We start from the raw sequence: 55,411 nt of genomic DNA on the forward strand, positions 1-55,411 counted from the left end.
AAGATTAAATTCCGAAACCCCAATTGCGAAAGCAGTTGGGGTTTTGTTTTGCCTGCGAGAAAGTTGATTCCGGAATCCGGACAAATTTGCACAGTTATTTCTCGGCCAGAACACTAGAATAGGCCGGTCATTTTCAGAGCCCGAGCCCTTTATGCCAGATTCGGTTGACGCCCCAGGGCTGTCAGATTTACCGCTGGACGACTTGGTGGCGTGTCATGAGTGCGATTTACTGATGCGCAAGCCGCAACTCGCTCATGGCGAGAAAGCCCTATGTCCACGCTGTGGTTATGAGCTCTATGCCCACCGGCACAATGTCGTGGAACGTAGCCTCGCCTTAGTGATCGCCGCGCTGCTGTTGTATGTTCCGGCGAATTTTTTACCCATCATGCAACTCCATCTACTCGGGCAGTCGTCGCACGACACTGTCTGGAGTGGCGTTGTTGGCCTATTCGATACCGGGATGCAAGGCGTAGCGGTAGTGGTGTTTCTGTGCAGCATGGGAATCCCGTTGCTCAAGTTGCTCTGTCAGTTGTTGGTACTGCTGAGCGTTCGTTTTGATATAGGGCGCAGCTACGGCTTGCTGCTCTATCGCATTTATCACCATCTACGCGACTGGGGAATGCTCGAGGTCTATTTGATGGGCGTGCTGGTGGCCATCGTCAAACTGGCAGACCTTGCGTCGATAACGGTTGGCGTGGGTCTGGTGTGCTTTATCAGTTTGCTGTTGGTACAGGTATTACTTGAGGTAGTGATGTCGCCTCATCAGATCTGGCAAGCGCTGTCAGGAGAGGATGCTCATGCGGGCAATTGATGCAGGCATTCTGATTTGTATCGAATGCCATGAGCTGAACAAGCAGGAACCGGACACCGACGAGCAGACATGTACTCGCTGTGGAGCACTGGTCCATGCGCGTCGCCCCAATAGTTTGATGCGCACCTGGGCGTTGCTGATTACCGCGGCGATTCTCTATATACCCGCTAATGTGTTGCCGATCATGACCGTCAGTACATTAGGACAGGGTGAAGGCGATACCATCATGTCCGGCGTGATCACCCTGGTTCAGCACGGGATGTTTCCGATTGCTGCCGTGGTGTTTGTCGCCAGTATTCTGGTACCGACCTTCAAATTGGTGGGCATCGCATTGCTGTTGTTTTCGGTACAGCGGCGTCAGCCTTTATCCGCACGGCAACGTATCGTGATGTATCGGTTTATCGAGTTCATTGGTCGATGGTCAATGCTGGATATTTTCGTGATAGCCATTCTGGTGGCGGTGGTGAACTTTGGTCGACTTGCCAGTATCGAGGCGAATCTCGGTGCGGTGGCCTTCGCCAGTGTGGTGATTTTAACAATGCTTGCTGCAGTAACTTTCGATCCCCGACTGATTTGGGATAACACGGAGTCGGACGACGACCATGACTGATTTGCCTAAAGCTAAAACTCGACCGGCCTCGAACTGGTCGGCCATTTGGGTTCTGCCCCTGATCGCCTTGATGATTGGCGGATGGCTGGGCTGGCGTGCCTACAATGAGACCGGCATCGAGGTTCAGGTTCGCTTCGAAAGTGGCGAAGGCATTCAGGTCAACAAGACCGAAGTTGTCTACAAAGGCATGCCGGTCGGCAAGGTAAAAAGCCTGGCGCTGGATGACGAGGGAAAAACCCGCGGGGTTATCGCTACCATCGAAATGAACAAGGACGTCGAACAGTACCTGAAGACCAGCACGCGCTTCTGGCTGGTTAAGCCGAGCGTCACCCTGGCCGGGATTACTGGCCTGGAAACGCTGGTTTCAGGTAACTACGTGGCGATCAGCCCGGGTGAGGGTGAGCCAAGCCGCAAGTTCACCGCCTTGACCAAAGAGCCACCGCTGTCTGACTCCAAGCCAGGCTTGCACTTGACCATCAAGGCTGATCGTCTGGGTTCCCTGAACCGTGGCAGTCCGGTGTTCTATAAGCAGATCCAGGTTGGCCAGGTGAAAAGCTACCTGCTGTCCGAAGACCAGAGCACCGTCGAGATCAAAGTCTTTATCGAGCCTACCTACGCCAACCTGGTGCGCAAACATACGCGTTTCTGGAATGCCAGCGGGATCAGCATTGACGCCAACCTGTCAGGGGTGAAAGTGCGCAGCGAGTCGCTGGCCAGTATCGTTGCGGGCGGTATCGCCTTCGCCACGCCGGACAACCGCAAAGACAGCCCGCCCACCGATCCAAGCTTGCCGTTTCGTCTCTATGAAGACTTCGACGCCGCTCAGGCCGGTATTCGTGTCAAAGTGAAACTCAGCGACTTCGAAGGCCTGCAGGCCGGCCGCACACCCGTGATGTACAAAGGCATCCAGGTCGGTAACCTGAAAGCGCTCAAGATCGACCCGGACTTGTCCAGTGCCACGGCCGAGCTGACCCTTGATCCACTGGCCGAGGATTATCTGGTGACCGGGACCCAGTTCTGGGTGGTCAAACCTTCAATCTCGCTGGCCGGGATCACCGGGTTGGAGGCGTTGGTCAAAGGTAACTACATTGCCGTGCGCCCAGGCGACAAGGGCGGCGCGCCGCAACGTGAATTTGAAGCCCGGCCGAAGCCGCCGCCGCTGGATCTGCGTTCTCCAGGTCTGCACCTGGTGCTGTTCACCGAAAACCTCGGTTCGCTGGAAGTCGGGAGTCCGATTCTCTACAAGCAGGTCAAGGTCGGGTCGGTGCAGAGCTATCAGTTCTCTCGAACCAAAAAGCAGTTGGTCATCGGTGTACACATCGAGAAGGAGTACGAAGGACTGGTCAACGCCTCGACGCGATTCTGGAACGCCAGCGGAATTACCTTGACTGGTGGCCTCACCGGCGGGATTCAGGTCAAAAGCGAATCCCTGCAAAGCCTGATGGCCGGTGGTATTGCGTTCGAAACACCGAAAGCTACGGCGCCGTTGCAGAAGCGGATTCCGCGTTTTCGCTTGTTCGCCAACCGTGAGGAGGCGAGCCAGAAAGGCGCCGTGGTCACGATCAAGGTCGATCGTGCCGACGGTTTGCGCACCGGCACGCCGATTCGCTTCAAAGGTCTGGATGTCGGCAAGGTAGAAAACGTCGACCTCAGTGATGATCTGCAATCGGTGTTGCTCACCGCACGCATCACTGAAGTGCCGGAGCGCATTGCTCGAGTCGGCAGCCAGTTCTGGGTGGTCAAGCCGGAATTGGGCCTGATCAAAACGTCCAACCTGGAAACCCTGGTCTCCGGGCAATACATCGAGGTTCAGCCCGCCGCGAAAAACCTTGGTCCACAGAAAAATTTCGTGGCACTGGCCAATCCTCCAGAGTCTGTCAAGGAAGAGGCCGGTCTGAGTCTGGTGTTGAGCGCCGCTCGCCGTGGTTCGCTGAAAACCGGCGTGCCGGTGACTTATCGTGAAATCACCGTCGGCAAAGTCACCGGCTATGAACTGGGTCAAACGGCGGATCGCGTGTTGGTCCACATCCTGATCGAGCCGAAGTACGCGCCGTTGGTACGCAGCGGAACACGTTTCTGGAACACCAGCGGCTTTGGCCTGGACTTCGGGCTGTTCAAAGGCGCAACGGTGCGGACCGAGTCGCTGGAGACGCTGATCCAGGGCGGCATTGCGTTCGCTACTCCGGAAGGAGATCGCATGGGCAGTCCGGCACGGCCCGAGCAGACCTTCCCGCTTTTCGACAAGTTCGAAGATGAATGGCTGACCTGGGCGCCGAAGATTTCCCTCGGTAAATAACTCGCAACGGCAACCATAAAAAAGGCCGCGATCCATTGGATCGCGGCCTTTTTCGTTACGACGCCGGTAAAAGGATCAGACCTCGTCCAGTTCCGGTTCAGTCGACTCAACGTTGACTGTCGCCTTCACCTCGTCATGCCGGCGAATGTACTTCCAGTCCGCCTCGTCGATGTAGATACCCTGCGGCCCGCTGCCACCTTCCAGGTCGATGGCGACGCTGGCGCAGACCTGCGGCTTCACACTGGCGAGGATCGGTACGAAGCCCAGCTGCAAGCTGGTTTCCAGCAAGGCGGCCTGGTTTTTCTCGTCGATGTCCGCGGCCTCGTCGAGGTAGTACGGCAAACGTACACGCCCGGCCTGGTCGCGATCCATCAAGTGCAGCAACAAGTACATGTTGGTCAGCGCCTTGATGGTCATGGTGGTGCCGTTGGACGCCGCGCCATCGATGTCGGTGTGAATCACCGGCTGGCCGTTGACCTTGGTGATTTCGAATGCCAGTTCGAACAGGTCCTTCAGGCCCAACTGGTTGTGGTTCGCAGCCACCAACCGTGCCAGGTATTCCTTGGCTTCTTCGTTCTTGTTGTCCTGATCGGCACTTTGACTCAGGTCGAACACCGACAGGGTTTCGCCTTCCTCATACTGACCTGCGCTGTGGATGATCTGGTCGATGTGCTTGAGGGCTTCCTTGTTCGGCGCCAGCACGATGCGGAAGCTTTGCAGGTTGGAGACCTGACGTTTGTTGATCTCGCGGTTGAACAGCGCCAGTTGGTGTTCAAGGCTGTCGTAGTCGCTGCGAATGTTGCGCAGGGTCCGGGCTATGTCGGTGACCGCTGCACGGCGGGCCTTGCCGAGGGTCAGGGCTTCGTCGGTGCGGTGCGCGTAAGCGTTGATCAACAATTGCAGGCGACGCTCGACATCGTCTTCGCTGTCGAACTTGGCCACGCCCTTGAGACGAACCTGCGCGTAAAGCGCTTCAATCTGCCCGTCGACACGCAGCAGGCCTTGCCAGCTGTCCTGATAGTCATTGAGCAGCGGCAGCAGGTTGTCCATGGAATCGTCGATCGGGTCCATGAACGGCGTACCGAACGGCAAGTCTGCCGGCAACAGCTGCCGGCGGCGCAGGGCATCGTCGAGAGTGCGTTGCTTGGCTTCCATGTCGCCGATCTGCCGGCCGACCAGTTGCAGCTTGGCCGACAGTTGCTGGACGCGTTCGGTGAAGGCGTCGCTGGAACGCTTCAACTCGTCCTGCGCAGCTTCCATTTGAGCCAGCTGCTCCAGCTTGTCGCCTTCCTCGGCGCTCAGGGTTTGCGAGCGGCGGAAGTCTTCCAGGGCTTTTTGCGCATCCAGCACTTGTTGGTACAGCGCTTCGGTCTGGGTCTTGCTGGCCGCGCGGTCCGCCACGACGGCCGCTTGGGTTTTCAGTTGCTTGAGTTCTTTGTCCAGACGGTCTTTCTGGTCACGCAGCGCGGCGCGGTCGGCCAGGGCTTGCAGGGCCGGTGGTTCGATGTGCGACAGGTCGATGGACAGGCCCGGCACTTCGAAGCGCTCGCCTTTGAAGCCGTCGAGGATCAGCTCCATGGATTTGACCCACTGGCCGTCTTCGTCCAGGGCAATGCCATGTTCGCCCAGCGGCAAGCTGAACAGCGCACTGTTGAACAGACGCATCAGGCGTTCGACGTCCTGTTGCGAGAACTCTTCGCGCAAGCGGGCGTAGCTATTGTTGTCGGCGTGATCGAGTTGCTGCTTGACCGACTTCAGGCGTTTTTCCAGATCCCGCAGACGCTCTTCGAGGTCTTCGGCACTGAATTGACGGGACTGTGCCAGCGCACCGGCCAATTCATCGTGTGCGTCCTTGGCGGCGAGCAGTTGCTGTTCAAGCACCTTGACGTCGTCGACCAGGGCGAAGCGATGCTTGAGCACCGACAACTCGCCCAGCCAGCGCTGGATGCCGGTGATTTCGCGCTCCAGGCGCATCAGTTCCTGAGTACCGCCGCGCTGATCGTTTTGCAGTGCGTCCTGCTCGTTGCGGTAGTGTTCGGCCTGAATCGTCAGCTCTTCCTTGCGCGCGCTGGCGTAGTCCGACCAGGTGCCGAGCAACGAGTCGAGCAACGGTGAGATGCGGTGCAACTTGCCGCGCAGGATGTTGCGCTGGGTCACGCCGGCAGCAAGCGCTTCGACCAACGGGCCGGCGGTGACCAGCGAGTTGTAATCCTGCTCCATGCGGCGCACGTCGCGGAAGGCTTCTTCGCAGGCGGCAATGTAATCGACACTGCCGGAACGCAGGCTGTGTTCAAAGGCATCGAGGAACAGTTGCTTGAGCTTGGCCGCAGTGATTTCGCGCATGTGCAGCAGGTTGATGAACAGTGCGCGGAAGGTTTTCAGGCTCTGCTCGCTGGTGGAGCGCAGTGGAATCAGCGTCAGGTCCAACGGGACCGACGTGTGGCCACCGACCAGCAAGCGGCGCAGTTCATCCGGTTTGAGTTCGTAGGCTTTCAGGCCTTCGCGCTCAAGGTTGGTGAACAGCTCTTTCTGGCGCAGGCAGGTGTCGTTTTTCTGGTAATGGGCCAGGTCCAGTTTGCCCGCGTAGGCGAAAAACTGGTGACCGAAACCACCGCCCGGGCCACGTCCGACCACACCAATCACGTGGGGGCCGTGGGGCAGGGCGACTTCGACCAGGATGTAACTGGTGTCGGTGGCGAAATAGAAACGCCGCGATTGTTCCAGGCTGTACTTGCCGAAGCTCATGTCCGACATGCGCGCCAGGATCGGGAACTGCAAGGCGTTGATCGAGGCGGATTTACCGAGGTTGTTCGCGCCGTAGACCGACAGCGGCTCTTCCAGCGGGAACAGACCGAGGCTGTAGCCGGCGGTGTTCAAAAGGGCAAAGCGGCGGATGCCGTAGCGTTCCTTGCTCATGCGTCGAGCTCCTGTTCTTCGGCAATGGCACGGGCCAGCGCATCTTCTTCGCTGTCTTCGGCAAAGTCACTGAGGTCCAGCGGATCATCGGTTTTCAGCAGTTTTTCGTCGCTGTCGTCATCGATCAGCACTGGCACCGGCAATGGCAGCACGCTGTGCAAGCTGGCGGCCAGGTCGCGGTCTTGCTGGACCGACAGGCAAACGTCGAGGAAACGGTGCATCGGCGGCAGGAAACGGTAGATGCCGTTCTCTTCGCTGGCGAACCCGAGCTGGGTCATGCGGCGCATGATCTTTTCTTCGAGTTCTTCGACGGTCTGCACTTCGGCCTGAATGAACAGGTCGCGGTATTTTTCCAGCAACGACGGCAGTTCATCGCGACCGAGGCTGCCGCCATCGAGGACGGCAATCGGATCGCGGCCCTGGTCGGCCAGATGCTCGACAAGGATGAAGGTGAACAGTGCCAAGCGCTGGGCGGTCTTGTTCACCGCCGCAGCGGCGAGGTCCGGCACAAAGTAGTAGAAACCACGGGTGTCGCAGACCAGTTCAAACCCCAGGGCCTTGAACAGCGTGCGGTACTGGTCCTGAAAGTTCGACAGCTGCGCGTAGAGTTCAGGATCGCGACGGCTGACGTGGTAGCCCTTGAACAGCTCGCGAAAGATCGGCGCCAGCTGAGACAGTTCGGATAGATCAAGATGCATTAGATGTGCTCGCAGAATTCTCGGGCGCGTCATCGCGGGCCGAGAGCAGGGCGAAGGAGCGCAGGCTGACCTGATGCTCGTGAGTGTGGTAATCGCGGCGTTCCAGGCGCTCGCGCTTGAAGCGTTTTTCCCGTGATAGACGGGAGAACCAGTACAGCAACTCGTCGGTCGCGCCGTCCGGTTCCTGTTCCAGCAGCCAGGTCATCAAGTCCGGCATCGGCAGCGCGTCTTCGCAGCGCTCGAGCATTTCCCGAACGGTGCGCGGTGCCCGTGGGGCTTCGCCTTTTTGGGTTTTGTGGGCCTTGGGGAAACGTGCCGGTTTTGGCTCGAAACGCGCCAGTGCATAAACGTAGGCTTCGACCTGGCTGGCGCTGCCGAGGAAGGTACTTTGCGGGCGGGTGAACATCGGCATCGCCGCTTGTGGCACTGCGTCGATGCCCTTGCGGCGGATCATCGACAGTGCCAGCGCCGCGCCACGGGTTACGGCGTTGTGCCGACGGGCCTCTTCACGCAGCGGCAGCAACAGCTCGCGAGCATGACGCAAGGTCAGTTGGGCGCTGGTCTGCATTTCGAGGATGCGCGCGTGGGTGCGCAGCAGCATGTCGTCGTCGACCAGGTGGCCGAGGCGCTGTTGTTCGCTGAGCATGCGCAGCAGCACGTTTTCAACCTTGCGCACGCCTTGCTCGAAGGCGCCGTCGGCGTTGACCAACTGAATCATCGGCTCGACGTATTCGTCCCACGTCGCCAGCACTTCGGCATAACGCTGACGCAGCGGAATCTGCCGGTCGCTGGTCTTGGCCCGTTCGGCAACGGCCACCAGGGCTTGTTCGTCGTTGGCGAGTTTTTTCAGGACATCGCGCACGCGCATGTCGAGCAAACGCAGCTGGCGTGCCAGATCATTGCCGTCGCGGATGTCGAAAGCGTCCTGAATGTAACCGGCCAGCCGCTCCAGATGGCGCAGGTAGGCTTCGATTTCCAGGCACAGGCCCAGACGGTGCTCACGGCGCAGGTAGGCGAGGAAGTCGTGAATCTGCGCGTTGAGCTCAAAACGGTTCGGGCTTTTGGCCACCGGAACCAGAATGTCGAGGCGGATCCACACGTCCAGCAGGCTGGTGATGTCCTGTGGCGTGCTGTCCAGTTGCTGGGCGGCCAGCTGTGAGCGCAGTTCGTTGAGGCTCAGGGTGCCTTGGTCGAAGTGCTCGCACAAAGGCTCCAGAAGTGCCCAGTGTTCGGCGAGGGCGCGCAAGACGCGCTTGGGTTCGATCATTGGAATGGCCGGCTGGTTGGCGATTAAAAGCAGCGATTGTACTGCATCACGTGCGATGGGAATCACTCTCGAGGCATCGACGGGACGGACAGTCGCTTTTCTATCGATCAACTGCGGGCGATCTTGAGCGAAGGGCGGTAGAATCCCTGCACTATCCGTTATCCACAAGTGGCCGACCTTTGCTTATCGAGTCCCGTCGCCGCGCCTATTTGACCGCTATGCAGGTGGTCAACTGGCTGCCGCGCACCGAATTGCCCTTTGCCGCACCGTCGCGGCCCGAGCTGCTGGAAGCGCCGGAGCCGTTGGTCGAGACGCCGATTGCGCCGCCTCAGGTCGCGAAAGCTGCCGTAGAGCCTGTGGCCAAGCCGGCCGAACGGGTCAAGGTCGAAGTGCCGCGCCTGACGCCTTCGGTTGCGCGCCCAGCGAGCAAGCCGGTCGAGGACGCCGAAGACGCACCGGTCGTGGCCAAGGCGCCGCAGGTGCCGCCGCCGCGTTTTGCCCTGCAATTGTTGCGGGCCGGCCGTTGCCTGCTGCTGGTGGAGTTACCCACAGGCGGTGCGTTCCAGACTCGCGATCCGGCCTACTTGCTGCTCAAGGACATGCTGCGCGCCGCCGGTCTGCCGGACAGCCCGCAAATTGTCGGCGAACCGGTCCGCTGGCCGCTGCTGGTACGCGGAACGATGGATCAGGGCCCGGAAGCTGCCCGCGATTTCGTTCAAGGGTTCCTTTCGGCTCGCCTGGAAGACGCGCCTTGCGTGTGCCTGTGGTTGATCGGCCTGCCGGCGGTGCGTTTTGCCGGTGAGGCAAATGCTGAAGCCTACAACCGCGAACTTCAGGTTGAAGGCCTGGGGTCGGTCTGGGCGCTGCCCGGCCTGGAATTATTAATGGAAGAGCCACAGCGTAAGGCTGATGCCTGGCAAGCCATGCGTCGGCTGATGGCGCGTTGGAAAGAATCGAATGAGTGACGCTGTATCGTTCCGCCCGATGACTGAAGCGGATTTGGACGCTGTACTGAAAATCGAATACGCGGCGTTCAGCCATCCCTGGACCCGTGGGATTTTTCTTGATGGTCTGGGCAAATACCAGATCTGGCTGATGTTCGAAGGTCAGCAACAGGTTGGCCACGGTGTGGTGCAGATCATCCTTGATGAGGCGCATCTGCTGAACATCACGGTCAAACCGGAAAATCAGGGGCGCGGGCTTGGTTTGAGGCTGCTTGAGCACTTGATGTCCCGTGCCTATGAAGCCAAAGCCCGGGAGTGTTTCCTGGAAGTGCGCGACAGCAATCAGGCGGCATTCCGTCTGTATGAGCGTTATGGTTTCAATGAAGTCGGTCGCCGTCGCGATTACTACCCGGCGGTGGGTGGGCGTGAAGATGCAGTCGTCATGGCCTGCACATTGGTGGATTGATACATAACCATTGTGGCGAGGGAGCTTGCTCCCGCCGGCCAGTCCGCGCTCGGGCGAAGCAGTTGTAAAATCGGCTAACGCGCTCTTTCTGATAAATCGCGGTTGCTGATTTCAGGGCCGATTCTCGACCCAACGGGAGCAAGCTCCCTCGCCACAGGATTACCGATTGCCATCAACCGGATCGCGCTCTGCCAGTTCCGCCTCATCCAGCCCGTTGCCGCCGCCGATTTCGTCCTCATCGACAATGCTCAAGTCCCAATCGGCGCTGAAGTCTTCTCCTGCTTCATGAGCGTCACGGGCACCATCTTCGCGGATCAGGTTTTCCGGGCTCATGTCGTCGTCAATGGGGTCGTCGTCTGCCGCGGTCCCGCCCGTGCCTTTTTCACGTACGCGTTCGCTGGGCATTTGTTGCTCACGCTCGTGCTCGCGGGTCAGGCCACCGATGGTCTCGCCGGGTTCTTCTTCATCGAAATCCAGTTCGCGCATTGAGCCCATGCGGTCTTCGTTGTCGTCGATAGGCTCGGGTTGAACCGCGCCGTAAGGACGTCGTGAATCAGTCATGGAAATTCCTCATAATGTGGGGCCTTATAGGGTGGACAGGCGTTATCCTTAAAGATTCCAAGGCATTTCTGTTCGGCTACTGCAACATCCGCGTGACCCCGACGGGCGGTTGTCTGTCAAAGCAACGCACCATTCTTGAGGCTTCAGAGCATGAACGAATTACAAGATCTGATTGATAACAACGCGCGTTGGGCCGATGCGATCAATCAGGAAGATCCTGAGTTTTTCGCCAAACTGGCCCGCCAGCAAACCCCTGAATACCTGTGGATCGGTTGCTCCGACGCACGCGTACCGGCCAACGAAATCGTCGGCATGCTGCCTGGCGACCTGTTCGTGCACCGTAACGTTGCCAACGTGGTACTGCACACCGACCTCAATTGCCTGTCGGTGATTCAGTACGCAGTGGACGTGCTCAAGGTCAAACACATCCTGGTCACCGGCCATTACGGTTGCGGCGGTGTGCGCGCCTCGATGCAGGACCGCCAGTTGGGCCTGATCGACGGCTGGCTGCGCTCGATTCGCGATCTTTATTACGAACACCGCGAAGAGCTTGGTCAATTGCCGACTGAAGAAGAGCGGGTCGACCGTCTCTGCGAACTCAACGTGATCCAGCAAGTGGCCAATGTCGGTCATACCAGCATTGTGCAAAATGCCTGGCACCGTGGGCAGAGCCTGTCGGTCCATGGTTGCATCTACGGGATCAAGGACGGTCGCTGGAAGAGCCTGAACGCGACCATCAGCGGTTTCGAGCAACTGCCGCCGCAATACCGTTTGCGTCCGGTCGGTGCCTTGTAAACGGCGCTGAGCCTCCGTTTATCAGGGGTTATGTCGATGCCAGTGTTGCAAGAACCTCTGGCCTTCGGCGTTTGGTGGATCATTGTGGCCGGTGATCCAGCCACGGCAGTCGGGCGAGCAGCACTGACAGGCGAACTGACGCGTCAGCTTCTCTTCAGTGCTGGCGTAGTCCATGCACAGCACAGTGCCGGGCACGATGTCCTTCAGCGCCCATAAACACAGTTCGCTCATGTCGAGAAAAACGTTAGGGTCGCAGGAATGCAGCAGTAGTCCGGAAAAAAACGGGTCGTAGACGTGGATACCTGGCGCCAGTTGCAGGGTATGCAAACGGCGGGTATGGATCAGCAGTCCCGATACCCGACAGATGCGACTGATGCGCAGGTAATCGCGCTGTGCCGTGATGGCTGCGCCGCGCCCATCGTCAGTCTGGATAACCGTGAAGTGAGCTCTGGAGGGGTAACCCTGGCTGACTCTGAGTTCTTTGTTCGGGTAAATGCAGTTGCTCGACAGCGTAGCTGCGTTGTCCCTGGCCTGGGGCTTCATAACGATCCTTGTTCATTGGGCGCTGCGACCACCGGAGGCTGGCGATCCTGCCAGCCCTGCAGCACATGGGTACGCTTAAAGAGTCTCGCAAATGAAACAGAGGGTCTACTGTCAGATCTGACAGGCGATAGAGGCTGCCTGCTGCGTCAGCGAATACTTACGCAGCAAGCGTGTCCGCAGGATTACAGGTGCGATGTAGCCAGTGCGGGTGCAGGCACTTTCAACTGGTCCAGTTGGGGTTTGATGTCAGGGGCCGAACACTTGTCTGCAGCTTGTTTGGGCGTCAGATTGCGGATCGAGGCGTAGAACAGCTCGCAGGTTTTCTCCTTCTGGGCCACTTGCCAGGTTTGCGTGCAGGTGTTGAGTTGTGTACTCGGGTCACCGGCGGGTTTGCTGCCCATCCCTGCTTGCCAGCAAGCCGCACTCAAGTCCTGGCCCATCACCTTCAAACCCGCTGCATCGGCTTTGGCCTGATCGTTGTCATAGTTCGCCGGGTCGGCCGCATACCAGATGTAGCTGGGATGGTTAGAGCCCAGTACCGGTACCTTCACGCCCGGGGTTGGGCTGATTTGTGCCAGCCCCAACACGGACACGCTCTGTCCATACTGCTCCTTGACCCAGTTACGCACCGGTGCACCGAACGCCACCATAGGTAAGGTCACGCCGTTGGCGGTCTGGCTGAATTGCTTGACCAGGGTGGTCTGGTAGTCCTTGAAATAGCCGTAGACGCCCATAAGGTCATTGCCGGCGGTGGCGGGAGCGGCAATCGGCGCGATATCGATAATGGTCTGGTAGGCCGGTGTTTGTTCGGCAGCGATACCGTTGGCGGTCAGCAGCGTCGCCCAGCGGTCGGTGGTCTTCGATTCCAGGTAGTCCTGGGCCTGGGTCAGCGAATAGTCCGGTGGAAAGTGCAGCAGCTCGACGCTTTTGCGGTTTTCCAGCGCCATGCCCAAGGGCAGGAACAGGTACCAGTTGTATGCCCACTTGCCGTCGGCGTTCAGTTTGTTGGCGCCGGCGTGGGCCAGATCCCCGGCATCGAGCAATGCAGTCAACGGTTTTGCGTAGTCCTTTGGCACGCCGCTGATGTTTGCATAGAGTTGATTGTTATCGGTTTTCACCTGGACTTTTGCCGTGGTGTAGCCGTCCCGCTGAACGCTTTGGGTCAGGTAGTGTTCGACCGTTTGCTCCAGCGTCCAGTCGCGATAGCAAATCACGTTGCAGTTGTTGGGGTAGGCGAACAGCTGCGTTACCCGTTCGGTACTGCCCAGTTTCAGGTCGGTATCGGCGTGGGCGGTAGCGCCCAAGGTAAGGGCGGCGAGGGTGAGGCTCAATCCTGCGAGTTTGAACATGCTCAGATCCTTTTCAGCGTGGGTCCCCGGAAGCGAGGGCGGTTACATACTGAAACCACTTGCGTTGATAGGTCTAGTACCCACGCGAAAAGATCGCAAGACTGAAAATCAATCAGCCGGGAAAATGCAACGCATTGCTCAAATCGCCCATCGGCTTCTGGCCTCGGGCAATCATTGCGGTATCGCGCTGCTTGATCCCGTCGAGCGTCTCAAGCTGGAACACCCGGGTGATCAGCCGCAGGATCGACGCGGTGTCGTACACCGTGTGATCCACCGTACCTTTACGGGCGAATGGCGACACCACCAACGCCGGCACTCGTGTGCCCGGGCCCCAGCGATCACCTTGCGGTGGCGCGACGTGGTCCCACCAGCCGCCGTTTTCGTCGACCGTGACTACGACCACCATGTTTTTCCACTGCGGGCTTTCGCGCAGCACCTTCAGGGCACGGACGATATGCCGGTCGCCGGACGCCACGTCTGCATAACCGGCGTGCATGTTCAGGTTGCCCTGGGGTTTGTAGAAACTCACCGCCGGCAACTTCCCGGCTTCGGCATCGGCAAAAAAACGGTTGGTGCTCGACTCGTCACCCAGACCGCCATCGCGCAGGTGTTTACTGCGTTCTGCCGGGTTCTCCGGACCCAACTGCTTGAAGTAGTTGAACGGCTGATGGTGATACTGGAAGTTGGGGATCTTCGGAATGCCCCCCGAGTCCTTGAACTGCTCCAGCGTCGCCTGCCAAGCGCCGGCGTACCAGGCCCAGTCGATGTTCTTCTTCGACAGCTTGTCGCCGATGTGTTCGTGGGTTTGCGGCACCAGCACACTGGGTAGATCGGCTTTGGCGTATTCCGGGCGTTCCGGATCGCGGATCCAGGTCGGCCAATAAGGCGGGGCCATGGTGTTGACCGCATAACCATCCGGGGTCAGGGCGCTGGGGCCGAACTGCGGTGGACCGCTCATGGCGCTGGCCGGGGATTTCTCCAGTGGCTTGAGGCGCGTGTCGAGCGGGTCATCGCTTTGCAGTGAAGCGATTTGCGCCTTGGCCACCGAGTTGACGGCATCCGGGTAAAACGGCACGGCGGCACTGATCAGGTACTGATGGTTGAGAAACGAGCCACCGAAAGCACCCTGGAAGAAGTTGTCGCACAGCACAAACTCCCGAGCCACATCCCATAGACGCAGGGAATAACGGCTTTGGGCGTAATGCCCCATGGTCAAGCCGCCCGAGTCGGCCCAGGCGACAAAACGGTCGTTCTTGCCGCCGTTGATCTGCATCTGGTTCTGATAGAACACATGCCACAAATCCCGCGTCACCAGGCCAAACGGCAAGTCTTCGCCATTCGGGCCCTTGAGGGCGTAGGGGGCATTGGGCAAGTGTTCCTGGAATTGGGTTTCGTTCGAATACGTCACACCATCAAGGGTTTGCGGGCCGATCTGCAACACGCCACCCCAGGCCGGCGGCAAGGTTTCCAGCAGACTGCCATCCCGGTCGCGTTGTTGATAGTCCTCAGGCTTGAGTGCTGGCAACGGTTTTTCAAGGCCAGGGAAGTCACTGAACAGGTTATTGAAACTGCGGTTCTCGGCGAAGATCACCACCACGTTTTTCACCTGATCGCGTAAGGCCTTGTCCAGCTCGGCAGGCGACAGCGGCCGCTCTTCCGGCTTGCCCGGCGTGTCGCCAGTGTTGCCGCACGCACTTAGCGTTGCGCCGACGCCGAGGACTGCAACGCCCCCCAGAAAGCGCCGACGGCTGGTGTCGGTGGGGCTGTCGGTGGAAGGTGGTGGGCCGTTTCCTTCTTTGTCGTCGTTCATCCTGATTCCTGGATCTTTAAGGCATTAATTGGTTACAAAGTATTTCGTGCGGACGGTAGCAACCGAATATGACGAAAATGCTACCGGGTGGTTTACTCGTAGATTGGGGCAAAAGTATTTGGAGGGGAGCTCCGCAACTGCTTGAGTGCTTCAGGCGTTCGCGGCCGCATGTCAGCGAATATTTCGCGACCAGTAATGTTAGCGTTAAGTCTTTGCCAGCGCTGCTAGACTGGCGCCATATTGCTGTGAATCGAGAGGGTACTGCATGAAACCGTCAGCCGCTCTGGACCTCAAACGTGCCGCCGTGCGTGAAGTAGTTGGGCGCTTTCATACCACCAACCCACGTGTTTTCGGCTCGGTGCTACGTGGCACTGACGAGGACGGCAGTGATCTGGATTTATTGGTGGATGCGCTACCGGGGGCAACGCTATTTGATCTTGGTGGCTTGCAGGTCGAACTGGAGGATTTACTCGGAGTTTCCGTTGATCTGCTGACGCCTGGAGATCTACCGGCAAAGTTTCGTGAGCAGGTGTTGGCTCAGGCGCTCCCCGTATGAACGAGAATCGCCTCGATGACTAACTCGACCATATGCGTCAGGCCGCTGGCGATGCACTGATCTTTGTCGAGGGCCTGATTAAAGAGGAGTTCTTCGACGACAAACGCACTCAGCAAGCCGTCATCATGAGCCTCATTATTATTGGTGAGGCCGCCACCAAAATCATGGATGGTTACCCCGAATTCACCGCAACACACCCCCAAGTGCCATGGCGCAGCATGCGAGGCATGCGCAACCGAATCGCCCACGGCTACTTTGATATCAACCTTGAGGTTGTGTGGGACACGGTTCAGGCAGCGTTACCGGAGCTGTTGAAGTGTTTGCCTGATGGATCTGCGTGACAACCGCACCTGCCCGTTTGTGGCAGGCGCGGCTATGTTCAGTTACGGCATCACCGGCGCCACATACGCAAGCGTCGTCCCCAGCGCCCACAACAGAAACAGCACCAGAGGCGTGTGCACCAGCAGTTGCACGAACGAGAACCCGATCAGGTCCCGCGCCTTCAAGCCGAGCACGCCGAGCAGCGGCAGCATGTAGAACGGGTTGATCAGGTTGGGCAGGGCTTCGGCGGCGTTGTAGATCTGTACGGCCCAGCCCAGGTGGTATTTGAGGTCGTTGGCGACTTGCATCACGTACGGCGCTTCGATAATCCATTTACCGCCGCCGGACGGAATGAAGAAACCGAGGATCGCCGAGTACACGCCCATCAGCAGGGCATAGGTGTCGTGGGAAGCAATGCTGACGAAGAAGGTCGAGATATGGTGCGCCAGGGTCTGGCCGTCGGTGCCTTTGACCACGGTCATCAGCGCGGCGATGGAACCGTACAGCGGGAACTGGATCATCACCCCCGTGGTGGTCGGCACCGCACGGGCCACCGCATCCAGGAAGCTGCGCGGGCGCCAGTGCAGCAGGGCGCCAAGCATCAGGAACAGGAAGTTGTAGGTGTTCAGGCCCGAGATCGCGCTGATCGCAGGTTTGGTCGAAAACTCGTGAAACAACCATCCGGCCGCCAGCAGTACCAGCAAAATGGTCAATATCGGACTGTACTCCAGCCATTCACCAGGGCGAGTGCGTGGCTGTGGTGCCGGTAGGCTGAAGCTCGGGTCGATGCCGCAGGCCTTGGCGTCACGGGCGGAGTTCGGGCCGGGGGCGGTGGCATAGGCGATGATCAACGAGACCACGATCAGCGCCAGCAAGAGCACACCGGACTGCCAGAGGAAAATCGTTTGGGTGAATGGAATCATCCCGGTGATCGACAGGATCGACGGCGGCAAACTGGCCGGGTTGGCCTGCAACTGCGCTGCCGACGAAGACAGCCCCAGCGCCCAGACTGCGCCGAGCCCCAGGTAAGCGGCGGCACCGGCGGCACGGTAATCCATACGCAGATCGGTACGGCGCGCCAGTGCACGCACCAGCAAACCGCCAAACACCAGCGACAGCCCCCAGTTGAGCAATGATGCGACCATGGAAATCAGGGCGACCCAGGCCACCGCCGAGCGACCGTTTTTCGGGATGCGCGCCAGGCGGTCGATCAGTTTCACCGCCGGTGGCGAGCTGGCGACCACATAGCCGCCGATCACCACGAAGGCCATTTGCATGGTGAACGGGATCAGGCTCCAGAAACCGTCACCGAAGGCCATCGCGGCATCGGTGGGCTTGGCGCCCATGATCATGGTGGCCACGGCAACGATAATGACCGCGAGCGCGGCAAACACCCAGGAGTCGGGAAACCAGCGTTCGGCAAAGTTCGAGCAGTGCAGGGCAAAGCGGGCGGAGCGGCTATCTTCGATTGCGGCGGCCACGGGAGTACCTCTATTTTTATGTTTATTGTGGTGCGAGCCGGGCCGCGCAGGCCCTTGCGCTCAGACATAAACAGTAAATCAATCAAGATGTTTTTGCGGTGCTGTTTTGCACACTTGGGACTATGGTCTAACGGGTTGTTCGAACGCGTTTTTGCGTAGACCATGGGCGCCGTGTTTTTTTTGCCCATTTCAGAGCATTTTTATGACTGCCATCCTTGATGCACGACCGGCACCGTTCTCCCGGTCTGACTACAAGACCCTGGGCCTGGCGGCGCTCGGCGGGGCACTGGAAATCTACGACTTCATCATCTTCGTATTTTTCGCCCTGACCCTCAGCCAACTGTTCTTTCCTCCGGAAATGCCCGAGTGGTTGCGTTTGCTGCAAAGTTTCGGGATTTTTGTCACCGGTTACCTGGCGCGGCCGCTGGGCGGGATTCTGATGGCGCACTTTGCTGACCGGCTGGGACGCAAGAAGGTCTTCAGTCTGAGCATCCTGATGATGGCGTTGCCGTGCCTGCTGATCGGGATCATGCCTACCTACGCCCAGATCGGCTATTTCGCACCGTTGCTGTTGTTGCTCCTGCGAGTGCTACAAGGCGCGGCGGTGGGCGGTGAAGTGCCAAGCGCCTGGGTGTTCGTGGCCGAGCACGCACCGGCCGCGCACCGGGGTTATGCCTTGGGCTTCCTGCAGGCCGGGCTGACCTTTGGTTACTTGATCGGTGCGTTGACGGCAACCTTGCTGGCGCGGGTCTACACCCCGACGGAGATCCTCGATTACGCCTGGCGTTACCCGTTTCTGTTAGGTGGCGTGTTCGGGGTGATTGGCGTCTGGTTGCGTCGTTGGCTGAATGAAACCCCGGTGTTCATGGCCATGCAGGCGAGTCGCGAACGGCATGTCGAGCTGCCGCTGCGCACAGTGTTGCGTGAGCATCGGTTGGCAATGCTGCCGGCGGTGATCCTCACCTGCGTGCTGACCTCGGCGGTGGTGACCTTCGTCGTTATCACCCCGACCATGATGCAGAAAACCTTTGGCATGACCGCCAGTCATACTTTCGCCCTGAGCAGTCTGGGCATCGTGTTTCTGAACGTCGGCTGCGTGATCGCCGGGTTGATCGTCGACCGTATCGGTGCCTGGCGCACAGTGATGCTCTATAGCCTGCTGCTACCGTTGGGGATTGGCGTGCTCTACGCCAGCCTGATTGGCGGAGCACACTGGATTGGCCTGGCCTATGCCATTGCCGGTCTGGGCTGCGGGGTGGTCGGTGCGGTGCCGTCGGTGATGGTCAACCTGTTCCCGGCGCGGATTCGTGTCTCGGGTATTTCCTTTACCTACAACATTGCCTACGCCATTTGGGCCAGTATCACGCCGTTGCTGCTGATTGGCCTGATGCCGTGGAGCCCATGGATCTGTGTGATGTTCTGCGCGGTGATGGGGGCGGTCGGGATTGGCGCAGCGCTGTACTTCGGCTCACGCCTGCCGCGGGTCGATCATGCGGCTGGCGTGGCCTGCAGTCCCTGAGGCACTTCAATCGTAGGGTTCATCTTCCTCAAACGGTGCTGGTTCAGGCTCAAGCGCGACGATCATGTCGACTTCGACCGAGGCGTTTTTCGGCAACTGGTACACGCCTACCGAGGTCCGTGTGTGAACACCGGCTTCGGCAAAAATCCGGTAAAGCACCTCCGACGCACCGTCGGCGACTTCACTTTGTTGCGTGAAGTCGGCGGCGCTTTGCACGTAGACGTTAATGCGCAAGATCTTCTTGATACGTTCGAGGTCGCCGAGTAACTGCATGAGGATCGCCAATGCGCGCATCGTGCAGATCTGCGCGGCATACCGGCCTTGATCCAACGACACTTCGGCACCGATCCGGCCCACCACCATCACCGTATTTTCAATGCGTGGAATCTGCCCGCTGACGTACACCTCATCACCGTTTTGCACCGCAGGCACGTAGTTGCCGCCAATGCGCATTTCACCGTCGAAGCGGTGCCCCAGCTGTTGGGCGATGCCATCGAATAGTGCTTTGCGTGACTGATCCATGCGTCGATTCTCCTGTAGGTGGCGGTGGTGCAGCGCAGACTATAGCGTGTTGAATCGCCCTTCAAAACGCCGTTTTTGAGGCATTACGGGCGCATAGTGGCCAGCTGCCAACTATTTTTGTAGGACAACCCGGCAAAGCTCTTCAGAAAAGCCGGGTAAGGCCGATGGTAAGTCTGAAGGACGCTCTCAACCCTGCCCATCGGTGCATCGCCATGTTCAATAAACGCTTGAAGCAGGAGCTGTCGGCTCTTCGCGAGGAACTCTCCAGCCTTCAACAAGTGAAGGAAAGCCTGGAAAGCGAGATGCTTGTGCTCACCCTGGACCCTGATGGACGGGTGCAATCGATTAACCAGAATTTCGCCCAGGAAATGCTCTACAAGGGCAATGACCTGATTGGTCGGCACATCGAAGAGATCGTTCCGGCCCACGTCAAGACCGATGAATTTCACCTGCGCTTCAAGAATGCCCTGACCCGTGGTGAGCACTTCGCGGGCGCTGTGCGCTTGCTCAGAGGCAATGGCGAGGAAGCGTGGTTGCGCTCTATTGCCCAGCCGATTCGTAGCTCGGATGGCCGGATAAGACACTTTTCGATTTACTCCAGTGACCTGACCCGAACCATCGAGGCGTCACGTGAACACGAGAACCTGATCGGGGCGCTGGTTCGTTCGACAGCCGTCATCGAGTTCGACCTCAACGGTAATGTGCTGGCGGCCAATGAGCGGTTCTTGAACGGTATGGGTTACAGCCTGGCGCAGATCAAAGGCAAACATCACCGCATGTTCTGTGAGCCCGAGGAGTACAACAGCTCCGCATATCAGGACTTCTGGCGACGCTTGAACGCTGGCGAGTTCGTGGCCGACCGCTTCAAACGCGTCGACAGCCATGGTCGAGTGGTCTGGCTCGAAGCGTCCTACAACCCGGTGCACGACGCGAATGAAAAACTCTACAAAGTGGTCAAGTTCGCCACCGTGATCACTGATCAGGTCAATCAGGAACAAGCGGTTGCCGAAGCGGCGAACATCGCTTACAGCACCTCGTTGCAGACCGACAACTGTGCACAACGCGGTACCGCCGTGGTGACTCAGGCGGTGGACGTGATGCGTGAGCTGGCCAAGCACATGCAGCAGGCTGGTGAAGGCATCGAGGCGCTGAACGAACAGTCGCTGGTGATCGGCACCATCGTCAAAACCATCAGCGGCATTGCCGAACAGACCAACCTGCTGGCGCTCAACGCCGCCATCGAAGCGGCCCGTGCCGGTGAGCAGGGCCGAGGATTTGCAGTGGTGGCGGACGAGGTCCGGCAACTGGCTTCGCGCACCAGCAAAGCCACCGACGAAATTGTTGGTGTAGTGCGTCAGAACCAGGACATGGCGCGCGATGCCGTGGTGCTGATGACAGACGGCAAACTCCAGGCCGAACAAGGTTTGGCGCTGGCCGCCGAGGCGGGCACGGTGATCGTCGAGATCCAGGATGGCGCGCAAAAGGTGGTCAACGCGGTCGGGCAGTTCGCCAATCAGCTGTCGACTTAAGCGCGGCTCGAGTGGGCCTCGTCAGATCCAAAGATCATTCAGTGCCGTACGCTCGCCACCTTCGCTCCCGGTATTGAGCACGCCCTTGGGTTCGATCAGCAGCAGTTTGACCTCTTGTTCGGCAAACGGCTTGTGCTCGACGCCCTTGGGCACCACGTACATTTCGCCTGGGGACACCAGCACCTGACCATCGCGAAAATCGATGCGCAGTTGGCCTTCGAGGACGATAAACGTTTCGTCGGTGTCCTGATGGTCGTGCCAGATGAAATCTCCCAGTAGCTTCACCACCTTGAACTGGTAGTCGTTCATTTCGGCGATGACCCGCGGCGACCAGTGCTCGTTGATCTGCGCAAGTTTGTTGGCAAAATTCAGGCTTTGATATGGCTGCATGACGTGGCTCCCGTTGGTGATTGTGAGCCCACGGTAGCCTGCGCAGCAGTGCACTTCTTGCACGATTGTGCGCGGCTCAGCGGCGGTGCATTTTCATCCAGCGGGCGGGTGACAGGCCGTAGGTTTTGCCAAACTGCCGGGTCATGTGGCTTTGATCGCTGAAGCCCGCGATCAGCGCGGCGTTGGTTAGCGACTCACCCTGCATCAGCAATGAGCGCAGCAGATCCAGGCGGCGCATGGTCAGGTAACGATAGGGGCTGGTGCCGAACAGCAGGCGAAAGTCCCGCGACAGACTCCAGCGATCACGCCCGCTGTGTTCGGACAGTTGATCCAGGGTCAGCGTTTGGTCGAGGGCGCTGTGCATGAACTCGCGAGCGCGTTCTGCCGCGAGGTAATCGAAGCTCTGACGATGGGTGGGCACCCCCGATACCGCGCTCATGGCCTGCGCCAGATCAAACAGCGCATCTTGCTGCTCCAACGGATCGAGGGGGCGATCGATACTCTGCAACAGGACCTCGGTCGCCGCGAACAAGCGTGGATCAGTGGAAATACCGGTCTTGATAAAGGGTAAAGGCTGGCCGCCGAGCATCTGCTGGATCAGTGCCGGCTCGACGTAAAGCATCCGGTATTTGAAGCCGTCCTCGGTACCGGCCTCGCCATCGTGGACTTCGTCGGGATGCAACACCATGGTCCCGCCCGGCAAGCTATGTCGCCAGCAGCCACGGTACTGAAAGCTTTGCACCCCCGACAGCGTGCGACCTATGGCATAGGTGTCGTGACGATGAAGGTCGTAACCATGACCCGAGAAAAATGCCTCGATACGCTCCAGCCCGCCCGAATCGGGGGCGCGCTGGAACCAGTCGGTGAGGATTTTCTGCTTGCCCATGGGGAGTCTTCGTGTCCGGGTGTTCGGTGACGAACACGGTAGCTCAGCTGCGGGTTGGCTGTCAGCCGGATAACCGGTTGATTGCTGTGCCTAAGGTCGAGTAAAAACTGTGGGCGTTGTTCTGCGGTTTTTCCACCGCTCACATAGAGGTGATTCACAGATGGAACTCCAACACCTGACCTATGCTGCCCCCTTGTTATCGCTGGCGTTGCTGTGGACCGTCGCGGTGGTTACTCCGGGGCCAAACTTTTTTACCACCGCGCAACTGGCCGCCAGTTGCTCGCGGCGCCACGGAGTGGTGGCTGCGTTGGGTGTCGCGACAGGCACTGTGCTGTGGGGGCTGGCCGGCGGCCTGGGAATAAAGTCGCTGTTTACCGCCGCACCGACGCTGTATCTGGCATTCAAGATCGCCGGTGGTTGCTACCTGATCTATCTGGGCTTGAAGCAGTTCAAGCGCAAACCGGCACTAAGCCTCGGTGCAAGTGCGGGGTCGAGCGAGCCATACCGCACGCTGTTTTCGGCCTATCGCCAGGGATTTCTGGGCAACATGACCAACCCGAAATCAGCGCTGTTCGTCGCCACCATCTTCGCCACTTCAATGCCTGCTTCGCCACCGCCGATGTTGCTGACACTGGCGGTGATCACTATGGCTACGCTGTCCTTCAGCTGGTATTGCGCCGTGGCGCTGCTGTTTGCCAGCCACCGGGTAGCGGGCGCTTATGGTCGTTCACGGCAATGGCTGGAGCGCTTTGCCGGCAGTTGTTACGTGCTGTTCGGCGCCCATCTGGTGGCGAATCGTTGAAGTGTTACGGGGATAAGGAGTCCCCAGAATGGCTGTCGGTTTTCTCCCGGTGAACGAGCAAGACATCCGAAACGCTACTTTTAGAGACGAGGTTCGCTGATGACTGATTCAAGCAATACGCAGGTTTACCTGTTTTCCTACGGAACGCTGCAGGACAAGGCCGTGCAGCTCACCAACTTCGGGCGCGAGTTGTCCGGTAGTGCGGATCAGATGCTCGGTTACGAGCAGTCCTGGGTCGAAATTACCGACCCCGAAGTGTTGGCGACCAGTGGCAAGACTCACCATCCTATCCTGCGTCCCGGCAGTGCTGACAGTGCGCCGATCCCCGGTATGGTGTTCCGGATCACGCCAGCGGAGTTGGCGGCTGCTGACAGCTATGAAGTCTCGGATTACAAGCGGGTCAGCGTAGTGCTGGCGTCCGGGATCGAGGCATGGGTGTATGTGAGTGCGTGAGTCTGCAGGCCAGGCGCTGCTTGAATGTTAGCGCCACGGCGGTGATCAAGGCCTCGCGCATCATTCTGGGTGTGCCGGCTTGATATCAGTGGCGCCTGGAGGAAAGCTCAAGCTTGCGTGTTTCGCTTTTTTCGAACGAAACGCGCAATGCTTAAATATCTCTGACGGGCTTGATCAGGCTCTCTGCCGGAATCCCGAACAGCTCATGGAGTTTCCAGATCATGGGCAGTGTCAACGCCCGTTTGCCGTTGAGTACTTCATACACTCTGTTTGTCCGGCCAATGGCGGGTGCCAGGTCAGCAGCAGATAAGCCCGATTGTTCCATGCGAAATTTGATCGCATCTATCGGGTTGGGAAGGTCAACCGGGAACTGCTTCGCTTCGTAGGCCTGAATGAGGGTAATCATGATGTCGAAGTAGTCACCTTCAGACGTGCCCGGTTCTGGTTCGTTGTCGAATAGTGCAGATACTTCCTTGAGGGCTGCACGGTAGTCCTGTTCGGTATGAATCGGACGAATGTTCATGGGTTACTCCATTTCAACGGTATCGGCATCGATAACGTCGTATTGCTGGTGAGTGCCGACAAACTTTATGTATACGGCCCCGAAGCGATAGGCCACGGCGACGACAAGCCGATAGGCGTTACCCTTGATGTTAAACACCACCCTGCGGCTCTTGAGGATACTGGCGCTGCCAAAATTGGCCTTGATATCTGCAGGGCTTGCCCAGTTAGCGTCCTTTGTTTCGTCAATCCAGGCCAGGAATGACTGCTCTGAGTCAGGGTATTTCTCCCAGAATCCTTTCATGTGACTGATAGCGATAATTCTCATGGCACGATCCTAGTCCCATGCTGGGACTGCTGCAAGTTGCTGTAGGTGAATAGCGATGTACGGCGGATCGAGTTTGCTGTCCATGTCACTCAATGCCCCGGTACTCAAGCATAGCGACCGCTGTTCAAGCCCTTGGATGGGTCAGGCGCAAATATCATTGCTGGATGTGGCCGTTCACATACCTGCACTTCGCTATCGGGTAACGGCACGAATTGACCGTCATTTACGACTACAATCGCGCGCTGGGTGGCAGCAGGCGTGGGTGTCTGTCCTGGTCGAACGTGTCGGAGGGAGCAGATGAAGCGCAAACCAGGTGTCTTGAAGATTGCGTTGTTGCTCGGCGCTTTGCTGAGTGGTTGCCAGTCGCCCAGACAGTCTCTGGAAGCGCTGGCGTCAGAGCATGCTCAGCATGTGGAAATAATCGTTACTCAAGCTTTTCCGCTGATGCTGAGTACTCCGTTGAAACGTCCCGATAGCCGTCGGATCCGTCTTTACCTGGAAGGTGACGGCCACGCCTGGGCGACGGCTTCCCAGCCGAGCCTCGACCCCAGTCCACAGCAGTTGTTGATTGCCGGGATGGCGTTCAGTGATCCGACCCCGAGTCTTTACCTCGCGCGTCCTTGTCAGTTCGTCCGTGCGCCAGGGTGCGTGCCGGCACTGTGGACCGCGCGGCGTTTTTCTCCCGAGGTGCTGGACAGTCTCGATCAGGCGTTGAACCAGATTAAAAGTCGCTACGGCAACCAGGACTTTGAGCTGATCGGTTATTCCGGCGGTGCCGCGTTGGCTTTGTTGCTAGCGGCTCGCCGCGACGATATTGCCCAGGTGCAAACCCTGGCCGGTAATCTCAGCCCCAGATTGTGGGCCGAGCGATTGAACCTCAGTCCGCTCACCGGCTCGCTGGAACCCTTGGATAACCGAGCGCGCCTGGCTCATGTTCGGCAACGGCACCTGGTCGGCGCTGACGACTCCATCGTACCGCCGGCCCTGGTCGACAGTTATCGTCGGGCGCTAGGGCAGGCTGACTGCCTGGAAGTGGTGGTCTTGCCAGGTGTGTCCCATGCCGAGGGGCTGGACAAGGTATGGGGCGATTGGCGGGATCGACCAATCCAGTGTGCTGGCGCCAGATAATAAAAAAGGGCTTACCGTACGGTAAGCCCTTGGTCATTTCCAGAGTCGATCAATCCCCCAGCGCTTCACCTTCACGCCGTGGATCGGCGCCACCGGCCCAGGCCGCTTTGCCCTGTGCGTCGCGTACGCGAACGATGGCCTGGGTGCCGCTGGTCATGTCGATTTGATTGACCGTATGCCCTTTGTCCTTGAGGGCCTGAATCAGCGCGGGGCTGAACTGGCCTTGTTCCAGTTCGGTCGAGCCATTGCGGCTGCCGAAGTTGGGCAGGCTGATGGCGGCTTGCGGGTCGAGGTTCCAGTCGAGCAGGCCGACCACCGACTTGGCAACGTACTCGATGATTTGCGAGCCGCCGGGCGAACCGAGTGTCGCGACCAGCTCACCGCTTTGACGATCAAAGATCAGCGTCGGCGCCATGGATGAGCGCGGGCGCTTGCCGGGCTCGACACGGTTGGCCACGGGTTGGCCGTTTTCTTCGGGGATGAACGAGAAGTCGGTCATCTGATTATTGAGCATGAAACCCTGCACCATCAGGTGCGAGCCGAAGGCGGCTTCAACGGTGGTGGTCATCGACACGGCACCGCCCTGATCGTCGACGGCCACCACCTGCGAGGTAGAGATCCGCAGTGGTGAGCGGTCTGGGGCGTAGGCCACCTGGATGCCCGGTGGCGTGCCGGGTTTGGCGCTGCCCATGCTGCGTTCGCTGATCAACGTTGCACGGTTGGTCAGGTAGGCAGGGGAGACCAAGCCGGCGACCGGGACCGGCACGAAGTCGGAGTCGGCGACGTACTGCGCGCGGTCGGCGTACGCCAGGCGCTCGGCTTCGGCGATCAGGTGCACGGCTTCAGGCGCGGGTTCGAGCCCCGCCGGTTTATCGGTCTTGAGTGGTTTCAGTCGCGCCAGAGTGAAGCGACTGTCGTAGCTTTCGAGTGCCTGCAAGGTGCCGAGGATCTGCGCCACGGCGATCCCGCCCGATGATGGCGGCGGCATGCCGCACACTTGCCAGCGCTTGTAGTCGGTGCACAGCGGGGCACGCTCTTTGGCGCTGTAGCCGTTGAGGTCGTTCAACGACAGGCTGCCGGGGTTGGCATTACCTTGAACCTTGGCGACGATCTCCTGAGCAATGGGACCTTGATACAGCGCATTCGGGCCTTCTACTGCAACGCGCTTGAGGACCTTGGCCAGTGCCGGGTTTTTCAGCAACGTACCAACGGCTTTCGGGCTGCCATCGGCATTCAGGAAGTACGCAGCCATGTCAGGGGAGCGCGGCAGGAACGGATCGGAGGCGATCATCGTGTGCAGGCGCGGCGAGATCGCAAAGCCTTTTTCCGCCAGGGCAATGGCCGGCTCGAACAGCTTCGCCCATGGCAAACGACCGTGCTTTTGATGGGCCAGCTCCAATGCGCGCAACACCCCCGGTGTTCCGACCGAGCGTCCGCCAATCTGCGCATCGGGGAATGGCATGGGTTTACCGTCGGCTTGCAGGAAGAGCTTTTCAGTCGCGCCAGCGGGTGCGGTTTCGCGACCGTCGTAGGTGCGCACGGCCTTGCCGTCCCAGAGCACGATCAACGCGCCGCCACCGATCCCCGAGGATTGCGGTTCAACCAGTGTCAGCACCGCTTGCATGGCGATGGCGGCGTCGATCGCCGAACCACCCTGACGCAGCATCTCCCGTCCCGCTGCGGCTGCCAGTGGGTTGGCGGCTGCGGCCATGTGTTTGGCAGCGTATTGGGTGTGCAGGTCGGTGCGAAACCCCGAGGCGATTTCCGGGGCCACGGGCAAGGCGCTGATGGCCGACGAAGCGGGCGGGGCGCTGCAGGCAGCGAGGGTCAGCGCGGCGGCTAGCAGCGACAGGGCAGTCAGGCGGTAGCGACTCAAATGGAAGGTTGGGAACACGTGGGGCACTCCGTCCGTTGGATAAAGGATCAATGGACTGTATCTGCGCCTTGAGCCAGCTGCAACGCTGGTCTTGTGCGTATTGGTCGACGGATGGGCAGCTTTTCTCTTCTTCGATGCTGGGTTTTTCTGTAGGGTCGGAGGCGCTAGATCTTCGCTAAAAACACACCAATAACAACAAGAGGCCGACATGCAGACCGAGTTCCCAACGCAGCCAAGTTACCGTTCGCAGCGCGAACAATTCCTGGCGGCAGCAACCGCAGCCGGCGCCCGGTTGACCGAATACCCGCATCCACTCAAAGGGCCGTTTGGCGAGTCCTTGAGCACTGACGTGGCGGTGCTCGGCGACCCCGGGGCAAAGCGTTTGCTGGTGATGCTGAGCGGCACCCACGGGGTTGAGGGTTTCTACGGTTCGGAGTGTCAGATCAACTGGCTGAACGAGTTCGGCAAGCGCCCACTGCCCGATGACGTCGCGGTGGTAATGATCCACTTGATCAATCCCTGGGGCACGGCGTGGCTGCGTCGTGTCAACGAAGACAACATCGACCTGAACCGCAATCACCTGAACTTTGATCGGCCGTTGCCCGACAATCAGGCCTATGCAGCACTGCACCCGATTTATGCCTTCAACCAGTTACACGGCCCGGAGCGTGAGCGCGCCGATGCCTTGCTCGCCGCGCAGTTAAGCGAGCATGGCTGGCCGGCAGTGATGTCGATTGTCGAGGGCGGCCAGCACAGTCATCCCGACGGTCTGTTTTACGGCGGGCTGGCGCCGAGCTGGTCGAACCGGACCTTGCATCGGATCATTGCGGCGCATCTCTCCCAGGCCGAGGTCGCGATGTGTTTCGACCTGCACTCCGGCGCGGGAGAGTACGGCCATCCGATGCTGCTGACCGTTACGCAAGCGGCCTATCCGGCACTGGAACAGGCGCAGGCCATTTACGGTCCGTGGCTCTACACCATTCAGACCGGCGCGCAGACCCACAGCGAAACCGGGATTGCCGCATCGGCCACTGGCTACACCTCGCAGGCGCTGCTCGATGCGCTGCCGCAGGTGCGTCTGATGCCGTTTGTCATCGAGTGCGGCACCTACCCGGGAGAGGCGGTGCATGCTCATCTGCGTGACGATCACTGGTTGCACCTGCACGGCAATCCGGGTGATGCAGTGGGGCGGGCGATCAAGCTGAAACTTGTTGAGCAGTTCTATCCCGCTGACAGTGACTGGCAGGAAATGGTCTGGGTTCGCACCCGGCAGATATGGGAAAAGGCGTTGTCGGCATTGCCCACGCTATAGTCGAGCGCTTCGGCGCTTGATGAATCCTGCGGCTCACAGAGCGATGTGAGCCGTCGGTGGGCCGGGTACTTTTCTTCAGGCATAAAAAAACGGCCTACCTTTCGGTAAGCCGTTTTTAGTACTTGGTGGCTACACAGGGACTTGAACCCCGGACCCCAGCATTATGAATGCTATGCTCTAACCAACTGAGCTATGTAGCCAAGTGGCGCGCATTATTGGCTCGTAACGATGAAGTGTCAAGCGTAAATCTAAAATATTTCTCTACGCTTTCAACCGCTTATCAACCCGCCCCATAAAAACGGATGAGTTTTCAGCTTTAACCCAGCTGAAACCGCCCGGTATTCTCGCTTAATGCCTTGCTGCCTGAACTCAAGGTGTCCGCCGCGAGGTTCACCGCTCGTGCGCCTTCAAGCAGGCGCACGGCGGCCTGATCGACTTGCTGGATGTTGCCACTGACCTCATCGGCCGTGCTGGCTTGCTCTTCTACCGCCGTCGCGATCTGCGCCAGGGTATCAGTGACGCTTTGCACCGCGCTGGCGATTTCCCCCAGTCGTTCGCCAAGACCGGTAACCGCTTGTGCGTCGGTTTGGGCCTGGCCGCAGGCGGCTTCCATCAGGGTCACGGCTTCGTTGACAGTGCTGCGCAGGCTGTCGACGGTGCCGGCGATCTGTGCGGTGGAGGATTGAGTGCGCTGCGACAGACTGCGCACTTCATCGGCGACCACCGCAAAGCCCCGGCCTTGTTCGCCTGCGCGGGCGGCTTCGATGGCGGCATTGAGCGCCAGCAGGTTGGTCTGCTCGGCCACACCGCGAATGGTGTCCACCACCAGTTGAATCTGCTGCCCTTGTTCGCTGACCCGGCCAAGGGCGGCGGCAGTATCGTTCAGGCGTTGATTGAGCTGCTGAATGCTCGCTGTGGTGCGTTGGCTGTCACGGCTGCTCTCGGCGGCAATGCGCTGGGTCTGCTGAGCGCTGCCTGAGGCGTGTTCGCAACTCTGGGCGACCCCTTGCGAAGTGGCGGCCAGTTGTGTGGCCGCAGCGGCGATCTGGCTGATCTGCAACTGTTGGGCTTCGACTTCGCCCAGTGCCTCGCTGGCGTGAGTATTGAGGGCTCGCACCGCGTTGCCCAATTGCAGGGTTTCGTGATCGACCCCCAGCAGGCTGGTGCGCAGTTGCACCACCGCAACGTTGAGCGCGGTGCTGATCGCTGCCAGCTCATCGCGACCGTGCACCGGCACTTGCAGGCTCAGGTTGCCATCACGCAGGGCTTCGGCGAGCAGCGTAATGCCGCTGGCGCTACGGCGGATCGAAGCTTGCAGGCAGATGAACAAATACAGCGCGGCCAGCAGCAGGCAACCGAGGACGCTCGCCACCAGGATGAACTGGCGAATGGCCGAGCCGTGGTAGTAGTCCAGACGCTGATCCAGTGACACCAGCGTTTGCTGGCGCAGCGAGGCGAGGTCAGAGAGGAGGGCGTCGAGGTTGCGTTCGAAGTCTTCTGGTTTGAGCGTGATGCTGGTGCCGAACATGCCGTCATCCAGGCCTTTCAGTCCGGTGTCCAGATGCTTGAGGCTGTCGTGGTATTGCCCGGCCCAGGCTTGCAATGCACTGGGTAGTCGTGCTTCGAGCAAGCTGCCAGTCTTGATCAGTTGCTCGCGAGCGTCGCCAATGCGGCCGCGCAGATCGCGCAGTTGCAGGCGGCTTTGCAATGAGAATTGTCCGGACACCACCGATGCCTGGCCGATGCTGGCAAGGCGACCGACCCGTTCGATCAGGTCAGGCGCGTGCTGGGTCGAGATCTGCGTCAGCAGGTAGGTTTCCAGCCAGGGAGCCAGGGTCAGGCGGTTATCCATGGCGATCTGTTCGCGCAGTGCTTGCAATGCGCTGAGGGCCGCAGTGAAACGTTCATAGCCATCCGGCCACCAACCGACGCTGCTCAGGCTTTTCGAGTCCAGACCATTAAGCGCGGTTTGCAGGGTTTGATAGCGACTGAGGGTGTCGGCCTCGGCCCCTTCGGTTGTCAGCGCATGGCCAAGATCGTTCACGGCTTGATTCAGAGCAGGCTGTACGGCATCGAACGCGGCCATCGCGGCGACAGTGGCCGGTGTTGGCTGGCGATTGGTTTCGGTGGCGCGCCAGCGCGCGGCGCGGTCGCGTTGGGCGGCGAGCAGGTTGTCCAGCGCGTCGAGGGCGATCAGCTGGCGCACACCGGCACGCTCGCCGGCGATCAGGCTGAGCTTGTCGCGGTAATCCTGGCCAATCATCCACAAGCTGCCCGCCAGCGGCAGGATAAACAGCAGAAACAACAACTGAAACTTGCGGGCGAAACCGAAACGCCCAAGCAGTCCAATCCCCGGTGCCAGAAAAGCCTGCATGCCCGACTACTCCTCTGGGCACCACGCACCAATGGCGTGCGGTCGCGGCGTTATGGCCGCACCCTGTGCCCTCATAAAAGGCCTCGAAAGTTCACCTCGGCGGGTCATGTTGGACCGGCGCTGTGGTGAAACTTCCCATTCTCGATCCCCTTTGTAAGGGGCCGCGTTGAAGCGGATAAGCAAGGCAAGATTCAGACCATGGCACTGCGCTAGCATCTGACGGCCGACAATCCAGAGATCGTTAGCAGGCTAAGGGGATGGCGTTGCTGCACCGAAAGATGGCACATTGTCGCACCTGCAAGTGCTCTCCTTTACGCTGTATGGAAACTCTCATGGCTACCAGTAACGCTCAAACTGCCGCATCGCCGGCACTCGCGACTTCGCAAAGCAGCCCGTTGGTCATGCGAATCATCGGCGCGGTGGCGCTGGCGCATTTGATCAACGACCTGATTCAGTCGGTGCTGCCGTCGATCTACCCGATGCTCAAGGCCAATTACGGGCTGACCTTCACCCAGGTTGGCCTGATTACCCTGACCTTTCAGCTCACGGCATCGCTGTTGCAGCCATGGGTCGGTTACTACACCGATCGCCATCCCAAGCCGTATCTGCTGCCGGCAGGAGCGATCTGCACCCTGGTCGGCATTTTGATGATGTCCCAGGTCGGCAGTTTTCCGTTGATTCTATTGGCCGCAGGATTGATCGGAGTCGGCTCCTCGACCTTTCACCCGGAAGCTTCTCGCGTGGCACGGTTGGCCTCGGGTGGGCGTTTCGGGTTGGCGCAATCGACCTTCCAGGTCGGTGGCAACGCCGGCTCCGCATTTGGGCCGTTGCTGGCGGCGGCGATCATCATTCCGTTCGGTCAGGGCAATGTCGCCTGGTTCGGATTGTTCGCCGTGTTTGCGTTGGTGGTGCTCTATGGCATCAGCCGCTGGTACGCCAATCACTTGAGCCTGTTCAAGCTCAAGCAGGGCCAGGCAGCAACTCACGGGCTGTCGAAGGGCAGGGTGGTGAGCGCGTTGGTGGTGTTGGGGCTGTTGGTGTTTTCCAAGTATTTCTACATGGCCAGCTTCACCAGTTATTTCACGTTCTACCTGATCGAGAAGTTCGACCTGTCGGTGGCCAGTTCGCAGCTGCACCTGTTTCTGTTTCTCGGAGCGGTCGCGGCGGGGACCTTCTTTGGTGGGCCGATTGGCGACAAAGTCGGCCGTAAGGCGGTGATCTGGTTTTCGATTCTCGGTGTTGCACCATTCACCTTGATCCTGCCTCACGTCGACCTGTTCTGGACCAGCATCTTGAGCGTAGTGATTGGCTTCATCCTGGCCTCGGCATTCTCGGCCATCGTGGTCTACGCGCAAGAACTGGTGCCGGGTAATGTCGGCATGATCGCCGGGGTGTTCTTCGGCCTGATGTTCGGTTTCGGCGGGATTGGTGCGGCGCTGCTGGGGCATCTGGCGGACATTCGCGGCATTGAATACGTGTACAGGCTGTGTTCGTTCTTGCCGCTGTTCGGGGTGCTGGCGATCTTTTTGCCAAGGACCCGAAAAGCCTGAGCAGAACCCTCATGAGGCCAAGGCGCTGACGATTCCGTCGGTTTTTTTTTGCACGCTGCTACGTAAAATCCGACTCCGGAAGCCTCTGCCAAAAGTAAAGATTTCAATCCCGGACGCGTACTTTTTTGATGCGCAAACCATGACCGACTGTTTCAACAGAGTCGGTCGATTCCGGCCTGTCACAACAGGCGGCTCCTGACCGAAAGCCCTCATCCATAATGCACGCGGCTGACCGCGTCAGAGTGTTTGGATGCGCTATTGGGGCAAGCCATTGCTCACGTTGAAGTCAAACGTATTCCCAGGGAGCGGATACCCAGTGCTGCGACCGCTGTATGACGTTTTGTCAGTCAATCTGTATCTAACGTTCCCCCCTTTGACCACCCTACTATCGCAGTCTTGGTCTGGCGGTTCCCTATGCGTATGACGCGCTGCGACTCGGCTGCGCGCGCTATCTGCTCTACCTTGCCTGGCAAGCGGTCAAGTTCAACACGCCGACCACGGCAGCATGCTGGCGCAATCCATCGTGCTCGGTTTTACGCAGATCGTCATTAGCGTGAGCGTCAACGCGCTGATTGCCGTCATGGCTGGCCCCATCGCGACATTTCTCGCCAGCAGGCCCGTGTGGCAGATCGTGCAACGCTGGCTGATGGGGACGGTCCGCGCGGGCTGGCCGTGCGCATGGCCGTAGAAGGGCGGCGCTGAACCGGTCTGTTTGCGGTTGGCGCGGCGCGGTAAACCTGCGTCACCCGGATTTGAGAGCGGCCCCTCTGCATCGCGCCGGGCGCACTAGAAAAAGATCCGAGTGGGTTATCGAAAACCCCTGACCAACCACCCTGAACGATAAGGACATGAAATGTTGCGCATATTGGGTAAGGCATCGTCGATCAATGTACGAAAGGTACTTTGGGCATGCGCCGAGATCGAAATCCCCTTTGAGCGAGAGGATTGGGGGTCTGGCTTCAAGTCGACGCGCTCGCCCAAATTCATTTCGCTGAACCCCAACGCAACGGTGCCGGTGATCCTGGACGACGACTTCGTGCTCTGGGAGTCAAACTCGATCATTCGGTATTTGGCGTCTCGCTATAATGGAGGTCATTTTTACCCGGTCCAACCGAGAGCAAGAGCGCGGGTGGACCAATGGATAGACTGGCAAGCGTCGGACCTCAACAAATCGTGGACGTATGCCTTCATGTCGTTGGTCAGGCATTCGCCTGACCATCAGGACAGCAGAGCCTTGGCAGCCGCTTGCAGCCTGTGGTCAAGGCACATGGAGATCCTGAATCGACAACTCGAATCAACAGGAGCCTACGTCAGTGAAGACGGGTTTTCTCTCGCAGACATACCGATAGGCCTGTCGGTTAACCGGTGGTTTGAAACACCGCTCGATCATCCAGACTTTCCTGCTGTAAGTGCCTATTACGAACGGTTGAGTCGTCGACCTGGCTACCTCCTGCATGGAAGAAACGGGACTCCGTAATAGTTCAGCATGGTGTCAGGCGGCGCCAGGGACATTTGTTCCCATGCCCGACGGCAGAAACGGCCGAATTTCGTCGATTTCCGCCGTGTCAAGGCGCAACTCCGAGGCTGCAATCAGCCCGTCTACTTGTGAGGGGCGGCGGGCACCGACAATAGCGCCCGTGACTACAGGTTTGCGAAGTACCCAGGCGATGGCAACCGCAGCAGCGCTCACCCCGTGCCTTTCTCCGATGCGTGCCATAACATCAACCAATGCCAGGTTCGCACTCAAACGGGGCTCCTGGAAGTCAGCACTTCGGGCCTTACGCCAGTCGTCTTCGGGCAGTTGCAAGATGCGTTCGCGTGTCATGCTGCCGGAAAGTAGCCCCGATTGAAGCGTGGAATAGGCAAGGACACCCATCCCGGCCCGCTCACAGAATGGCAGGACGTCCTTCTCGATGTCTCGCATCAAGGCGGAGTACGGCGGCTGGAGCGAAACGATCTCTGTCACCGCCTGTGCCCGCTTGAGTTGAGCGACATTGAAATTTGATACACCGATAGCGCGAATTTTTCCTTGATCGCGCGCGGTAGCCAAAGCCGAAAGCGCCATTTCAATACCTTCACTGCTTGCGTCGGCAGGAAAAGCAGGCCAGTGGATCTGATAAAGATCGATAGTCTCGACTTGAAGCCGGCGCAAGCTTGCGTCGATCTCGGCGAGCAAGGATTGGGGGGCCAGTGAGTGCGAAATCGCCTTCGTGACCGGGTCCCAGACCAAGCTGCCTTTGGTGAACACCAAAGGGCGCCGCGAGGCCGGCACCCGACGCAGCAATTGCCCCACTAATTGCTCCGCATGGCCCAAGCCATAAACCGCAGCGGTATCAATCCAGTTCACGCCGCGTTCGACGGCATACTCAAGTGCGCTCAGGCTGTCCTTGTCATCCTGCGCTCCCCAACTGTACTCCCAACCGGTGCCGGCGATTGCCCATGTCCCCAGGCCAATAGGCGAAATAAGAAAATCCGATGAACCAAGACGATTCCGTTGCATAGCGACCTCTGCACAAATGATGTGAGAAGTATCCGAGAGAGATCTCACGACGATAAGATAAGTAATCGCATTTGAACTACTGAACGACATTCATGAGTCAGCCCCCCGATCTATCTGAACTCGATGCCTTTGCCGCCGTTGCTCGCCATCGCAGCTTTCGCAAGGCCGCCGACGAGCGTGGCGTTTCGGCTTCCGCGTTGAGTCACGCGATGCGTGCGTTGGAGGCGCGCCTGGGCGTCCGACTGCTCAACCGAACCACTCGTAGCGTAACCCCGACCGAAGCCGGACAGCAGCTATTGGCGACGCTGCTCCCGACCCTGCAGCAGGTTGCCGATACGTTGGCGCAATTGACCTCGATGCAGGAAGTGCCCACTGGCAAACTTCGACTCAACGTGGCGCGTCCGGCGGCTCGCATTGTGTTTGCGCAAGTGCTCGCGCCCTTCGTAGCCAGGTATCCACGCATTCAGTTGGACCTGATCACCGATGATGGATTGACCGATATCGTGAACGACGGCTTTGACGCTGGAGTCCGCTTTGGTGAAAGCCTGGCCGGCGACATGATCGCAGTCCCTGTCGGCGCACCTCAATCGTTCGTGACCGTTGCTGCGGATGCCTATCTGGCCGCGAAGGGGATCGCACACGCACCCCGCGACTTGCTCGACCATGCGTGCATTGCCAGACGTTTTCCCAGTGGCAAACTTTACGCCTGGGAATATCAAGCAGACGGTCAACCGATACGGTTGTCCATCACAGGCCCGCTCATTCTGGAAGACGATGCGCTGATGATCCAAGCGGCGAAAGATGGCGCTGGTATTGCCTATGTCTACGAGGAACTGGCGCGCGACGATATCCGGAACGGGCATCTCAGAGAAATACTCCAGGAATGGAAAGCACCGCCAAGCCGATTCTTTCTTTATTACTCCAGTCGGCACCATGTGCCACCAGCCTTGAAAGCGTTCATCGAATTCATCAGGGCGGGTGACTTGCGAACCTGATTCAGAACCATCGCGACCGGCAGCTAAGGGGCGATTGTTGCCCTCGCGTACGGTTGAATCCACAGTCGAAAGTGGTCCCTCCAAGCAACTGGCCGATCCCACTTGCTCGCAGCTCGCCCCTATAAAGGACGGCCGGCATTGATCCAGCTCTCGGTCCGCTCCTGGTTGGCCGAGAGCGTCGATACTTTCCTTGCTTCGGTCAGGACGTCGCAATTCTGAACAGGCATTATTTGCTGCGTCGTACAAGGCACTTCCCGGTGGTTTCTTGTTATCCTGACCGCCTTCTTTCATGGACGAATACCGAGACAAGCCATGGCTAACCTCACCCCGTCACGCCTCGGGAAGATGCTTCAGGGGCTGCTCTTTGCCCTGATTGGTATCGGCTTGTTGGGCATTGCCGTCAATCTCACGCTTGAACGACGCGAATTCCTCGCCCACGCACAGACCGCCGATGGCATCGTCAGCCACTTGAATGCCGGTGGTTCGCATCCCGAAATCGCCTTCACCACCAGCAGTGGTGAAAAGATTTCCTACCCCCAGGGCGGCTTTATTTTTGGCTATCGGCAGGATCAGCCGGTGCGGGTGTATTACCTGCCCGAGCAGCCGGCCAGTAGCGCCGTGGTCGATACCCCTGCCGCACTGTGGGCCACTCCCGGGGTACTGGGTTGTATTGGTCTGCTGTTCAGCCTTGCCGGCCTGTTAAGGGTTATCCGCCAGTGCGGTCGCGGCGCAGTTCATTCACATAAAGGACTTTGAACGATGAGCTACAACATCCCGATCCCGCTCAATGAGAGTCGCTGGCAGTATCAGACCGCCAGCGGTGGCGGTCTGACCGTAGTCCTGGTGGCGGGCAGTGGCGGTTCGATCATCCTGCGTTCGCCCCAGGGCGAGAACGTCAGCTACCGCTACGGCGGCGTCGGGTTGGGGGTCGGATTTGGCGCGCGCCTGCCGCGTTTCGGCAAGATCAATATCCAGCTCAAGGGTAAGAGCGTAGGGGCGGCCGGTGCGGCGGAGGCTTTTCCCAGCACTGGCAAGGTGTTTGTCAGCGACGCCCTGGTCAGTCGTGACCTGACCAGTGACGACATCACCGGGCCTTGCCTGTATACCGAGGTGGGGGCGGGGCTGGTGGTCGGTGGTTCGGCCACGGCCCTGTTGTTCGGGCTTGATCCCAAGCTGCTGGCGTTGGCGGCGGTTCTGAACTCCAACCCGGCGACCTCGCTCATTGCCTCCTCCACGGTCAACCGGCAGTTGCTGCAGTCGGCCAAGGGGGCGGTGGTCATGGCCGGCATGAACGCTGGTGTGCAGGCCGGTGGAGCCGCCGCGATCTACATGGGCTATCTGTTCTAGTCGCGCATAGCAGGTCGATATAACGCCCACAAAAAAGCCGCGAATCAACGCGGCTTTTTCGATTCCAACAACGCTAGACGTTGAAGCGGAAATGCATCACATCGCCGTCTTTGACGATGTAATCCTTGCCTTCCAGACGCCATTTACCGGCTTCTTTGGCACCGGCTTCGCCTTTGTACTGGATGAAGTCGTTGTAGGCGATGACTTCGGCGCGAATGAAGCCTTTCTCGAAGTCGGTGTGGATCACGCCAGCGGCTTGTGGTGCGGTGGCACCGACGCGGACGGTCCAGGCGCGGACTTCTTCAACGCCGGCGGTGAAATAGGTCTGCAGGTGCAGCATTTCGTAGCCAGCGCGGATTACGCGGTTCAGGCCAGGTTCTTCGAGACCCAGGGCTTCGAGGAACATGTCTTTTTCTTCGCCGTCTTCAAGTTCAGCGATTTCCGCTTCGATCTTGTTGCAGACCGGCACAACCATTGCGCCTTCTTCTTCGGCGATGGCCTTGACCACGTCGAGTAGCGGGTTGTTTTCGAAGCCGTCTTCGGCAACGTTGGCGATGTACATGACCGGTTTGGTGGTCAGCAGGTGGAAGCCACGGATCACCGCTTTCTCATCGGCGTTCATGTTCTTCATCAGGCTGCGCGCAGGCTTACCGATGGTGAAGTGAGCGATCAACTGCTCCAGCAGGCCTTTCTGAACCACGGCGTCCTTGTCACCGCCCTTGGCGTTGCGGGTGACTTTCTGCAGTTGCTTCTCGCAGCTGTCGAGGTCGGCGAAGATCAGTTCGAGGTCGATGATCTCGATGTCGCGTTTCGGGTCGACGCTGTTGGAAACGTGAATCACGTTTTCGTCTTCGAAGCAGCGGACCACGTGAGCGATGGCATCGGTTTCGCGGATGTTGGCCAGAAACTTGTTGCCCAGACCTTCACCTTTCGAGGCGCCGGCAACCAGGCCGGCGATGTCGACGAATTCCATGGTGGTCGGCAGGATGCGCTTTGGATTGACGATGGCCGCCAGGGCCTCCAGACGCTTGTCCGGCATCGGCACGATACCGGTATTCGGTTCGATGGTGCAGAAGGGGAAGTTCTCGGCCGCGATACCGGATTTGGTCAGGGCGTTGAACAGGGTGGACTTGCCGACGTTAGGCAGGCCGACGATGCCGCAATTGAATCCCATGGTGTTTCCCCTAGGAGTTAGAGTCAGGCCTTCTGGCTGTGCAGGTTTTTCATCGCGCGGTTCCATTCTCCGGCGAGGATATCCGGCAGCACGCCGAGGGCAAAGTCGATGCTGGCATCGAGTTTTTCCTGTTCGGCGCGTGGCGCACGACCCAGGACAAAGTTTGAAACCATACTGGCAACGCCTGGGTGGCCAATGCCGAGCCGCAAGCGGTAAAAGGTATTTTGATTGCCCAGTTGCGCGATGATGTCGCGCAACCCGTTGTGACCGCCATGCCCGCCGCCCTGCTTGAGCTTGGCAACGCCGGGTGGCAAGTCGAGTTCGTCATGCGCCACCAGTATTTCTTCCGGTTTGATCCGGAAAAAACCGGCAAGAGCCGCCACGGCCTGGCCGCTACGGTTCATGTAGGTGGTGGGAATCAACAGACGAACATCCTGACCCTGATACGAGAAGCGCCCGGTCAGGCCGAAATATTTGCGATCGGCCACAAGGTTGACGCCTTGTGCTTGCGCGATGCGCTCAACAAAAAAGGCCCCTGCGTTATGCCGGGTCTGTTCGTATTCGGCGCCTGGATTTCCCAGGCCAACGATCAGTTTTATGGCAGTCACATCAGGGGCCCTTCTTTGGAGTGGTGGATAACATCGCTGCAATGGGGGTGTGCGGCGAAAGTGGACGAAAAATGCTCATTTACCATTATGTAAACTTCGCGTTCCCGCCCGCTTTCTCGCTACGTTCCAGTCCGCGATGTTACTGGGTCACTCCTGCGTACAGAGTGAATTACTCTGCAGCGCCTTCTGCAGCTTCTGGAGCAACACGTGGAGCGTGAACGTTGGCAACAGCCAGGTCGTTACCGTGAGCCAGAGCAACAAATTCAACGCCTTTAGGGGCCTTGAGGTCGGACAGGTGAATGATCGAACCGATTTCGGCGTTAGCCAGGTCGACTTCGATGAATTCAGGCAGGTCTTTTGGCAGGCAGGAAACTTCAACTTCAGCAACAACGTGCGAAATTTCGCCGCCTTTTTTCACTGCAGCAGCTTCGTTGACGAAGTGCACAGGAACGTGAGCGGACAGTTTCTGACCAGCAACAACGCGTACGAAGTCAGCGTGCATCACGTGGCCTTTGGCCGGGTGACGCTGCAGAGCCTTGATGATTACGTTTTGCTTGGTGCCGCCAACATTCAGCTCGATGATGTGGCTGTAAGCCGCTTCGTTTTCGAGCAGTTTGGCAACTTCTTTGGCCAGCATGCTGATGGATTCAGGGGCTTTTTCGCCACCGTAAACTACAGCTGGAACCAGGCTTGCGAGACGACGCAGGCGGCGGCTCGCACCTTTCCCCAGGTCGGAACGCACTTCAGCATTCAGAGTAAAATCGTTCATGTTGTATCTCCAAAATAACCACATTCGCCCCAGCGTTTGCGACCAGCGCTAAAGGCGATATGGGCAAAAAAGCCCCGCCCCGACAGGTTATGCCGGGGCGGGGCGCTTTTCGTCATCGAGATGTATCCGAAGGGCAGGGCCCTTAGCGGAACATCGCGCTGATCGATTCTTCGTTGCTGATGCGGCGAACTGCTTCGGCAACTACCGGTGCGATATCCAGTTGACGGATACGTGCACAGGCTTGTGCTGCAGCGGACAGCGGGATGGTGTTAGTCACCACCAGCTCGTCCAGCACGGAATTTTCAATGTTTTCGATGGCCCGACCCGACAGCACAGGGTGTGTGCAGTAGGCAAAGACTTTGGCAGCGCCATGCTCTTTCAAGGCTTTAGCCGCGTGGCACAGAGTGCCGGCGGTATCGACCATGTCGTCAACCAGAATACAGGTACGCCCTTCGACATCACCGATGATATGCATCACTTCAGAGTGATTGGCTTTCTCACGGCGCTTGTCGATGATCCCGAGATCCACGCCCAGGGATTTGGCAACAGCACGTGCACGCACGACGCCGCCAATGTCCGGGGACACGATCATCAGGTTTTCGAAGCGTTGATCTTCGATGTCATCCACCAATACCGGGGAGCCGTAGATGTTATCTACCGGAATATCGAAGAAGCCCTGGATCTGGTCAGCATGCAAATCAACCGTGAGAACACGATCGATGCCGACTACGGTAAGCATGTCAGCGACGACTTTCGCGCTGATAGCCACACGTGCGGAACGCGGACGGCGATCCTGACGGGCATAACCAAAGTAGGGGATCACCGCAGTGATTCGAGTGGCTGAGGAACGACGGAAGGCATCAGCCATCACGACGAGTTCCATCAGGTTATCGTTGGTCGGAGCGCAAGTCGGCTGAATAATGAAGACGTCTTTACCGCGGACGTTTTCATTGATCTCGGCAGTGATTTCGCCGTCGGAGAACTTACCGACAGAAATGTCACCGAGAGGGATATGCAGCTGACGTACGACACGCCGAGCCAGATCGGGGTTAGCGTTCCCCGTAAAGACCATCATCTTGGACACGCGCAGTACCTGAAGGCTGAGGGTAACCTGGATGAGTATAGGAAAATGGCAGGGGCGGCTGGATTCGAACCAACGCATGGCAGGATCAAAACCTGCTGCCTTACCGCTTGGCGACGCCCCTGTATCTGTTGCAACGAGTACCCAGTACCCGGTTCTTTTAGAGCAGACTTTGCAGCTTGCGATGCAACATCGAAACGTTGCTTCCTTTTGCTACAAACCCTGTAAGGGTCTCTGTAAGAAGGGCCGAGACTTTATCAGCTTCAGCTTTGCTTGGGAAGCCCCCAAACACACAACTTCCAGTTCCGGTGAGTTTTGCTTCGGTAAATTTACCTAACAAATTCAAAGCGTTACGTACCTCTGGATAACGCCTTGTTACCACCGGTAAGCAGTCATTTCGACTGTTTCCCTTGGGAACGGGGCGCACTTTAATGGGAGAAGAGTTACGTGTCAACAGCGGATCTGAAAAAATTTCTGCTGTACTTACAGATACTTGCGGCACCAGCACGAGATACCACGGTTCTTCCGGGTCTACAGGGGTGAGCTTTTCTCCCACGCCTTCAGCAAAAGCTGCATGCCCACGGACGAAAACCGGGACGTCTGCGCCGAGCGTCAGGCCCAGCGTGGCCAGTTGATCCTCGTCCCAGCCCAGTTGCCAGAGATGATTGAGGCCCAGCAGCGTGGTGGCCGCATTCGAACTGCCGCCACCGATTCCACCGCCCATGGGCAGGATTTTTTCGATCCAGATATCAATGCCCAGCGAACAAGCGGATTGTTCCTGAAGTTTTTTGGCGGCTTTGACGATCAGGTTGCTGTCGTGAGGGACGCCTTCGAACTCGGTGTGCAGGCGAATGACACCGTCATCGCGTACGGCGAAGGTGATTTCGTCGCCGTAATCGAGAAATTGAAACAGCGTCTGCAACTCGTGGTAGCCGTCTTCGCGGCGGCCGAGGATATGCAGCATCAAATTCAGTTTTGCCGGCGAGGGCAGGGTCAGGCGAGTGGCAGGCATGTCATTGCCCCAATTTGCGAGGTTGCCAGTCCTTGATCACCAGCGTGACATCAAGGTCGGTGCCGTGCAGTTTGATCCGCTCGGGCAACCAATAACCGTTTTGCTGGATGTAGCTGAGGTACTCGACTTGCCAGCCATCCTGCTCGAGAGTGGCCAGGCGACTGTCGGCATCCAGGTTCAGGCGGCTTTTGCTGTCAGGGGCGGGCAATCCACGAACCCACCAGACCAAATGCGAAACCGGCAGTTTCCAGCCCAGCTGTTCTTCAAGCAGGGCTTCAGGCGTTGGCGCCTCAAAGCGACCCTGGTTGGCCACTTCCAGCGAGACCTGGCCAGGACGACCGGTCAGGCGGGCAGCACCGCGACCCAACGGGCCGGACAGGCGAATATCGTAGTAGTCCTGTCGTTGTAGCCAGAACACGGTGCCGCTGCCCGAGTCTTTCGGGGCCCGGATACCGACCTTGCCGTTGATTTGCCAGCCATCGAGGCTGGTCAATTGCTGTTTGTGTACGCGCCATTGCGCGGGATTGCCGTGGCCCTCGACGGACTCACGGGCGCCAAAGCCCGCGCAACCGGCGAGCAGGGCGATGAAGCTGAAAACGATGATGTGGCGCAAAAGCATGATTTTAAAGAGTCTCGGAACCGGTCAGGCGCTTGATGGTGCTGCGCAGGGTAGGGCTGTCGGGTTGTTCCTTGAGGAATTTGCCCCAGATTTGTTTGGCTTCGCGTTGCTTGCCGTTGGCCCACAGGACTTCACCCAGGTGCGCCGCGACTTCCTGATCGGGGAAACGCTCCAGGGCCTGGCGCAAGTAGCGTTCGGCGACATCGAGGTTGCCCAGGCGGTAATTCACCCAGCCGAGGCTGTCGAGAACAGCCGGGTCTTCCGGGTTCAGCTGGTGCGCGTGCTCGATCAAGGTCTTGGCTTCGTCGTAACGCGTGGTGCGGTCGGACAGGGTGTAACCGAGGGCATTCAGCGCCATGGCGTTATCCGGATCACGCTTGATGATCAGTCGCAGGTCTTTTTCCATCTGCGCCAGGTCATTGCGTTTTTCCGCGAGCATGGCCCGGGTATAAAGCAGATTCAGATCGTCCGGATACTGCTTCAAGCCTTTATCGAGAACGGCCCAGGCGCGATCGTCCTGCTTGTTGGCAGACAGGGTTTCGGCTTCGATCAGATACAGCTGGATCGCGTAGTCCGGTTGTTCGTCGCGTGCCCTGGCCAAACGGCTTTGGGCTTCGGCGGTGCGTCCGTTGTTCATCAGGATGTCGGACTGACGCAGTTGCGCCGGCAAATAGTCGTTGCCCGGGCCGACCAGTGCGTACTCGATCAGGGCGCCTTGCGGGTCGTTGCGTTCTTCGGCGATGCGCCCCAGGTTCAGGTGAGCCGAGTCGACATGGCTTTCCCGGGCGATCAGGTCTTCCAGATAACCCTTGGCCTCCTTCCAGGCCTTGGCTTCCAGGCAAACCAGTGCCAGGGAATAGCGCAACTCGTCGTCTTCCGGATACTGCTGGACCAGGCTTGAGAACTGCTCTTTGGCGTCGTCCATGCGGTCCTGTTCGACCAGCATGCGGGCATACGTCAGGCGCAAGCGTTTGTCGTCCGGGTATTTGCGGATGCTTTTTTCCAGCAGCGGCAGCGCTTCTTTGCCACGGTTAAGGCTTTGCAGCAGGCGCGCGCGCAACAGAATCGGGGCGATTTCACCGTCTTGCGGAGGATTTTTCTCAAGCAGCGCCAGTGCGCCCTTGGTGTCACCGTCCTGTTGCAGCAACAGGGCCTTGCCGAAAATCAGCTGGCTGTTCTTCGGGTGGCGCAGCAGCAAACGGTCAAAACTCTTCATCAGGCCGTTGCGGGTGTCCTGATCGGTATCGGCCGCAGACAGGGCGAGGAAGTCGAAGTGAGTATCGCCCTTGCCCAGCAGAACCTTCTCCATATAGGCCATGGAGTCGTCATAACGCCCGGCGCGGGCCAGCTGCACGGCGGCGGCGCGCTGTGCTTCGAGGTCGTTCGGCGCGTTTTTCGCCCAGATCAGCGAGCTATCAAGCGCTGCCTGATCGGCGCCAAGGTATTCGGCGATGCGAAAGGCTCGCTCGGAGATGCCCGGGTCCTGGGTGTTGACGGCCTGGGTCACGTAGTTGTCCAGGGCAATGTCGAAACGATTGCGCTGGCCAGCCAGTTCCGCGCTCAGCAGGCTGAAGATCGTGTCTTCGCTGAACGAGCTGTAAACCTTGGGCTTTTCAGGGGCCTTCGTGCTGCCTTCGACCGGCGGCGTACCGCTCGGCGAAACGGGTGCCAAGGCCTGGCAGCCGCTGAGGAAGACAAAAGCGAGGAGCAACGCGGAAGATCTATTCATAGGGGAAGAGGACGACTAACCTGCGGTCGGATCATCATGACACAAGCCTTCGACCAAACATAACCGGCCTGTCAATTTGCCGTTGAACTCAATCCCTGTTCAGGTGCTCGAGCCCCTATATAGAGGCAAGGTATCAGGACAATAGTCGGCAATGGTTGTTCTGAGTCAGGCGAAGTAGGACAATTGTCGGCTTCTCGACATCATCAGCGATCTTGAATGGCCTTCCTTGCACTCGGTATTAACCACAAGACTGCTTCCGTAGACGTCCGCGAGCGCGTGGCTTTTACCCCGGAACAGCTGGTTGAGGCCTTGCAGCAGCTCTGCCGACTCACCGACAGCCGCGAAGCTGCGATCCTCTCCACCTGCAATCGCAGTGAACTCTATATAGAACAGGATCAGCTTTCTGCCGATACCGTGTTGCGCTGGTTGGCCGATTATCACCATTTGAGCCTCGAAGAGCTGCGTGCCAGCGCTTATGTGCACGAAGATGATGCGGCAGTTCGTCACATGATGCGTGTCGCTTCCGGGCTTGACTCGCTGGTGTTGGGCGAGCCACAGATTCTCGGCCAGATGAAATCGGCCTATGCCGTGGCCCGCGAGGCCGGAACCATTGGTCCGCTGCTTGGGCGTTTGTTCCAGGCCACGTTCAATGCGGCGAAACAGGTGCGAACCGATACCGCCATCGGTGAAAACCCGGTGTCCGTGGCGTTTGCCGCGGTCAGCCTGGCGAAACAGATTTTCAGCGATTTGCAGCGCAGCCAGGCATTGCTGATCGGCGCTGGCGAGACCATTACCCTGGTCGCCCGCCATTTGCATGAGTTGGGCGTGAAGCGGATTGTGGTCGCCAACCGGACCCTGGAGCGCGCGAGCATCCTGGCTGAGCAGTTTGGCGCCCACGCGGTGCTGCTCTCGGACATCCCGGCAGAACTGGTGCGCAGTGATATCGTCATCAGTTCGACCGCCAGCCAGTTGCCGATTCTTGGTAAAGGTGCGGTAGAAAGTGCCTTGAAATTGCGCAAGCATAAACCGATCTTCATGGTTGATATCGCTGTACCACGGGATATCGAACCGGAAGTCGGCGAGTTGGACGACGTTTACCTCTATAGCGTCGACGATCTCCACGAAGTGGTCGCCGAAAACCTCAAGAGCCGTCAGGGTGCTGCCCAGGCGGCGGAAGAGATGGTTTCCATCGGCGCCGATGACTTCATGGTTCGTCTGCGTGAACTGGCGGCGGTGGATGTGCTCAAGGCCTATCGTCAACAGAGCGAACGCCTGCGCGATGAAGAATTGCAAAAGGCCCAGCGTCTGCTTGCCAACGGCAGCAGCGCTGAAGACGTGCTGGTGCAACTGGCTCGTGGCCTGACCAACAAACTGTTGCATGCCCCCAGCGTGCAGTTGAAAAAGCTTACCGCCGAAGGCCGCCTCGATGCGCTGGCCATGGCCCAGGAACTCTTTGCCCTCGGTGAGGGCAACTCGGATAGCTCTTCGGATAAAAAACCGCAATGAAAGCGTCACTGCTCAATAAGCTGGACATCCTCCAGGACCGTTTCGAGGAACTGACCGCCTTGCTTGGCGATGGCGAAGTCATTTCCGATCAGAACAAATTCCGCACCTATTCCAAGGAGTACGCGGAAGTTGAGCCGATTGTCGCCACCTATAAACAGCTGCTCAAGGTTCAGGGCGATCTCGAAGGTGCCCAGGCGCTGCTCAAGGACAGCGATCCGGACATGCGCGAAATGGCCGTCGAAGAAGTCCGCGAAGCAAAAGAGCAACTGATCGAACTTGAAGCCAGCCTGCAACGCATGCTGCTGCCCAAGGACCCGAACGACGGGCGCAACGTGTTCCTGGAAATTCGTGCCGGTACTGGTGGCGACGAAGCGGCGATCTTCTCCGGTGACCTGTTCCGCATGTATTCGCGTTACGCCGAACGGCGTGGCTGGCGGGTCGAGATTCTGTCGGAGAACATCGGCGAACACGGCGGCTTCAAGGAAGTTATCGCGCGGGTCGAAGGCGACAATGTCTACGGCAAGCTGAAGTTCGAATCCGGCGCGCACCGCGTGCAACGGGTTCCGGCCACCGAATCCCAGGGCCGTATCCACACCTCGGCCTGTACCGTGGCGGTATTGCCTGAGCCGGACGAACAGGAAGCGATCGAGATCAACCCGGCAGATTTGCGCGTCGATACCTATCGCTCCTCCGGCGCAGGCGGTCAGCACGTGAACAAGACCGACTCGGCGATCCGGATTACCCACTTGCCGTCGGGCATCGTGGTCGAGTGCCAGGAAGAACGGTCCCAGCACAAGAACCGGGCGCGGGCGATGTCCTGGCTCTCGGCTAAATTGAATGACCAGCAAACCAGCGCTGCGGCGAATGCCATCGCTAGCGAGCGCAAATTGCTGGTGGGCTCGGGCGACCGCTCCGAGCGAATCCGTACCTACAATTTCGCCCAGGGGCGGGTCACCGACCATCGGGTCAACCTGACGCTGTATTCCCTCGACGAAATCCTCGCGGGTGGCGTCGATGCCGTGATCGAGCCGTTATTGGCCGAATTCCAGGCGGACCAACTGGCAGCGATAGGTGAATAAATGACCATCATTGCCAGTTTGTTACGTGCAGCCGACCTGCCTGACTCGCCGACCGCGCGCCTGGATGCTGAATTGTTGCTGGCCGCGGCCCTGGGCAAGTCCCGCAGCTTTCTGCACACCTGGCCGGAGCGCATCGTTCCCAGCGAAGCCGCGCTGATCTTTGCCGAGTACCTGCAACGTCGCCGCGCCGGCGAGCCGGTGGCCTATATTCTCGGCCAGCAGGGCTTCTGGAAGCTGGACCTGGAAGTGGCACCGCATACGCTGATCCCGCGTCCGGACACCGAGTTGCTGGTTGAAACTGCCCTGGAACTGTTGCCCGCGACACCGGCCAAGGTTCTCGATCTGGGCACCGGCAGCGGCGCGATTGCCCTGGCGTTGGCCAGCGAGCGTCCAGCCTGGCAAGTTACTGCAGTGGACCGGATCCTCGAGGCCGTGGCCCTGGCCGAGCGCAATCGCCAGCGTCTGCACTTGAACAACGTCACGGTGCAGAGCAGTCACTGGTTCAGTGCGCTGAAAGATCATCGCTACACGCTGATCATCAGTAATCCGCCTTATATAGCCTCCGCCGACCCGCATCTGGTGGCCGGTGACGTGCGTTTCGAGCCGGCCAGTGCGTTGGTGGCCGGCACCGACGGGCTCGATGACTTGCGTTTGATCATCGCCCAGGCGCCTGGCCACCTGGAAGCGGGCGGCTGGTTGATGCTTGAGCACGGTTATGATCAGGCCGATGCCGTGCGCGATTTGCTGCTGACCCAAGGTTTTGAAGAGGTCCACAGCCGCAAGGACCTCGGTGACCATGAACGTATCAGTCTGGGGCGCCTACCGTGCTGAATGATCAGGAGCTGTTGCGGTATAGCCGGCAGATTCTGTTGCAACACGTCGACATCGACGGCCAATTGCGACTCAAGCAAAGCCGCGTCTTGATCGTCGGCCTCGGCGGGCTTGGTGCGCCGGTCGCGCTGTACCTGGCGGCTGCCGGCGTCGGTGAGTTGCATCTGGCGGACTTCGATACGGTCGACCTGACCAACCTGCAACGGCAGATCATTCACGACACCGACAGCGTCGGGCTGAGCAAGGTCGACTCGGCTATCCGGCGTCTGACGGCGATAAACCCCGAGATTCAACTGATCGCTCATCGCACTGCGCTGGACGAAGACTCGTTGGCGGCTGCAGTGTCGGCGGTCGATGTGGTACTGGATTGCTCCGACAATTTTTCCACCCGCGAAGCGGTGAACGCGGCGTGTGTGGCGGCGCGAAAACCCTTGGTCAGCGGTGCAGCGATTCGCCTGGAAGGGCAGTTGTCGGTGTTCGACCCACGTCGCGCCGAGAGCCCGTGTTACCACTGCTTGTACGGGCACGGCAGCGAAGCCGAACTGACCTGCAGCGAAGCCGGCGTGCTCGGTCCGCTGGTGGGGTTGGTGGGCAGCCTGCAAGCGCTTGAGGCGCTGAAACTGTTGGTCGGGTTCGGTGAGCCGTTGGTGGGACGGTTATTATTAATCGATGCCTTGGGGGCGCGGTTCCGCGAGTTGCGGGTCAAGCGTGATCCAGGCTGCAGTGTTTGCGGGGGCAGGCATGCGTGAAGCGCCCATCGGCGTGTTCGATTCCGGGGTCGGCGGGTTGTCGGTGCTGGCCGAGATCCAGCAATTGTTGCCCAATGAATCGCTGTTGTATGTCGGCGATTGCGGGAACATTCCCTATGGCGAGAAATCTCCCGAGTTCATTCGCCAGCGTTGCAGCGTAGTCGCGGAGTTTTTTGTCCGGCAAGGTGCCAAGGCCTTGGTCGTGGCCTGCAACACGGCAACCGTGGCCGGTGTCGCGGATTTGCGTCGTGACTACCCGGACTGGCCCATCATCGGCATGGAGCCTGCGGTCAAGCCAGCCGCCGCGGCCACTCGCAGTGGCGTGGTCGGTGTGCTCGCCACTACCGGGACGTTGCAGAGCGCCAAGTTCGCGGCCTTGCTCGACCGTTTTGCCACCGATGTACGGGTCATCACTCAGCCGTGCCCGGGGTTGGTGGAGCTGATCGAAGCCGGTGACCTGCACAGCCAGGAGCTGTGCCAGTTACTGGCCGGTTATCTCGAACCTCTGCTGGCAGCCGGGTGTGACACGATTATTCTCGGTTGCACGCACTATCCTTTCCTCAAGCCATTGCTCAAGCAGATGCTCCCCGCCGACATCAGCCTGATCGATACTGGCGCGGCGGTTGCCCGGCAAACCCAGCGCCTGCTGGCCGAGCGTGAGTTGCTCGCAGTAGGGCCACCTCGCGACGCGCAGTTCTGGACCAGTGCCAGCCCCGAGCACTTGAGAAATATCCTGCCGCTGCTCTGGCATAACGCCGGGGTTGTGCAAAGCTTCAGTCTGTAGAAAGTCGTTTTGGGGAGCGCTTCAATTGGATGCATTTCTATTGAGGCGTGGATCTTCATAGCACGTCTGTTGAGCCCCAAAAAACAAACATAATCGTTCGGAAAAGGATGTTTCTCATGAAACGACTGTTCTGTTTAGCCGCGATCGCGGTCGTGTTGTTGGGGCACAGTTTTACCGCACAAGCAGCTGGCGTCGAGTTTGCGGTTGGCCAGACCAGCGGTTCGACCCAGACTTATCGCCTGGGCCTGCAATGGGATTGGGATAAAAGCTGGTGGCAGACTGATGTCGGGCGCGTGACGGGCTACTGGAGCGGTGCGTACACCTATTGGAATGGTGACAAGACTGTAAGCAATCACAGCCTGTCGTTCTCTCCGGTGTTCGTTTATGAGTTTTCCGGGCAAACCGTCAAACCTTATCTGGAGGCCGGCATCGGCGTTGCGGTATTCGCTCACGACGAAGTGGACGATCGCCGGTTGGGCGAGGCTTTTCAATTTGAGGATCGATTGGGGTTCGGCCTGCGGTTTGCTGGCGGGCATGAAATCGGGATTCGCGCGACGCATTACTCCAACGCCCATATCAACGTCACCAATGACGGTATAGAAAGCTACGCGTTGCATTACACGATGCCGCTGTAATGTGCCGACGCATGGTGGGTAATTGTGGTGAGGGGGCTGTGCAAATCAGGATCAGCGATACACCGTCGCAATCCCCTGGCGCTCGTCGATGCACTCCGGTGCGCCCATCTCGAACTCCCGGCAGATCAGCGGGCGCTTTTCGTAAATGGTGCACATCATGCTGTCGCGATCCAGCGCGGCGCACCAGCCGTCATCCAGGCGCAGCATGACTTCCCCGCCCCAATCGTCGGTGTCGATAAAACGTTCGGGCACGCCAGTGTCGGTGATCAGCATGACTTCGAGCTGGCAACAGCAGGCTGCGCAGGTCGAGCAGGTGACCGCTGGTTCGGCGATGGTCTTGATGGGGATCGTGTTCATAGGTGCGCAGTGTAAGGCAGCGCGCCGTAGCTGTGTGAAAGGCCTGACGGACGCTCAACCGGATGGGGTTGTCGACAGGCGTTGGTCATGATCCGTTTGCGGCGTATCGATGCTTGGCGGCGCGCGCCTGACCATGCGTTTGCCGATCACTAATTTTGCGCGGTTGGACATTTTCGACAAAGGCCAGAGTGCAACCATCGACAGGGCCAGGAGGGGGATTTCCTGCGGGCGCTGCTTGAGGGTTTCGACGACGTGGCGTGCGGCGTTGTCGGCCGACCAGATTTGTGGCATCGGATAGTCGTTGTTCCCGCTCAGCAGGGGGGCGACGGAACCGGGGCTAACCAGGGTGATTTCAACACCTTCCGAGGCGGGATCGATGCGCAGGGACTCAAACAGATACCGCAGCCCGGCTTTCGAGGCGCCATAGGTTTCGGTCCGAGGCAGGGCCAGATCAGTCACTGAACTGGCGATACCCACCAGATGGGGGGCGATGCCAGCGCGCAGCAGCGGCAGGGCGGCGTCGATGCAATAGCTGCTGGCGAGCAGGTTGGTGCGCACCACATGTTCGATGATCGAGGTGTCGAACTGCTGGGTGTCAACATATTCACAGGTGCCGGCATTGATAATCACGGTGTCCAGCGAGCCCCACTCCTGTTGGATCCGTTCGCCAATCTCGCGCACGGTCTGACTGTTGGTCAGATTGCCCGCCACCACCAGCACTTGTCCCGGATAGCGCTGGGCCAGGACTTTTAATGGTGCAATCGTGCGGGCGCTGACCGCCAGGTGCATGCCGGACTTCAACAGTTCTTCGGCCAGTGCAGCACCAATGCCGTTGCCGGCTCCCGTCAGCCAATATCGCCGTGGCGTTGTATGACTCAATCCACTCTCCTTTTCAGTCATGTATCGCTCCGAGATCCAGACGCGAAGGCAAATGTTTGAATGCCGCCAGTGCGCGCTCGCGTGACTGACCCAGATTGACGATTGGCAGTGGATAGTCGGCCACGCCAAACAGTCCGCCCATGGCCGCCGGATTGTGGATAGATTTGTTGTTCAGCCCCGCCAGTTCCGGCAGCCAGTGCTTGATGAACAGACCTTCAGCGTCGAATTTTTCCGACTGGCTCAGCGGGTTGAAAATCCGGAACCAGGGCGCCGAATCGGTGCCGGTGGAAGCGCTCCACTGCCAGCCGCCGTTGTTCGCGGCCAGATCGCCATCAATCAAATGGCGCATGAAAAAACGCTCACCTTCGCGCCAGTCGATCAGCAGGTTTTTTGTCAGGAACATCGCCACCAGCATCCGCAGACGGTTGTGCATCCAGCCGGTTTCCAGCAGTTGGCGCATGGCAGCATCGATAATCGGCAGCCCGGTGCGCGCCTCTTTCCAGGCCGCCAGCTCATCCGGAGCGTTGCGCCAGGCAAGGGCTTCGGTTTCCGGGCGAAAGGCGCGGTGCCGGGAGACCCGTGGATAGCCCACCAGAATGTGTTTGTAAAACTCGCGCCAGAGCAGTTCGTTGATCCAGGCGACGGCTCCGGCGCAGCCACTTTCGAACTCGCCTTGATTGCTTTGCAGGGCGGCGTGCAGGCACTGGCGTGGCGAAATCACCCCGGCTGCGAGGTACGCGGACAACTGGCTGGTACCGGGTTTTGCCGGGAAGTCGCGTTGGTCCTTGTAGTCATCAATCTGCCCTTGGGCGAAGTGCTCCAGACGCCGATGAGCTTCACCTTCACCGGCGGGCCAGAGCGCGCGCAGATGTTCGCTTGGTGTGTCGAAGCCCTCGACCTGCAATGGAATCGGGTCACGGTTGATGGCCGTTGGCACCTGAACCCCGGGGGCGGCAATCAAGCGGGGTAATGCGCCGTGCAGGCGGGCGTAGCAAGCTTTGCGGAATTGGCTGAAGACCTGGAAGTACGTACCGGTTTTGGTCAGCACGCTGCCGGGCTTGAGCAGCAATTGATCGAGGTAGCTGTAAAAGCCAATGCCCGCAGCGTCGAGAGTCTTGCTGACGGCTGCATCACGGCGACTTTCATTCACGCCGTATTCCTCGTTGACGTGAACCGCCTCGACGTTCAGCTCTGTGCATAACTGGCCAAGCACCTGCGGCGCATCATCCCAGCGTGCGGCAGTACGGATCAGCAAGGGAATGTTCAGCTCGCCGAGGGCGTGGCTCAACTCGCGCAGGTTACGCAGCCAGAAATCCACTTTGCACGGTGCATCATCGTGGATCTGCCATTGCTGCGGGCTCAACAAATACACCGCCACGCACGGGCCACGAGCTGCGGCGGCCGAGAGGGCAGTGTTGTCATGCAGACGCAAGTCGCTGCGCAGCCAGATCAATTGCAGGGAAGTTTTGCCTACAAGCATTTAAATGAGCCCACGCTGAACCAGTGCCTGATGGGCCGACAACGGATCTTCGGCCAGAAATAAATCGGCTATTTCAGAGGTTTTGGCGGACAACTCGGCGTGGTGGATGCACACCGCAGGGCCGGCCATGAGTTTTGGGCCGTCGACATTGGTCAGAAGTTTCAATAAATGTTTGAGATCGATTGTTTTACTGGAATACAGCAGCACGCCACGCGCTTGCAGATGCTCGACCGCCAGTGCCAATTCGCCGGCTGGCAAGGGCCAGTCGAACACTTCCACGGGGCAATCGGCGCTGCTGATCAGCCAGGCGATGAGCCACAGATGCGGCTCCAGGGGTAAGTCGGAGTGATTGATCAGCAGCAACGGCGCGCCGCGCAACTGACGGTTGTTGTGGTAGACCCTCGCACCGAACTTGCTGCGCAACCAGGAATAAAAGAACGCCCGCTCCATCTGCGCGCCAAACTGACCTTGCCAGCGCTGCTCGAGTTCGGCCAGCAGCGGCATCAGCAGTTGCTCGCACAAGGTGCGCGGTGGATACAACGACATGGCCTGATTGAGCGTCTCATCGAGCTGGCGCTCAGCGAGTTGTCCGATCGCCTGCATCAGCTTGAGGCGCAGGACGTGCCAGTCATTTGTGACCGGTTCACGCAATGCTGCTGGCGTATCCAGCAGCTGTTTGATCTGGCTGACGGCCACGCCGCGATTGAGCCAGGTGAGAATGTCATGGATCCGCTGCACATGTTCGACCGAGAACAGTCGGTGTCCCTTGGACGTACGCAGCGGCACGATCAGGCCATAGCGACGTTCCCAGGCGCGCAGGGTAACGGCGTTGACGCCGGTGATTCGTGCAACTTCGCGAATCGGCAGCCAATCGTTCTCCGGGGGCTGTTGATCGCCGGTGGCTGGGCTATCGTCATGGGGATGAATGTCAGGTTCGGTTTTCATTTAAATCGCATTTCGCAAGCTGAGATTTTCCGGGTGCGGTTGCAGGTACGCCTGCTGCATAACGTACGGATCGGGATGATGGCGCAAGTGATGCTTGAGCAATGTCAGCGGTACCACCAAGGGCACGATGCCGTGGCGGTACTGACCGATCACATGCTGCACTTCCTGTTTGTCTTCGGCGCTGATGACCTGTTTGAGATAGCCGCTGAGGTGTTGCAGCACATTGGTGTGGGTGCCGCGGGTGGCACATTTTTTCAGTGCCGCCATCAGCTCGCTGAAATAGCGCGGGCCGAGTTCATCGGGATCGGTCTGGCCCATATCACCCAGGAGCTTGCCCAAGGCTTGGTATTGCAGTGGGTTATGGGCCATCAACAGGTATTTGTAGCGTGCGTGAAAGTCGGTCAGGCCATTGCGACTCAAGCCGTTTTGCAGGAGCTCCTGCCAGGCTGAGTAGGCAAATACCCGGGTCAGGAAATTCTCGCGTAGTACGGGATCGTTCAGTCGACCGTCTTCTTCCACCGGCAGGTCCGGGTGTCGGGCACAAAACGCTTGAGCGTAGATGCCGCGTGCACCGCCGTCGTGCGGGCTGCCGTTGGCGTGGTAAACCTTGACTCGCTCCAGGCCACAGGACGGTGATTTTTGCATGAAGATATAGCCGCAAATATCGCCCAGCGCGCCGGCCATTTGCTGGCCGTAGTTCGTCAGCGCCTGAGTGACATCCAGTTCGTGGTGAACCGTACCGACGGCGCGAGGTTGCTGCGGATTGCCGACCAGTCGAATCGGTTCGCGGGGAACCCCCAGGCCGATGGCGACCTCCGGGCACACTGCAATGAACTCGAAATAATCCGTGAGGGTTCGACTGCACAGCGGAGATGCTTTATGCCCGCCGTTGTAACGCACCTCGGCGCCCATCAGGCAGGCACTGACAGCGATTTTCGGTTTGCTTGCTGAGTCGCTGGGCATGGAGGCACCTCGGATCTATACCTGTACAGGCTGTTCGCGCTGTACAACACGGTTTGATCATAGATCCAAGGGTGTACAAGTCAAATTGTTTGTACAAGTTTTACCGGCTCCCTCTTCCTGTGGGATTCATCGTGCAATGTCTGCGCGGGTTGACGCGTTTCACTGCAGGTGTGCGTGCAGGCGGCGAGCTGCTTCCTGGCCGCTCATCCAGGCGCCTTCGACCCGCCCTGACAGGCACCAGTCGCCACACACGTACAAGCCCAGGTCGGCATCGGCCAATACGCCCCATTCATGGCTGCTGGACGGACGGGCGTAGAGCCAGCGATGGGCAAGGCTGAAGACCGGCGCAGGCATGGAATCGTGCAGCAACTCGGCGAAAGCGCCGTGCAGTTGCTCGATCACTGCCTCTTTAGGCAGGTCGATATGTTGTCGGCTCCAATTGCTGTTGGCGTGCAATACCCAAGTGTCGAGGGTGGTGTCGCGCCCCGGTTTGCTACGGTTACGCGCCAGCCAGTCGAGTGGGCTGTCCTGTACAAAGCAGCCTTCCATCGGCGTATCCAGCGGCGTGTCGAAGGCCAGCGCAATGGCCCAGGTCGGGTCCATTTTTACCCCGGCGGCGACCCCGGCGAGTTTCGGCGCGGAGGCCAGCAGGGCAGTGGCTTGCGGCGCAGGCGTAGCGATGACGACATGGCTGAAGGGGCCGTGGGTGAAGCCTTCGGCATCCTGCAAATGCCAATGTTCTTCGCCACGATAGACCTCGGTAATCCGGCAAGCG

At 59.1% G+C, this 55,411-nt stretch carries 53 protein-coding genes, 2 tRNA genes and 3 pseudogenes (1 of these 58 cut by a window edge); 27 read left to right on the plus strand and 31 right to left on the minus strand.

The window, feature by feature from the left end; genetic code table 11:
* The first annotated feature begins 151 nt into the window (after positions 1-151).
* The 3 genes from AC3WK5_RS21430 to AC3WK5_RS21440 are packed head-to-tail and all read left to right on the plus strand — an operon-like array spanning position 152 to position 3,717.
* Positions 152-811: a paraquat-inducible protein A gene (locus AC3WK5_RS21430; RefSeq protein ID WP_103318377.1), complete on the plus strand. Its 660-nt coding sequence runs from the start codon at positions 152-154 to the stop codon at positions 809-811.
* Positions 798-1,421, plus strand: coding sequence for a paraquat-inducible protein A (locus AC3WK5_RS21435; RefSeq protein WP_019693707.1), 624 nt, complete (start codon positions 798-800; stop codon positions 1,419-1,421). The genes AC3WK5_RS21430 and AC3WK5_RS21435 overlap by 14 nt, the downstream gene beginning before the upstream one ends.
* A complete protein-coding gene (locus AC3WK5_RS21440; protein WP_103318379.1) occupies positions 1,414-3,717 on the plus strand; it encodes a PqiB family protein in 2,304 nt (767 codons plus the stop codon). Before AC3WK5_RS21435 ends, AC3WK5_RS21440 begins: the two co-directional genes overlap by 8 nt.
* 75 nt (positions 3,718-3,792) lie before the next feature.
* On the opposite strand, the gene mksF is transcribed toward AC3WK5_RS21440, so the two are convergent.
* The 3 genes from mksF to mksB are packed head-to-tail and all read right to left on the minus strand — an operon-like array spanning position 3,793 to position 8,598.
* The gene (gene mksF / locus AC3WK5_RS21445; protein ID WP_103318381.1) at positions 3,793-6,633 is read right to left on the minus strand and encodes an Mks condensin complex protein MksF; all 2,841 of its coding nucleotides are present in this window, start codon (positions 6,631-6,633) and stop codon (positions 3,793-3,795) included.
* On the minus strand, positions 6,630-7,331 hold the full coding sequence (gene mksE, locus AC3WK5_RS21450; RefSeq protein ID WP_103318383.1) for an Mks condensin complex protein MksE: 702 nt from the start codon (positions 7,329-7,331) through the stop codon (positions 6,630-6,632). The genes mksF and mksE overlap by 4 nt, the downstream gene beginning before the upstream one ends.
* Positions 7,321-8,598 carry an Mks condensin complex protein MksB gene (mksB, locus tag AC3WK5_RS21455; protein WP_054598235.1) on the minus strand — a complete coding sequence of 426 codons (1,278 nt, stop codon included), beginning with the start codon at positions 8,596-8,598 and terminating at the stop codon, positions 7,321-7,323. The genes mksE and mksB overlap by 11 nt, the downstream gene beginning before the upstream one ends.
* Before the next feature lie 218 nt (positions 8,599-8,816).
* On the opposite strand from mksB, the gene AC3WK5_RS21460 reads away from it, so the two are divergent.
* Both AC3WK5_RS21460 and rimI read left to right on the plus strand, forming a co-directional pair.
* Positions 8,817-9,563, plus strand: a complete 747-nt coding sequence (locus AC3WK5_RS21460) for an energy transducer TonB (protein ID WP_103318385.1) — start codon at positions 8,817-8,819, stop codon at positions 9,561-9,563.
* The gene (gene rimI / locus AC3WK5_RS21465) at positions 9,556-10,008 is read left to right on the plus strand and encodes a ribosomal protein S18-alanine N-acetyltransferase (protein WP_054595585.1); all 453 of its coding nucleotides are present in this window, start codon (positions 9,556-9,558) and stop codon (positions 10,006-10,008) included. Before AC3WK5_RS21460 ends, rimI begins: the two co-directional genes overlap by 8 nt.
* A gap of 159 nt (positions 10,009-10,167) precedes the next feature.
* Here rimI and AC3WK5_RS21470 read toward each other — a convergent pair whose 3' ends face one another.
* Positions 10,168-10,569, minus strand: coding sequence for a serine kinase/phosphatase (locus AC3WK5_RS21470; protein ID WP_103318387.1), 402 nt, complete (start codon positions 10,567-10,569; stop codon positions 10,168-10,170).
* Between the two features lie 150 nt (positions 10,570-10,719).
* Between AC3WK5_RS21470 and can the strand changes: the two genes are divergently transcribed.
* Positions 10,720-11,364: a carbonate dehydratase gene (gene can / locus AC3WK5_RS21475; protein ID WP_103318388.1), complete on the plus strand. Its 645-nt coding sequence runs from the start codon at positions 10,720-10,722 to the stop codon at positions 11,362-11,364.
* A gap of 21 nt (positions 11,365-11,385) precedes the next feature.
* Here can and AC3WK5_RS21480 read toward each other — a convergent pair whose 3' ends face one another.
* The 3 genes from AC3WK5_RS21480 to AC3WK5_RS21490 all read right to left on the minus strand — a co-directional run bounded on the left by AC3WK5_RS21480 (position 11,386) and on the right by AC3WK5_RS21490 (position 15,066).
* On the minus strand, positions 11,386-11,907 hold the full coding sequence (locus AC3WK5_RS21480) for an SET domain-containing protein (protein WP_103318389.1): 522 nt from the start codon (positions 11,905-11,907) through the stop codon (positions 11,386-11,388).
* 182 nt (positions 11,908-12,089) lie between these two features.
* The gene (locus AC3WK5_RS21485) at positions 12,090-13,256 is read right to left on the minus strand and encodes a hypothetical protein (RefSeq protein ID WP_103318391.1); all 1,167 of its coding nucleotides are present in this window, start codon (positions 13,254-13,256) and stop codon (positions 12,090-12,092) included.
* A 112-nt stretch (positions 13,257-13,368) separates the two neighbouring features.
* A complete protein-coding gene (locus AC3WK5_RS21490) occupies positions 13,369-15,066 on the minus strand; it encodes an acid phosphatase (protein WP_103318392.1) in 1,698 nt (565 codons plus the stop codon).
* 265 nt (positions 15,067-15,331) lie between these two features.
* Here AC3WK5_RS21490 and AC3WK5_RS21495 point away from each other — a divergent pair, with 265 nt between their 5' ends.
* Positions 15,332-15,622 carry a nucleotidyltransferase family protein gene (locus AC3WK5_RS21495; protein WP_103318394.1) on the plus strand — a complete coding sequence of 97 codons (291 nt, stop codon included), beginning with the start codon at positions 15,332-15,334 and terminating at the stop codon, positions 15,620-15,622.
* A 32-nt stretch (positions 15,623-15,654) separates the two neighbouring features.
* Complete coding sequence (locus AC3WK5_RS21500) at positions 15,655-15,963, plus strand: HepT-like ribonuclease domain-containing protein (RefSeq protein WP_103318396.1); 309 nt, start codon at positions 15,655-15,657, stop codon at positions 15,961-15,963.
* Between the two features lie 42 nt (positions 15,964-16,005).
* On the opposite strand, the gene AC3WK5_RS21505 is transcribed toward AC3WK5_RS21500, so the two are convergent.
* On the minus strand, positions 16,006-17,424 hold the full coding sequence (locus tag AC3WK5_RS21505; RefSeq protein ID WP_103318398.1) for a short-chain fatty acid transporter: 1,419 nt from the start codon (positions 17,422-17,424) through the stop codon (positions 16,006-16,008).
* Between the two features lie 202 nt (positions 17,425-17,626).
* Here AC3WK5_RS21505 and AC3WK5_RS21510 point away from each other — a divergent pair, with 202 nt between their 5' ends.
* Positions 17,627-18,943 (plus strand): MFS transporter, encoded by a 1,317-nt coding sequence (locus tag AC3WK5_RS21510; RefSeq protein ID WP_103318400.1) that lies wholly within the window; start codon positions 17,627-17,629, stop codon positions 18,941-18,943.
* A gap of 6 nt (positions 18,944-18,949) precedes the next feature.
* On the opposite strand, the gene AC3WK5_RS21515 is transcribed toward AC3WK5_RS21510, so the two are convergent.
* Positions 18,950-19,465: a RidA family protein gene (locus AC3WK5_RS21515; RefSeq protein WP_054595593.1), complete on the minus strand. Its 516-nt coding sequence runs from the start codon at positions 19,463-19,465 to the stop codon at positions 18,950-18,952.
* A gap of 302 nt (positions 19,466-19,767) precedes the next feature.
* Between AC3WK5_RS21515 and AC3WK5_RS21520 the strand changes: the two are divergent.
* Positions 19,768-20,454, plus strand: a pseudogene (locus tag AC3WK5_RS21520) (PAS domain-containing protein); the annotation flags it as partial.
* Positions 20,455-20,565: 111 nt separating this feature from the next.
* Positions 20,566-20,994, plus strand: a pseudogene (locus tag AC3WK5_RS21525) (methyl-accepting chemotaxis protein); the annotation flags it as partial.
* A 21-nt stretch (positions 20,995-21,015) separates the two neighbouring features.
* On the opposite strand, the gene AC3WK5_RS21530 reads toward AC3WK5_RS21525, so the two are convergent.
* Entirely contained in the window at positions 21,016-21,384 is a 369-nt protein-coding gene (locus tag AC3WK5_RS21530) for a cupin domain-containing protein (protein WP_103318404.1), read from the minus strand.
* 76 nt (positions 21,385-21,460) lie between these two features.
* Positions 21,461-22,270, minus strand: coding sequence for an AraC family transcriptional regulator (locus tag AC3WK5_RS21535; RefSeq protein ID WP_103318406.1), 810 nt, complete (start codon positions 22,268-22,270; stop codon positions 21,461-21,463).
* Between the two features lie 160 nt (positions 22,271-22,430).
* Here AC3WK5_RS21535 and AC3WK5_RS21540 point away from each other — a divergent pair, with 160 nt between their 5' ends.
* The gene (locus AC3WK5_RS21540) at positions 22,431-23,072 is read left to right on the plus strand and encodes a LysE family transporter (RefSeq protein WP_103318408.1); all 642 of its coding nucleotides are present in this window, start codon (positions 22,431-22,433) and stop codon (positions 23,070-23,072) included.
* A 99-nt stretch (positions 23,073-23,171) separates the two neighbouring features.
* Complete coding sequence (locus tag AC3WK5_RS21545; RefSeq protein WP_103318410.1) at positions 23,172-23,525, plus strand: gamma-glutamylcyclotransferase family protein; 354 nt, start codon at positions 23,172-23,174, stop codon at positions 23,523-23,525.
* Positions 23,526-23,676: 151 nt separating this feature from the next.
* Here the strand turns inward: AC3WK5_RS21545 and AC3WK5_RS21550 are convergent, their stop codons facing one another.
* Positions 23,677-24,048, minus strand: a complete 372-nt coding sequence (locus AC3WK5_RS21550) for a helix-turn-helix domain-containing protein (protein ID WP_103318411.1) — start codon at positions 24,046-24,048, stop codon at positions 23,677-23,679.
* 3 nt (positions 24,049-24,051) lie between these two features.
* Positions 24,052-24,354, minus strand: coding sequence for a type II toxin-antitoxin system HigB family toxin (locus AC3WK5_RS21555; RefSeq protein ID WP_103318413.1), 303 nt, complete (start codon positions 24,352-24,354; stop codon positions 24,052-24,054).
* A 297-nt stretch (positions 24,355-24,651) separates the two neighbouring features.
* Between AC3WK5_RS21555 and AC3WK5_RS21560 the strand changes: the two genes are divergently transcribed.
* Positions 24,652-25,482 carry an alpha/beta hydrolase gene (locus tag AC3WK5_RS21560; RefSeq protein ID WP_103318415.1) on the plus strand — a complete coding sequence of 277 codons (831 nt, stop codon included), beginning with the start codon at positions 24,652-24,654 and terminating at the stop codon, positions 25,480-25,482.
* A gap of 49 nt (positions 25,483-25,531) precedes the next feature.
* On the opposite strand, the gene ggt is transcribed toward AC3WK5_RS21560, so the two are convergent.
* Positions 25,532-27,376 (minus strand): gamma-glutamyltransferase, encoded by a 1,845-nt coding sequence (ggt, locus tag AC3WK5_RS21565; protein WP_103318417.1) that lies wholly within the window; start codon positions 27,374-27,376, stop codon positions 25,532-25,534.
* Between the two features lie 190 nt (positions 27,377-27,566).
* On the opposite strand from ggt, the gene AC3WK5_RS21570 reads away from it, so the two are divergent.
* Complete coding sequence (locus AC3WK5_RS21570; RefSeq protein WP_103318419.1) at positions 27,567-28,670, plus strand: DUF2817 domain-containing protein; 1,104 nt, start codon at positions 27,567-27,569, stop codon at positions 28,668-28,670.
* A 123-nt stretch (positions 28,671-28,793) separates the two neighbouring features.
* Here the strand turns inward: AC3WK5_RS21570 and AC3WK5_RS21575 are convergent.
* A tRNA-Met gene (locus tag AC3WK5_RS21575) sits at positions 28,794-28,870 on the minus strand.
* Between the two features lie 116 nt (positions 28,871-28,986).
* On the minus strand, positions 28,987-31,044 hold the full coding sequence (locus tag AC3WK5_RS21580) for a methyl-accepting chemotaxis protein (RefSeq protein WP_103318421.1): 2,058 nt from the start codon (positions 31,042-31,044) through the stop codon (positions 28,987-28,989).
* A 332-nt stretch (positions 31,045-31,376) separates the two neighbouring features.
* Here AC3WK5_RS21580 and AC3WK5_RS21585 point away from each other — a divergent pair, with 332 nt between their 5' ends.
* From AC3WK5_RS21585 to AC3WK5_RS21595, 3 genes and pseudogenes are all read left to right on the plus strand, one after another.
* Entirely contained in the window at positions 31,377-32,594 is a 1,218-nt protein-coding gene (locus AC3WK5_RS21585) for an MFS transporter (protein WP_103318423.1), read from the plus strand.
* A gap of 392 nt (positions 32,595-32,986) precedes the next feature.
* Positions 32,987-33,296, plus strand: a pseudogene (locus AC3WK5_RS21590) (LysE family translocator); the annotation flags it as partial.
* Positions 33,297-33,447: 151 nt separating this feature from the next.
* Positions 33,448-34,071, plus strand: coding sequence for a glutathione S-transferase family protein (locus AC3WK5_RS21595; protein ID WP_054595610.1), 624 nt, complete (start codon positions 33,448-33,450; stop codon positions 34,069-34,071).
* 15 nt (positions 34,072-34,086) lie between these two features.
* Here the strand turns inward: AC3WK5_RS21595 and AC3WK5_RS21600 are convergent, their stop codons facing one another.
* On the minus strand, positions 34,087-35,094 hold the full coding sequence (locus AC3WK5_RS21600) for an aldo/keto reductase (protein WP_103318476.1): 1,008 nt from the start codon (positions 35,092-35,094) through the stop codon (positions 34,087-34,089).
* Positions 35,095-35,186: 92 nt separating this feature from the next.
* Here AC3WK5_RS21600 and AC3WK5_RS21605 point away from each other — a divergent pair, with 92 nt between their 5' ends.
* The 3 genes from AC3WK5_RS21605 to AC3WK5_RS21615 all read left to right on the plus strand — a co-directional run bounded on the left by AC3WK5_RS21605 (position 35,187) and on the right by AC3WK5_RS21615 (position 37,436).
* Positions 35,187-36,089 (plus strand): LysR family transcriptional regulator, encoded by a 903-nt coding sequence (locus AC3WK5_RS21605; protein WP_103318425.1) that lies wholly within the window; start codon positions 35,187-35,189, stop codon positions 36,087-36,089.
* 312 nt (positions 36,090-36,401) lie between these two features.
* Positions 36,402-36,845: a DUF3592 domain-containing protein gene (locus AC3WK5_RS21610; protein WP_103318426.1), complete on the plus strand. Its 444-nt coding sequence runs from the start codon at positions 36,402-36,404 to the stop codon at positions 36,843-36,845.
* Positions 36,846-36,848: 3 nt separating this feature from the next.
* A complete protein-coding gene (locus AC3WK5_RS21615; protein ID WP_103318428.1) occupies positions 36,849-37,436 on the plus strand; it encodes a hypothetical protein in 588 nt (195 codons plus the stop codon).
* 73 nt (positions 37,437-37,509) lie between these two features.
* On the opposite strand, the gene ychF is transcribed toward AC3WK5_RS21615, so the two are convergent.
* The 8 genes from ychF to AC3WK5_RS21655 all read right to left on the minus strand — a co-directional run bounded on the left by ychF (position 37,510) and on the right by AC3WK5_RS21655 (position 44,428).
* Positions 37,510-38,610 carry a redox-regulated ATPase YchF gene (gene ychF, locus AC3WK5_RS21620; RefSeq protein WP_103318429.1) on the minus strand — a complete coding sequence of 367 codons (1,101 nt, stop codon included), beginning with the start codon at positions 38,608-38,610 and terminating at the stop codon, positions 37,510-37,512.
* A 23-nt stretch (positions 38,611-38,633) separates the two neighbouring features.
* Positions 38,634-39,218 carry an aminoacyl-tRNA hydrolase gene (pth, locus tag AC3WK5_RS21625; protein WP_054595616.1) on the minus strand — a complete coding sequence of 195 codons (585 nt, stop codon included), beginning with the start codon at positions 39,216-39,218 and terminating at the stop codon, positions 38,634-38,636.
* A 169-nt stretch (positions 39,219-39,387) separates the two neighbouring features.
* On the minus strand, positions 39,388-39,987 hold the full coding sequence (locus AC3WK5_RS21630) for a 50S ribosomal protein L25/general stress protein Ctc (RefSeq protein WP_054595617.1): 600 nt from the start codon (positions 39,985-39,987) through the stop codon (positions 39,388-39,390).
* 142 nt (positions 39,988-40,129) lie between these two features.
* On the minus strand, positions 40,130-41,071 hold the full coding sequence (locus tag AC3WK5_RS21635; RefSeq protein ID WP_003171603.1) for a ribose-phosphate pyrophosphokinase: 942 nt from the start codon (positions 41,069-41,071) through the stop codon (positions 40,130-40,132).
* A gap of 46 nt (positions 41,072-41,117) precedes the next feature.
* Positions 41,118-41,192, minus strand: a tRNA-Gln gene (locus tag AC3WK5_RS21640).
* Between the two features lie 36 nt (positions 41,193-41,228).
* Positions 41,229-42,080: a 4-(cytidine 5'-diphospho)-2-C-methyl-D-erythritol kinase gene (gene ispE, locus AC3WK5_RS21645; protein WP_103318431.1), complete on the minus strand. Its 852-nt coding sequence runs from the start codon at positions 42,078-42,080 to the stop codon at positions 41,229-41,231.
* A gap of 1 nt (position 42,081) precedes the next feature.
* Positions 42,082-42,699, minus strand: coding sequence for a lipoprotein insertase outer membrane protein LolB (gene lolB / locus AC3WK5_RS21650; RefSeq protein ID WP_103318433.1), 618 nt, complete (start codon positions 42,697-42,699; stop codon positions 42,082-42,084).
* 4 nt (positions 42,700-42,703) lie between these two features.
* Positions 42,704-44,428 (minus strand): tetratricopeptide repeat protein, encoded by a 1,725-nt coding sequence (locus AC3WK5_RS21655; protein ID WP_054595620.1) that lies wholly within the window; start codon positions 44,426-44,428, stop codon positions 42,704-42,706.
* Between the two features lie 216 nt (positions 44,429-44,644).
* Between AC3WK5_RS21655 and hemA the strand changes: the two genes are divergently transcribed.
* The 6 genes from hemA to AC3WK5_RS21685 all read left to right on the plus strand — a co-directional run bounded on the left by hemA (position 44,645) and on the right by AC3WK5_RS21685 (position 50,012).
* Complete coding sequence (gene hemA / locus AC3WK5_RS21660) at positions 44,645-45,934, plus strand: glutamyl-tRNA reductase (protein ID WP_054595621.1); 1,290 nt, start codon at positions 44,645-44,647, stop codon at positions 45,932-45,934.
* Positions 45,931-47,013, plus strand: a complete 1,083-nt coding sequence (gene prfA / locus AC3WK5_RS21665; protein WP_054595622.1) for a peptide chain release factor 1 — start codon at positions 45,931-45,933, stop codon at positions 47,011-47,013. Before hemA ends, prfA begins: the two co-directional genes overlap by 4 nt.
* Positions 47,014-47,844, plus strand: coding sequence for a peptide chain release factor N(5)-glutamine methyltransferase (prmC, locus tag AC3WK5_RS21670; protein ID WP_103318435.1), 831 nt, complete (start codon positions 47,014-47,016; stop codon positions 47,842-47,844). It begins immediately after the preceding gene.
* On the plus strand, positions 47,838-48,593 hold the full coding sequence (locus tag AC3WK5_RS21675) for a molybdopterin-synthase adenylyltransferase MoeB (RefSeq protein WP_103318437.1): 756 nt from the start codon (positions 47,838-47,840) through the stop codon (positions 48,591-48,593). The genes prmC and AC3WK5_RS21675 overlap by 7 nt, the downstream gene beginning before the upstream one ends.
* Positions 48,586-49,377, plus strand: a complete 792-nt coding sequence (gene murI, locus AC3WK5_RS21680; RefSeq protein ID WP_054595625.1) for a glutamate racemase — start codon at positions 48,586-48,588, stop codon at positions 49,375-49,377. Before AC3WK5_RS21675 ends, murI begins: the two co-directional genes overlap by 8 nt.
* A 116-nt stretch (positions 49,378-49,493) precedes the next feature.
* Positions 49,494-50,012 carry an acyloxyacyl hydrolase gene (locus AC3WK5_RS21685; RefSeq protein ID WP_103318438.1) on the plus strand — a complete coding sequence of 173 codons (519 nt, stop codon included), beginning with the start codon at positions 49,494-49,496 and terminating at the stop codon, positions 50,010-50,012.
* 51 nt (positions 50,013-50,063) lie between these two features.
* Here AC3WK5_RS21685 and AC3WK5_RS21690 read toward each other — a convergent pair whose 3' ends face one another.
* The 6 genes from AC3WK5_RS21690 to AC3WK5_RS21715 form a co-directional block, all read right to left on the minus strand.
* Entirely contained in the window at positions 50,064-50,369 is a 306-nt protein-coding gene (locus AC3WK5_RS21690; protein ID WP_054595627.1) for a YkgJ family cysteine cluster protein, read from the minus strand.
* Positions 50,370-50,423: 54 nt separating this feature from the next.
* Positions 50,424-51,248 carry an SDR family NAD(P)-dependent oxidoreductase gene (locus tag AC3WK5_RS21695; RefSeq protein WP_103318477.1) on the minus strand — a complete coding sequence of 275 codons (825 nt, stop codon included), beginning with the start codon at positions 51,246-51,248 and terminating at the stop codon, positions 50,424-50,426.
* Positions 51,249-51,261: 13 nt separating this feature from the next.
* On the minus strand, positions 51,262-52,707 hold the full coding sequence (gene phrB / locus AC3WK5_RS21700) for a deoxyribodipyrimidine photo-lyase (RefSeq protein ID WP_103318478.1): 1,446 nt from the start codon (positions 52,705-52,707) through the stop codon (positions 51,262-51,264).
* Between the two features lie 21 nt (positions 52,708-52,728).
* Complete coding sequence (locus AC3WK5_RS21705) at positions 52,729-53,673, minus strand: MerR family transcriptional regulator (RefSeq protein ID WP_054595629.1); 945 nt, start codon at positions 53,671-53,673, stop codon at positions 52,729-52,731.
* Positions 53,674-54,636: a YbgA family protein gene (locus AC3WK5_RS21710; protein ID WP_103318440.1), complete on the minus strand. Its 963-nt coding sequence runs from the start codon at positions 54,634-54,636 to the stop codon at positions 53,674-53,676.
* A gap of 159 nt (positions 54,637-54,795) precedes the next feature.
* On the minus strand, positions 54,796-55,411 hold the 3' portion of the coding sequence (locus AC3WK5_RS21715) for an NAD(P)/FAD-dependent oxidoreductase (protein WP_103318442.1). Its footprint extends 371 nt past the window's final position; only the last 616 of its 987 coding nucleotides appear in the window; its start codon lies beyond the right edge, outside the window; its stop codon occupies positions 54,796-54,798.

The organism is Pseudomonas sp. FW306-02-D09B (genome assembly GCF_058782685.1).

Coding starts and splice junctions, on each gene's coding strand:
- AC3WK5_RS21605 (WP_103318425.1), top strand. CDS start 35,187: ATGAGTCAGCCCCCCGATCTATCTGAACTCGATGCCTTTGCCGCCGTT.
- AC3WK5_RS21685 (WP_103318438.1), top strand. CDS start 49,494: ATGAAACGACTGTTCTGTTTAGCCGCGATCGCGGTCGTGTTGTTGGGG.
- mksF (WP_103318381.1), bottom strand. CDS start 6,633: ATGAGCAAGGAACGCTACGGCATCCGCCGCTTTGCCCTTTTGAACACC.
- AC3WK5_RS21580 (WP_103318421.1), bottom strand. CDS start 31,044: ATGCAGGCTTTTCTGGCACCGGGGATTGGACTGCTTGGGCGTTTCGGT.
- AC3WK5_RS21485 (WP_103318391.1), bottom strand. CDS start 13,256: ATGTTCAAACTCGCAGGATTGAGCCTCACCCTCGCCGCCCTTACCTTG.
- prmC (WP_103318435.1), top strand. CDS start 47,014: ATGACCATCATTGCCAGTTTGTTACGTGCAGCCGACCTGCCTGACTCG.
- AC3WK5_RS21530 (WP_103318404.1), bottom strand. CDS start 21,384: ATGCAGCCATATCAAAGCCTGAATTTTGCCAACAAACTTGCGCAGATC.
- AC3WK5_RS21480 (WP_103318389.1), bottom strand. CDS start 11,907: ATGAAGCCCCAGGCCAGGGACAACGCAGCTACGCTGTCGAGCAACTGC.
- AC3WK5_RS21535 (WP_103318406.1), bottom strand. CDS start 22,270: ATGGGCAAGCAGAAAATCCTCACCGACTGGTTCCAGCGCGCCCCCGAT.
- AC3WK5_RS21540 (WP_103318408.1), top strand. CDS start 22,431: ATGGAACTCCAACACCTGACCTATGCTGCCCCCTTGTTATCGCTGGCG.
- AC3WK5_RS21610 (WP_103318426.1), top strand. CDS start 36,402: ATGGCTAACCTCACCCCGTCACGCCTCGGGAAGATGCTTCAGGGGCTG.
- ychF (WP_103318429.1), bottom strand. CDS start 38,610: ATGGGATTCAATTGCGGCATCGTCGGCCTGCCTAACGTCGGCAAGTCC.
- mksB (WP_054598235.1), bottom strand. CDS start 8,598: ATGATCGAACCCAAGCGCGTCTTGCGCGCCCTCGCCGAACACTGGGCA.
- AC3WK5_RS21495 (WP_103318394.1), top strand. CDS start 15,332: ATGAAACCGTCAGCCGCTCTGGACCTCAAACGTGCCGCCGTGCGTGAA.
- AC3WK5_RS21515 (WP_054595593.1), bottom strand. CDS start 19,465: ATGGATCAGTCACGCAAAGCACTATTCGATGGCATCGCCCAACAGCTG.
- AC3WK5_RS21560 (WP_103318415.1), top strand. CDS start 24,652: ATGAAGCGCAAACCAGGTGTCTTGAAGATTGCGTTGTTGCTCGGCGCT.
- can (WP_103318388.1), top strand. CDS start 10,720: ATGAACGAATTACAAGATCTGATTGATAACAACGCGCGTTGGGCCGAT.
- AC3WK5_RS21550 (WP_103318411.1), bottom strand. CDS start 24,048: ATGAACATTCGTCCGATTCATACCGAACAGGACTACCGTGCAGCCCTC.
- mksE (WP_103318383.1), bottom strand. CDS start 7,331: ATGCATCTTGATCTATCCGAACTGTCTCAGCTGGCGCCGATCTTTCGC.
- ispE (WP_103318431.1), bottom strand. CDS start 42,080: ATGCCTGCCACTCGCCTGACCCTGCCCTCGCCGGCAAAACTGAATTTG.
- AC3WK5_RS21710 (WP_103318440.1), bottom strand. CDS start 54,636: ATGCCCAGCGACTCAGCAAGCAAACCGAAAATCGCTGTCAGTGCCTGC.
- AC3WK5_RS21615 (WP_103318428.1), top strand. CDS start 36,849: ATGAGCTACAACATCCCGATCCCGCTCAATGAGAGTCGCTGGCAGTAT.
- prfA (WP_054595622.1), top strand. CDS start 45,931: ATGAAAGCGTCACTGCTCAATAAGCTGGACATCCTCCAGGACCGTTTC.
- AC3WK5_RS21500 (WP_103318396.1), top strand. CDS start 15,655: ATGCGTCAGGCCGCTGGCGATGCACTGATCTTTGTCGAGGGCCTGATT.
- AC3WK5_RS21630 (WP_054595617.1), bottom strand. CDS start 39,987: ATGAACGATTTTACTCTGAATGCTGAAGTGCGTTCCGACCTGGGGAAA.
- AC3WK5_RS21655 (WP_054595620.1), bottom strand. CDS start 44,428: ATGAATAGATCTTCCGCGTTGCTCCTCGCTTTTGTCTTCCTCAGCGGC.
- AC3WK5_RS21435 (WP_019693707.1), top strand. CDS start 798: ATGCGGGCAATTGATGCAGGCATTCTGATTTGTATCGAATGCCATGAG.
- AC3WK5_RS21510 (WP_103318400.1), top strand. CDS start 17,627: ATGACTGCCATCCTTGATGCACGACCGGCACCGTTCTCCCGGTCTGAC.
- lolB (WP_103318433.1), bottom strand. CDS start 42,699: ATGCTTTTGCGCCACATCATCGTTTTCAGCTTCATCGCCCTGCTCGCC.
- rimI (WP_054595585.1), top strand. CDS start 9,556: ATGAGTGACGCTGTATCGTTCCGCCCGATGACTGAAGCGGATTTGGAC.
- murI (WP_054595625.1), top strand. CDS start 48,586: ATGCGTGAAGCGCCCATCGGCGTGTTCGATTCCGGGGTCGGCGGGTTG.
- AC3WK5_RS21570 (WP_103318419.1), top strand. CDS start 27,567: ATGCAGACCGAGTTCCCAACGCAGCCAAGTTACCGTTCGCAGCGCGAA.
- AC3WK5_RS21440 (WP_103318379.1), top strand. CDS start 1,414: ATGACTGATTTGCCTAAAGCTAAAACTCGACCGGCCTCGAACTGGTCG.
- AC3WK5_RS21690 (WP_054595627.1), bottom strand. CDS start 50,369: ATGAACACGATCCCCATCAAGACCATCGCCGAACCAGCGGTCACCTGC.
- AC3WK5_RS21470 (WP_103318387.1), bottom strand. CDS start 10,569: ATGACTGATTCACGACGTCCTTACGGCGCGGTTCAACCCGAGCCTATC.
- hemA (WP_054595621.1), top strand. CDS start 44,645: ATGGCCTTCCTTGCACTCGGTATTAACCACAAGACTGCTTCCGTAGAC.
- AC3WK5_RS21705 (WP_054595629.1), bottom strand. CDS start 53,673: ATGAAAACCGAACCTGACATTCATCCCCATGACGATAGCCCAGCCACC.
- AC3WK5_RS21585 (WP_103318423.1), top strand. CDS start 31,377: ATGGCTACCAGTAACGCTCAAACTGCCGCATCGCCGGCACTCGCGACT.
- AC3WK5_RS21545 (WP_103318410.1), top strand. CDS start 23,172: ATGACTGATTCAAGCAATACGCAGGTTTACCTGTTTTCCTACGGAACG.
- AC3WK5_RS21555 (WP_103318413.1), bottom strand. CDS start 24,354: ATGAGAATTATCGCTATCAGTCACATGAAAGGATTCTGGGAGAAATAC.
- AC3WK5_RS21595 (WP_054595610.1), top strand. CDS start 33,448: ATGTTGCGCATATTGGGTAAGGCATCGTCGATCAATGTACGAAAGGTA.
- AC3WK5_RS21600 (WP_103318476.1), bottom strand. CDS start 35,094: ATGCAACGGAATCGTCTTGGTTCATCGGATTTTCTTATTTCGCCTATT.
- AC3WK5_RS21430 (WP_103318377.1), top strand. CDS start 152: ATGCCAGATTCGGTTGACGCCCCAGGGCTGTCAGATTTACCGCTGGAC.
- AC3WK5_RS21490 (WP_103318392.1), bottom strand. CDS start 15,066: ATGAACGACGACAAAGAAGGAAACGGCCCACCACCTTCCACCGACAGC.
- AC3WK5_RS21460 (WP_103318385.1), top strand. CDS start 8,817: ATGCAGGTGGTCAACTGGCTGCCGCGCACCGAATTGCCCTTTGCCGCA.